Source organism: Stenotrophomonas sp. STEN087 (assembly GCF_056759115.1).
On the sequence record NZ_JBRRCR010000007.1, the window covers coordinates 1 to 56286 of the forward strand.

Here is a 56286-nt window from a genome sequence, read left to right on the forward strand (position 1 = left end):
TTTAACCTTTACCGCCCCCATTCCCCCACCGGGGGCGGGCGTTTCAGGGGGGGTGGGTACCCGGCCGGGGGCGGACCCTTTGCCGCCCTAAGGGTATCCGACCCCGTTCAGTCCAGGCTGGTACACTGGGCGCGCCGGTTCGCCGGTACACAAACGTCTTCAGGGCGGGGTGCGATTCCCCACCGGCGGTAGGTGCGCAAGCACGAGCCCGCGAGCGCCCCGGCCCATGGTCGGGGGTCAGCAGATCCGGTCCAATGCCGGAGCCGACGGTCATAGTCCGGATGAAAGAAGACGGTGCCACAGGGCCTTTGCGGCCCTGCGCCCGCCTGTTTGCCTTGCGGCGTTTTTCGCTCACTTTCCGCGGAGAACGTTTCTTGTTTACTGGAATCATCGAAGGCGTCGGCCGTCTGGCCGCACGCGAAGCCATCGGCGGCGATGTCCGCTTCACCTTCAACGTCGGCAACCTGCCGTTCGACCACGTGCAGATGGGCGAGAGCATCGCCATCAACGGTGTCTGCCTCACCGTCATCGCATTCGACGCCAGCAGCTTCCAGGCCGATGCCTCGACCGAAACCCTCGGCCTGACCACGCTCGGCCAGCTGGCTGAAGGGGCGGTCATCAACCTCGAACGCGCCATGCGCCCGACCGACCGCCTTGGCGGCCATCTGGTCAGCGGCCACGTCGATGGCCTCGGCCAGGTCCTGTCCATCCACGAAGATGCACGTGCCCAGCGCTGGCGCTTCGCCGCGCCGGCCGCGCTGCGCCGCTACATCGCCAAGAAGGGCTCGATCTGCGTGGACGGCGTCAGCCTGACCGTCAACGAAGTGGACGACGAAGGTTTCGAAGTCGCCCTCATCCCGCACACCGTGGCCAACACCGCCTTCTCCGCCACCGGCGTGGACAGCGCGGTGAACCTGGAAATCGACCTGGTGGCCCGTTACGTAGAACGTTTGATCGGTGTGCCGGCCAACGGCCAGCAGCCGCAGGGAGATGCCGCATGAATTTCGCCCCGATCCCCGAGATCCTCGAGGACATCCGCCAGGGCCGCATGGTCGTCATCGTCGATGACGAAGACCGCGAGAACGAAGGCGATCTCATCATGGCCGCCGAGCTGGTCAAGCCGTCGGACATCAATTTCATGGTCACCCACGGCCGTGGCCTGGTGTGCCTGCCGCTGACCCGCACCCGCGCCGCCGATCTCGGCCTGGCGCCGATGGTGCAGGCCAACACCGCGCAGTTCCAGACCAATTTCACCGTCAGCATCGAGGCGGCCGAAGGCGTGACCACGGGCATTTCCGCCCATGACCGCGCCCACACCATCCGCACCGCGGTGAAGCCCAACGCCAGGCCGGCCGACCTGCACCAGCCGGGCCACATCTTCCCGCTGATCGCCCAGCCGGGCGGCGTGCTGACCCGCGCCGGCCACACCGAGGCTGGCGTCGACCTGGCCATGCTGGCCGGGCTGGAACCGGCCGGCGTGCTGGTGGAGATCCTCAATCCGGATGGCAGCATGGCGCGCCGCCCGGAGCTGGAAGTGTTCGCCCGCGAGCACGGCCTGAAGATGGGCTCCATCGCCGACCTGATCGCCTACCGCCTGGCCACCGAAAAGACCGTCGAGCGCGTGGACGAGCGCGACATCGACACCGAATTCGGCCCGTTCAAGCTGGTCACCTACCGCGACCGCATCGCCCACGACCTGCATTTCGCCCTGGTCCGTGGCACCCCGGCGGCCGATACCCCGACCCTGGTGCGGGTGCAGGTGGAAAACCCGCTGGCCGACCTGCTGCACTGGCGCCGCGATGATTTCGGCGTGGCCGCCACCGATGCCCTGCGCGCGATTGCCGCCGAAGGGGCAGGCGTGATGGTGGTGCTGTCGGCCCCGCGCGACGGCGAGGCGCTGCTGGCCCGCCTGCGCCAGCAGCCGGCGCCGGTGGTGCCGGGCAAGGACAAGGACGTGGGCCAGTGGCGCCGTAATGGCGCCGGCTCGCAGATCCTGTCCGACCTGGGCCTGGGCAAGCTGCGCGTGCTGGGCACCCCCCGCCGCCAGGTGGGCCTGGCCGGCTACGGCCTTGAAGTGGTGGAAACGGTGACCCTGTAAGCCGCCTGGCGTGGGGGGGGCCCGGGGCCCCGCCAGCCACGGGCGCTGGGCCGCGCGCTGGGAGGGGAAGCGCAGCCCCACCCGGGAAGCGCGGGGGCGCGGGGGGCGGCCCCCCCGGCCCCCCCCCCCCCCGGGCCCCCCCGCCGCCCCCCCCCCCGCCGCCGCCCCCCCCCCCCCCCCCCCCCCCCCCCCCCCGCCCCCCCCCCCCCCCCCCGCCACTACCCACGGGCGCCCCGGGGCCCATCCACGGTAGAATCACCCCCTTATCGAACCCCCAAGCCGCATATGAGCCACTACGAAGGCGATCTTCGCACCCCCGAGTCGGCGCGCTTTGCCATCCTGGCCAGCCGCTGGAACGCCCGCATCACCGATACCCTGGTTGCTGGCGCCCGCCAGAGCCTGGCCGGCAACGGCATTGCCGAAGCCAACATCGACGTGATCCGCGTGCCGGGTGCCTGGGAACTGCCGCTGGTCGCCGCGCGCCTGGCCGCCGCCCATGAACACGCCGCCATCCTCACCCTGGGCTGCGTCATCCGTGGCGATACCCGCCACTACGAACACGTGGCCGACCGCTGCGCCGAAGGCCTGATGCGCGTGCAGCTGGATTTCGGCGTGCCGGTGCTGAACGGCGTGCTGGCCGTGGAACGTGCCGAGGATGCCGAGGCCCGCGCCGGTGGCAGCCACGGCAACAAGGGTGAAGAAGTCGCAATCGCTGCATTGGAAATGGTCAACCTGCTGGAGCAACTGCCATGAACAAGAACACCCAGGGCAAGCCCTCCGGTAAACCCGTCCGCCGTGATGGCATCGACCCGGTGCTGCGCTCGCGCGCCCGCCGTCGTGCCGTGCAGGCCCTGTACGCCTGGCAGATCTCCGGCGGCAACGCACAGTCGCTGATCGCCCAGTTCGCCCACGAGCAGGCCCGCGAAATCGCCGATCTGGCGTATTTCGAAGCCCTGGTGCATGGCGTGCTGGACAACCGCCGCGACATCGACGAAGCCCTCGGCCCGCACCTGGACCGTGGCATCGAAGAAGTGGACGCCATCGAACGCGCCGTGCTGCGCCTGGCCGGCTACGAGCTGCGCTACCGCCTGGACGTGCCGTACCGCGTGGTCATCAACGAAGCCATCGAATCGGCCAAGCGTTTCGGTTCCGAGCATGGCCACACCTACGTCAACGGCGTGCTGGATCGTGCCGCCGTCGAATGGCGCAAGGTCGAATCGGGTCACTGACCCGCCGCGTCCCGCATCGTTCGTTGAACGGCGCGGGAATCTGCTTCGGTAGAGTCGACTGTTAGTCGACTGCTCTTGATCCGGCGATACGACCGCTGATCGAAAGGCAGTCGACTAACAGTCGACTCTACCCCGCCGGTTCCATCCGATCGGCACGATCCGCCCGCATTCGCGCCCGCCGCCCATCCATGCAACCCGCCGGAGCGCCCCATGTCCCTGGCCGAATTCGCCCTCATCGACCGCATCCGCGCCCGCACCAGCGAGCGTGACGACATCCTGCTCGGCATCGGCGATGACGCCGCGCTGCTGCAGCCGCGTGCGAATGAGCAACTGGTGGTCACCGCCGATACGCTCAACAGCGGCGTGCATTTTCCGGCGGAAACCCCGGCGTACGACATCGGCTGGAAGACCCTGGCGGTCAACCTGTCCGACCTGGCCGCGATGGGCGCGCGCCCGGCGTGGTGCACGCTGGCGCTGTCGCTGCCGGACACCAGCGAAGAGTGGATCGACGCCTTTGCTGAAGGCTTCTTCGCCCTGGCCGACCAGCACGACATCGCCCTGATCGGCGGCGACACCACGCGTGGCCCGCTGTCGCTGACCGTGACCGCGATGGGCCAGGTCGGCCGCGGCCAAGCCCTGCGCCGCGACCGCGCGCAGGTCGGCGACGATGTCTGGGTGAGTGGCACGATCGGTGATGCCGCTGGCGCACTGAAGCTGTGGCAGCAGGGCGCGCTGGACGTGGCCACCGCCACCCTGCTGGGTGACTACGAAACCCTGCGCCTGCGCCTGCTGCGTCCCACCCCACGCGTCACCCTCGGCCTGCGCCTGCGTGCCTTCGCGCATGCCGCCGTGGATCTGTCCGATGGCCTGGTGGCTGACCTGGGCCACATCGCGGCACGCAGTGGCGTGGCCGCGCAGATCGATGCCGACGTACTGCCGATCTCGCCGGAGCTGCGTGGCCTGCTGGGTCGCGACGGTGCCCGCGAGTGTGCGCTGCACGGTGGTGATGATTACGAACTGTGTTTCACCGCCGCCGCCGACCAGCGCGACGCGCTGCTGTACCTGTCTGAATCGCTGGATGTGCCGCTGACCCGCGTCGGCCGCATCACCGAAGGGCAGGGCGTGCAGGTGGATGGCGAAGCCGCCAGCGGCGGTTACCAGCACTTCGCCTGATAGAGAGGCGCGCCGGGCAGGCCCGGCGCCACCACGTTGCCTGGGTAGATGCCAACCTTGGTTGGCACGCATGATCCATTCGGGGCGTGACCCGCCGCGATCAATCGCGCGGTGCGGACACACCGAAACGGTTGCCGCCCGGGGTGCTGGGCAGCACCAGGAACACCAGCAGCACCAGGCTCACGATGGGGACGACGCCCAGCAGCAGCCACCAGGCCGATCGGTCCGTGTCGTGCAGGCGGCGCACGGTGACGGCAAGCGTTGGCAGCACAAAGATCAGCCACATCACCACGTTCAGGCCGGTCGATGCCAGCGCCAGTGCCTGCGAATCGGTGTAGCCGGCAATGAAGCCCAGCACGTACGAGGGGATCGAGACGATCAGGATGAACAGCTGGAACCACCAGAATTCGCTGCGGCTCGCGCGCCCGTTGAACTGCGTGTAGCGCTTCAGCGGCATCATCATTTTCAGCATGGGAACACTCCATAGAAAGAAGGTGGCGACTATCCCCGCTCACGAGAGGGGGGCCACCAGGTACATTGAAATTGCCCGTAATACGCTGCCGAAGTGCAGGACGCCTGCTCAGTTTCGTGGGTCGACCGTGGTGTCGATCCTGGTTGAAAGCGACAGCGGTCCCGCCCAGTCACCTCACTGCACGACAGCAGCTTCCGCATCGCGCGCGGTGCCGTGGTCATCCAGCCACTGGAATTTCACTGAGGCCGGCAATGCGCTGCCTGTCGGCAGCAGCAACTCGGCCTGTGCACCGGGCGCGATCATGTCCACCTCCACCGCGTTCCCATCGGGCAGGGTCACGCTGCTCAAGGTCACGTGGTAGGCACTCGGGTTGTGTACCTGCAATGCACCACCGTGCGCACGCCATTGCAGCAGGCCGGCCGCATCGCGTGGTTGGCCAGACAGGCCCGCCGGGCGGTGGAACAGCTTCACCCGCGTGCGCACCGCGAACTGAAGCAGGTTGCGCGTGCCGGCATCGGTCGGCTTCGGCGGTATGTCCAGCAGGTTGAAGTAGAAGACCGACTCCCGGTCGCTGGGCAGTGCTCCGTCCGTGGGACGTGGCGCATACGTGATGCGGTAGGCCTGCCCTTGGTGCGGCTGCAGCAGGCGCGGTTCGGCCGGGGTCAGCCGGAACGGCGTGCGCACGTCTTCGGGACGCGCATGGCCATCGCCTGCATCGATCCAGACCTGCACCAGCGCGGGCTGCGTGCCCACATTGTTGGCGGACACCGTGACATCGCGGCCCTTGCCGGCATCGTTGATGATACGCGTGCCCTGCAGCGTAACCGCCGCCGACGCGGACGGTGCTGGTGCGGCGGCCAGCACTGCTGTCAGCACTGCAGCAGGCACGCCAAGTGAGCGGAAGGACATGGTTCACCTCATCCCAGAGCGGGCGTTCCATCCGTGGATCGCCCATGAAAAGTGCCGTTACCTGTAGAGCACGACGAAGTCGCCGGATGCATTGGCGATGCCCGCCTCTGCATCCTGGGCCGGGGAGGCGTACCAGGCGCTGTAATCCAGCTGACCGCTGCCACCCGCGGCGATGGTCACCCACTGCACCGGGTCCTCACCGATTTTCTGGTGGTTGCCGGCCGCGTCGTACAGGGCAACGCCCACGTTGCGGGCGGTGGAAGCGGCGGTCAGGCCAAGGTTGCCGGTGCTGCCATGCGGCAGCCCGCCGAAGCGGACGCTGACGTCCTGCGCGGCGCCCGAACCGGTGCAGTCCAGCTGGATCGAGAAGTTCTTCTGGCCGGCACGCGTATCGGCGTTGACCGAGGCCAGATCGACCTTGCCCATCGGCACGGTGATGGTGCCACCGGCTGAATTGACGGCACAGGTACTGGTGACCAGTTCACCGGTGACCTCCAGTTTCTCGGCAAAGGCGGACGGTGCTGCGCACAGCAGCAGGGGCAGTATCAACAAGCGGGCATTCATGGCGTACTTCCATCGGTAATCAGGGGGGCGCAGTATCGTGCGTCGCCATTCGCCCCGGAATGCAAAAAGTTGCAAAGCCCTGCGTGGCTCCGGCATCTGCAACTTGTTGCATGTTCGCCCCATTACCAGCCACCTAGAATCGCCGGCCTGATGATCCCAGGCAGGTGCAGCTATGCGCGCTCCCGCCCCCATTTTTTCTGGCCGGCTGCTGCTGCCGGCGCTGCTGCTCTGTGCCGGCAGCGCAGGGGCGGCCTGCCAGCGCAACGGCACCCGTGACGGGACGCTGGACCTGGTACTCACCATGCCCAACATCGACCGACCCGACACGCGTTTTTCCGGTAGTGCAAGTACGGCCGCCGAGGCATTCAACTGCACGCTGGGTACAGAGACTTTGTCGATCCAGATGCCGGCGGCTGGGCTTACCTATGTACGCGACATCGTTTATGAAGCAACAACCTACCCCGCCTACCAGACCAGTCCGCGCAGCCCGCTGCTGATCTTCAACCACACCATTGGCGACCTGGCCGGTGGCAACTACGAGCGTACGCCGCTGCGCGCCGGCGAAGTCACCCGGTCGCAGTTCGTCCCAACCACGGCCGGGCTGTTTGTTTCGACCGTCAATGTCTACGCCTTCTTCCGCGGTGGCGCGATGGAGAGCATGCCTGCCACGTCGCTGGGGACACTCGAGGTGTGGTCGCAAAGCGACGCCAGCAACCTCGTGCGGCATACCATCTCGGTGCAGCTGACGGTGCCCGTGCTGACGTGCACGCTGTCGGCGGCCAGTCATACGCTGGAAGACGTGTCGGCCAATGCACTGGCCAGCGCCGGGGACACTGCCAGGGAGTCGGCCTTCGGCGTTTCAATGAACTGCCCGAGCGCCAACGTCGATGTCGATCTTTCCGTGGCCGACGCCAACGCTGCCGGTGGCACCAACGGCATCCTCGCGCTGGCTGCGGGCAGTACAGCGGGGGGCGTGCAGATCCAGCTGCTGCAGGCGGGCGTGCCGGTGCAGTTCGGCAGTACCTGGAGCCATGGTTTCTCGCTGAAGGGCGTACAGGCTATTCCCTTCACGGCGCGCTACCTGCGCATGCCGTCGGCGTTGGTGCCTGGCACGGTGAAAGGCGAAGCTGTGCTGACGGCCACCTACCGATGAAGCCTTCGCTTGCTCTGCTCAGCGTGGCGGTTGCGCTGGCGCTCCCGGCGCGCGCGCTGGGAGCGCCTGCGCTGGAGTTCAGCGAGGGCTTCCTGATCGGTGGCGAGGCCATCGATCTGTCGCGCTACACACAGGGCCACCCGGTGCCCGCGGGCATCTACGCCGTCGACCTGCATCTGAACGACCGTTTCGTTGCCGCACGCGATATCACCTTCGTGACATCTGACGACTCTGCGGTGGCGCGCCCATGCCTGCCGGCGAGCCTGGTGGCGGGGCTGGGCCTGAAACCGGCGTACCTGGCAGCGCTGCCTGCCGACGATGCCTGTGTAGATCTGCCCGCACTGGTGGATGGTGCAACCGTGGCCTTCGACAGCAGCACCCTGCAGCTGTCGATCACCGTGCCGCAGGCCGCACAGGCCACGGCGGTGCGTGGCTACGTGGCACCGGAACTGCGCGACCGTGGCATCAACGCGGCCTTCGTCGATTACAGCGCCAACCATTTCCGCAGCGCTGGCCGCGACAGCAGCTACCTGGGCGTACGTGCGGGGGTGAACCTGGGCGACTGGCGCCTGCGCCACCGCGCCACCTTCAACCGCAGCACGCATGAAGGCAGCCGCCACGACGTCATCAGCAGCCACGCCCAGCGCGACCTTCCCGCATGGAACAGCCAGCTGTTGCTCGGCCAGTCCAACACCGGTGGCGAGTTGTTCGACAGCGTTGCCTTCACGGGTGTGCGTGTGGCGACCGACGAGCGCATGCTGCCCGACTCGCTGCGCGGGTATGCACCGGTGGTCAGGGGTATCGCCGAAGGCAATGCCGTGGTGACCATCCGCCAGAACGGTGGGGTGATCCACGAAAGCAACGTGGCACCGGGGCCGTTCCAGATCGACGACCTGTACCCGACCAGCTTCGGCGGCGATCTGGAAGTCACCGTGCAGGAAGCCGACGGCCGCAGCCAGCGCTTCAACGTGAACTTCTCCGCCGTGCCACAGGCCCTGCGTGCAGGCACGCATCGCTTCAGTGCCACGGTCGGTGCGCTGCGCGCGCAGGACGGCATGTTCGCGCCGCTGCGCTTTGCCGAAGGCACCTACGTGCGGGGCATCAACAACCGGCTGACCCTGCTCGGCGGCAGCCAGCTGGGCGAGCGCTACGCCGCCGTGTTGGGAGGCGCGGCCATCAACACCACGTTCGGTGCGTTCGGCGCGGACATCACCCATGCGCGTGCACGCCTGCCGGGTGCCGGTGTGGCCCGTGGCAACAGCTACCGGCTGAACTACCAGCGCTACTTTGCGGCCAGTGCAACCCACGTGGGTCTGGCAGCCTATCGCTACAGTACCGAGGGTCTCCACACGCTGGCTGATACTGCCCGCCTGCGTGACGATGCATGGGCGCCAGCAGGGCGTGCGCGGCAGCGCTACCAGTTCAACCTGTCGCAGCGGCTGGGCGCGCGCAGCAACCTGTACCTCAGCGGCGGCCATGTTGCGTACTGGGATCGCAGCGAGCGCCAGAATGATGTGCAGCTGGGCTTCCAGAGCGCCTGGGGCCCAGTGAACTATGGGGTTTCGGCATTGCGCTACCGGCTGGACGACGGCCGCCTGGACACGCGCTACGCGCTCACCCTCAGCGTGCCGCTGGGCCAGAGCGCTGCTGCGCCACGCTTGAACAGCCAGCTGAGCCGCTCAGGCACGGGCGACATGCAGCGCCAGGTGGGTGTGAGCGGAACCGCCGGCGAACACCAGTCGCTCAGCTACAGCCTGTCCTCCACCCGCGCAACTGCGAGCCGCAGCAGCACCGATGCGTTTGCCAGCTACCGCGGCCGGCATGGCACCGTTGATATGGGCTACAGCCAGACTGGCAACCGGCACAGCCAGTCGCTGGGGATGTCGGGCAGTGTGGTGGCCCATGCCGGTGGTGTGCAGCTGGGCCTGCCCGTGGGCGAGGGCTTCGCGCTGGTGCAGGCCAAGGGGGCGGCCAATGCCCGCGTCGGCAGTGGCGGCGACGTGCGCATTGCTGGCAACGGCTACGCGGTGCTTCCGCACATCAGCCCTTACCGCTGGAACCAGATTGAACTGGATCCCTCCGGGTTGCCGCTGGAGGTGGAGCTGCTGCAGACCTCGCAGCGTGTTGCGCCCACGGCCGGCAGCATCGTGCGTGTGGCCTTCGAGGTGCGCCGCGAACGCACGCTGTACATCGATGCCACCGATGCACTGGGCCAGCCGTTGCCATTCGCGGCGCGTGTGGAAGACGCGCGGGGCCAGCACAGGGGGGCCGTGGGCCAGGGCAGTGTCATCGCGCTGCGCGGTGCGCAGGCCGAAGGTGTGCTGGTGGTCGACCCCGACGGCCCGCAGCGCTGCCGGCTGATTTACCAGCTACCCGACGCACCCGATGCCTACGGGCTGTCGTGGACCCAGGCCATCTGCCTGCCCGATCCGCCGCTGCCTCCTGGCCTGCAGGTCCGCACTTCGCTGCCGCCTGCGTCCCCTTGATCCATCCGCTTTGAAAAGGAACCTGACATGCCCAAGTCCCTGCTTCCCCTGTTGCTGCTTGTGCTGCCCGCCAGTGCGTTGGCCGATACGGCCACGCTCACTGTCAGCGGTACGGTGCTGCCTGGCACCTGCACCATGACCGCCACGGACATCACCCTCGATCCGGTGAAGGCTGATGAAATGGCCGTCGCCACGCCGGTCAACCTCAAGGCCGGCGCGTTGAACTTCTCCGGTTGCGTGGGCGTGGTCCGGGCCCGTCTATCGTTCGACGGTACCGAGGCCGATGGCGATGCCCAGCGCTGGAAGAACACGGCCACGACCACGCCGGCCACCGGTGTTTCGATCGCGCTGCTGTCGGGCACCACCGGTACCAATTACCTGAAGAAGGGTGATGCCCAGACGGTTGCCGTTACCGGTGCCACGGCCAGCTATGCCCTGCGCGCGGGCTACTACATCGGGTCGAATGCTGGCATCAACGCCGGCAACATCTCCACTGAGATCGTGGTGACCGCCGCCTACGATTGAAGGCATGCACGCACCACACGCGCAGTAGAGCCACGCCGAGCGTGGCTGCGGCCCGCTCGGGGTCAGAGCCCTTTGCACCGCAAACGGATCTGACCCCGAAACCTCACGCCGCGCGCAGCTGCACATCCACGTACTCGGCCAACGCACGGCAGGCAAACAACAGCCCTTCGCGTGCGCCATCGCCCACCTGTTCCGTTTCATCGCCATCCACGCGCGTGCGTTCGATGGCGTGCAGCAGCTCCAGCAGGAAGGTCTGCCCGGCATTGGCGCGGTCGATGCGGGCCAGCGCCATGCTTTGGCCGGGCGTGTGGCCATCGTTCGGCCACGGCTGGCCGTTGGCGGCTTCCACCTGGCGGATGCGCCGCAGGCAGTTCAACACGGTGATGCTTTCGGGCGTGCGTTCGGGGGCATTGGCGGCATCGGTGGCGGCCAGCGTGCTTTCCAGCGTGCGCGCCAGATCATCGGGCAGGCGCGCGGCGGCGTCGCCAAGCGTGGCGAACAGGAAGGGGTACTTGGTCTTGGTCATCTCGGCGTCCTTGTGCATGAAGCAGGACGCCACCCGCGCGCGAAGGCGAGGGTGGCGGACGGTGCGTGGTTGCAATACCGGGGGCTGGTTCAGACTTGCCGGCGGGCACGAGGCCCCCACGCACCGCCCGCCATGGAGACGCGGACGGATTGCCAGCCGGCGCCGCGCACAGGGGATGCACGACGCCGGCAGGCAAGCGTAAACAACAAACCAGCCCACGGGATTGCAAGCCCGTGCCACCCGTTGTCGGTGGCATGTCGAGGATGGGCGGTTAGCGCCCGCAGCCCAATGAGAAAAGTTGGAAAGGTAGAAGAATTACGAATGCTTGCAGCGGGGCGGTGGCGGTTGCACGAACGCGCAGATCGCGACAAGCGCGCAATCGCTCTGGTAGGTGCCAACCTTGGTTGGCACGCTGTGGCAGGTGTCATGGGGCCTGGAGCGAGCGCGCTGTCGCGCGTGCCAACCAAGGTTGGCAGCTACCAACAACTACAGCGCTGGCAGCACCTTGCCCGGGTTGAGAATGCCGTCCGGATCGAGCGCGGCCTTGATCGCGCGCATCGTCGCCAGCGTCGCCGGGGTGAAGGCCTGCGCCATGAAGTCGCGCTTGGCCAGGCCGATGCCATGCTCACCCGACAACGTGCCGCCCAGCGCCAGCGTCAGTTCGAAGATCTTCGGCAGCGCGGCATGCGCACGCGCGTTTTCGTCGGCGTCTTCGGGGTGGTAGAGGATGTTGACGTGCAGGTTGCCGTTGCCGGCATGGCCGAAGGTGACGATGGTCAGCGTGTACTCGCGCGCCAGTGCCTGCACGCCGGCCACCAGATCGGGAATGCGCGACACCGGCACCACCACGTCTTCGTTGATCTTGCCCGGCGCAACGCTGCGCAGTACAGGCGACAGCGCCTTGCGCGCGGCCCACAGCTGGTCGCGGGCGCGGCCTTCCATCGCCACGTCCAGTTCGATCATGCCGTCGCCCTCGGCAGCGCTGGCCAGCGCCTGCAGCAGGTAGGGCAGGGTGTCGTGGTCGCCATCCGCTTCGACCAGCAGCATCGCACCGGCCTCGGGCACTTCGGCGCCGTTGAGGCGCAGCAGCTGCAGGCTGCGTGCATCCATGAATTCCAGGCGCGTGGGCACCACCGGCTGTGACATCAGCCGCGATACCGCAGCGGCCGCGGCATCGGCATCGCGGTACAGCACGCGCAGGCCGGCCTGGGTGACCGGCAGCGGGGTCAGCTTGAGCGTCGCTTCCACGATCAGTGCCAGCGTGCCTTCGCTGCCCACCAGCAGATGGGTCAGGTCATAGCCGGTGGCGTCCTTGGTGTAGGCGCCGCCGCAGCGGATCACTTCGCCGGTGCCGGTGACGGCGACCAGGCCCAGCACGTTGTCGCGGCTGGTGCCGTACTTCACCGCGCGCGGGCCGCCGGCATTGCAGGCCAGGTTGCCGCCGATGCTGCAGATCTCCGCGCTGGACGGGTCCGGTGCCCAGAACAGGCCGTGCGGGGCCAGCGCCTGCTGCAGCGTGCCGTTCATCACGCCCGGCTGCACCACAGCGCAGCGATCGCCGGCGCGGATCTCGACGATGCGGTCCATGCGGGTGAACGACAGCACGATGCTGCCCGGCTGCGGCACCGCCGCGCCGGTGGTGCCGGTGCCCGCACCGCGTGCGACCAGGGCCACGCCGTGCGTGCGGCAGGCGCGCACCAGCGCCTGCACCTGCTCGATGTCGGCGGGCAACGCCACGGCTTCCGGGCGTTGCCGGCGCCAGGAGTTGTCCTGCGCGTTGGCCTCCAGCGCACCGTCATCCATGCGCCAGCCCTCCGCGCCCAGCAGGGCGGACAGTTCGGCAACGAGGGCGGCGGGCAGGGCAGTGCTCATGAGGGATTCCGTGGGACGGCAGGGGCAGGTTGGATCAGTTTCCAGGCGACCACGGCGGTGGCCAGCGGCAGCCACACCCAGCGCAGCTCGGACAGCAGCGTGGCCAGGCCGCGCGCGCTGAAGAACTGCGGGGCAAACGGTGAAACGCGGATCGGCCGCCACGGTGCGAAGAAGCGATGCTCGCTCCACGGCCAGGCCAGGGCGACGCCCAGCCCGCCGGAGGTCATCGCATCCAGCAGCGGATGGCTGGCCGCGCAGACGAAGACGAAGACCGCGGCCTGCACGGTGGATGTCGTAGATGCCAACCTTGGTTGCCGCGGAACCGCCGACCAAGGTCGGCGACTACCAAAGAACGCCAGCACCGCCGCCAACGCGGCCAGCACGCCGGAAAACAACAACGAATGGCTGGCGCCACGATGGCCGAACGCATCGGCGTAGGGAATGTCCAGGGCAAACGCCAGCACGTCGGCGTCGGGCAGCATCGCGGCAATCACGCCGGCGGCCAGCAGGCGCGGCGGAATGCGGCCGCGATCAGCGGCGCACCACAGCGCCAGCGGCACGGCGGCATGGGTGATGATCGACGGCATCAGCAATCATCCAACCGGAACGCATCGCGCAGCCAGCGCAGCTGCGGCGGATCGCCACTGGCCTCCACCACATCGAAACGGCAGGGCGCATCGGCCAGGGCAGGGTGCTCCTGCAGGTACAGCAGCGCGGCATGGGCCAGGCGCCGGCATTTTCGCGCATCCACCGAGGCCGCGCCGCTGCCGAAATCCGCGCGTGCGCGGTAACGCACTTCCACGAACACCACGGTGCCCGCGTCGTCCATCACCAGGTCCAGTTCACCACCGCGGTAGCGCACGTTGCGTGCGCGCGGCTGCAACCCGGCCTGTTGCAGGTGCTGCTCGGCGGCGGCTTCCACCGCCGAGCCCCGTTGCAGGTGCTCAGCGACCACCGACGATCGGCATCGGGCGGCCACCACTGAAGGTGGACCACGCCGGCTGGCGCAGGATGTTGCCGTTGCTGTCCAGGTACAGCGTGCCGGTGGCGCCATCGAGGCCGCCTTCGTTCGACAGCTTTTCCAGGTAGGCGCTGATCTTCCACGCATCGGCGCCGAAGGCGAACAGGCGGCCGGCCGCACCGCGCGCGCTGGGCAGGGTCTGGCCCACCTGCGCGGCCGACGGCAGGCCGGACACGCTGCGCACGTTCCAGGCTTCGTTCGGGTAGATGATGCCGTCCAGCGCCACGTCTTCCTCGGCCTTGCCGCTGCCGGTGGTCAGCTGGCTGGTGCCGACGCGCGTTGCGCCACCGGCACCGGCCAGGGCCAGCTGCGGTGCCAGCAGGCGTGCCTGCGGGGCACGCACGGCCAGGAACACGGCATCGATCCGGCCGGCGTTGCGCACCTGCGCGCTGACATCACCCACCGCGTCGACCACAGCGACCGTGGCGGCCACCTGGCCCCCGCGCTGGGCGAAACGCTGGGCAAAGGCGGCAGCGGCACGGCGGCCGGTGTCGTCGTTGCTGCTGATGACCAGGGCGCGGTTGCGCTCGCGGCCACGCAGGTATTCGGCGGCGACGATGCCGTCGTCTTCCGGCGCCAGCGAGAAACCGGCGCTGCCGGCCGGCGGCGCATCCTTGCCGCGGTTCAGGGCCAGCACCGGCACCTGCAGCGGCTGGCGGCCGTAGACCGCATCCACTTCGTCGCGGCCCAGCGGGCCGACCACGAAGTCGGCACCGGAGGCCACGGCCTTGTCATACGCGGCCAGCGCACCGGCCGGGGTACCGGCGGTATCGAAGAAGTTGATGTCCGGGCGACGGCGGCTTTCACCGTAATAGGCGGCCAGCAGGCCATCGCGCACAGGCTGTGCGGCGGTAGCCAGGCGGCCGCTCAGCGGCAGCAGCACGGCCATCTTCGCCGGCGGACGGTAGCCATCGCTCATCGCCGGCGGGCGCTTGCTGGTATCGAACTGGGCCGCGCCGTCGCGGTCGAACGGGCGCGGCAGCGGCAGGCCGCGGGCGATCAGCGCACGGCCGGCGAAGTTGTACAGCGGGTCGTTGGCCGGCAGCGCGGCGGCACGGCTGCGCAGGGTGGCGTCGTCCAGCGTGCCGAGCAGGCCGGAGATGGCGGCCTGGTTCTCGCTGCGGGCGGTACCGGCCAGGCCGGCGTGGGCACGGGCGCGCTCGGTGGCGGCAGCGAAGCTGTCACCGCTGGCCTGCAGTGCCTCGGCGCGGGCCAGGTGCCAGCGCGTGCGCAGGCTGGGGTGCACGTTGTCACCCGCGTCCTTCAGCAGGACCAGCACCTGTGCCGGCTGCTTGTCGGCCAGGGCCAGCTCGGCGCTGGTCAGCTGGAAACGCTGCAGGCTGGCGCCGGACAGCTGGCGGGCGGTCAGCTGGCCCAGCAGGCTGCGCGCGCGGGCGCTGTCACCGGCCAGGTGCCAGGCCCAGGCCGCATCGGCCAAGGTGTTGCTGCGGGCACCGCCGCGCAGGGTGGCGGCCTGCGCTTCCAGCTGCAGGGCAGCGTCGCGCGGCTTGCCTTGTTCGATCAGCGCCAGCGCCTGGCTCTGGGCCGGCGATTCGGGGGCACTGGTAAGGCTGGTGGTGGCACAACCGGCCAGAAGCATCAGCGACAACGACAGGGCGGAGATGCGTGCGGCGGGCTTGTTCATGATCGGGTCCATGCGATGAGGGCAGCGGCCTTGGCCAGGTACACGCTAGGATTCTACCCTTGCCCCGTGAGTACCGCTGAAATGAGTGTGCCAACCCTGTATGTCGTCGCCACGCCGATCGGCAACCTGGCCGATCTGAGCCCGCGCGCGCAGGAGGTGCTGCGCTCGGTGGCGGCCATCTGTGCCGAAGACACCCGCCGCAGCGGCCAGCTGCTGTCCCATTTCGGCATCCAGCAGCCGCTGGTGGCCCTGCACGAGCACAACGAAGAGGCCCTGTCGCAGCGCCTGGTGGCGCGCCTGCAGGCCGGCGAGTCGCTGGCCCTGGTCAGCGACGCCGGCACGCCGCTGGTCAGTGATCCCGGCTTCCGCCTGGTCCGCGCCGCGCGCGCGGCCGGCATCAAGGTCAGCCCCATCCCCGGTGCCTGCGCGGCCATCGCTGCGCTCAGCGTGGCTGGCCTGCCCAGCGATCGCTTCAGCTTCGAGGGCTTCCTGCCGGCCAAGGCCAGCGGCCGCCGCGACCGCCTGCAGGCGCTGGCCGGCGAAGTGCGCACGATGGTGTTCTACGAATCCTCGCACCGCATCGTCGAATCGCTGGCGGACATGTCGGCCATCTTCGGTGCCGAGCGCCCGGCCGTGCTGGCGCGCGAGCTGACCAAGCTGTTCGAGACCGTGCTGGATGGTGATCTGGCCGGCCTGCTGGCCAGGGTCGAGGCCGACGAGAACCAGCGCAAGGGCGAGTTCGTGGTGATGGTGCAGGGCGCCGGCGATGACGCCGAAGCGCAGCTGGCGCACGGTCGCCACGTCTACGCCAAGCTGAGCGAGCACCTGCCGCCGTCGACTGCCGCCAAGCTGGCCGCCGAACTGACCGGCGCCCCGCGCAAGGCGTTGTACGGCAGCTGATGAGGGGCGCAGCCACGCATGGCGTGGCTCTACTGTAGATCCACGCCATGCGTGGATGGATGAACCGCGTGCCGCGATCAACACGGCAGAAAAGGGCTGCGTAGGCTAGAATGCGCGTTGGCGGAGCCGGCCAGACAGTCGCGTCATCCCTTCGGGGGTGCCGAGGAAAGTCCGGGCTCCATAGGGCAAGGTGCCAGGTAACGCCTGGGCGGCGCAAGCCGACGGAAAGTGCAACAGAAAGATACCGCCTACGTCTTCTTCGGAAGGCCGGTAAGGGTGAAATGGTGCGGTAAGAGCGCACCGCGAGTCTGGTAACAGACCGGCACGGCAAACCCCACCTGGAGCAAGACCAAATAGGGATCCATTGGCGCGGCCCGCGTTGGATCCGGGTAGGTTGCTTGAGCGTTGCGGCGACGTAACGCCTAGAGGAATGACTGTCCACGACAGAACCCGGCTTATCGGCCGGCTCCGCCTCCATTTCTCAGATCGGCGATGCCATCCACGCATGGCGTGGATCTACTGGGCGTGCAGTCATCCACGCATGGCGTGGATCTACTAGAACGCGACGTTGCTCTCGCCGAGGAATACACCCTGCGCGCCGAAGCGGCGTTCGTGCATCTGCCCATGGCCCTGCGCATCGATCAGCAGCACGGTGCTGGCGCGGGTGCCGTAGTCATCGCCGCGGATGAAGGCCGGGCTCAGCCAGCGCTCGCGTTCCAAGCCGATGCCGGTGTCGGGCAGGTCGCTGTCGGCGGGGCGGTGTTCGTCGGCGAGGGCATTCCATAAGGGGGTCAGGTCTGGGGTCAGAGCCCTTTCGCTCTGCGAAACGGATCCGACCCCGTCGTCGTCCAGCCAGGTCGAGAGTGCGGCCATCAGCCGGCGGGTCTTCGGCCAGGGCGCGTCCAGGGCGCCGTTGGACATGCCGTGTACGCCCGGTCCCAGCGTCTGGCGCTCGGCAGGATGGTTGCCCAGGTACTCGAGGCTGTCGCTATCGGCCAACAACAGGTTGAACGGAGCATATGCCGCGGCGATGCCGGCCAGGCGGTCCATGTGCACGGCGGCCGGTTCGCGGCCGCGCAGGAAATCGGCCACCAGCGCACCACGCGAAGGACCGGCCTGGGCGGCCAGCGGGTCACGCACGTTGGTGACCACGGCCATGCGCCCGGCACGGCCTGCACCGGCCCAGCCACCGCCCGAACGCAGGTCGCGTCCGCCGATGATGGACGGCTCGTCCTGCCAGGGGGCCAGGGCCGCGGTCGGGCGGGCGTGGAACTCATCGCGGTTGCCGGTCATCACCAATCGCCAGTGCGGGTGACGTAACCAGCCAAGAGCAAGCAGGCACATGGCGTCATTGTGCCCGGTTTGCGCAGTCCGACGCCGCTTTCAGCCCGTCCTGGATGAATGCGCAGGCCATGTTTCACGCCGTCTCCACACCCCTGAACTTCTGTTCAATCTCAAAAATTGAGACGGATCAGCAACTTGTGGATAAGCCTTGAACAATTCTCTAAACATTGCCGCAAGCCATTGATGTGGCTGGCGATTTCCCCGCTGAAAAGTTGTTGACAACCCTAGGGCCCCTGCTAAGGTGGGCATCAGAGGGAAAACCGGGTGTTTTGTGGGTTTTCGTGGTTCAATGTTTCACCGGGCGAAGGAAGGGTGCACGCGTCGTGTTCCAGGGCGAGACGGCCATCACAGTTGACGATAAAGGACGCATGGCGGTTCCCACCGCCTACCGCGACCTCGTCGCGCGTGCCAGCAACAACCGTCTTGTTTTGACCTACAACCCGTTCGAAGCCGGCTGCCTGTGGCTGTATGCCGAGTCGGAATGGGAACGGGTCCGCGACGACGTGATGTCCAAGCCCAACACCCAGCGCGTCGTGCGCCTGTTGCAGCAGAAGCTGGTCGGTTCGGCCGCCCATCTCGAGCTCGACGGCAACGGTCGTATCAGCATTCCCGCCAGCCACCGCGGTGCGGTGGGCATTGAAAAAAAGGCGGTATTGCTCGGTATGGGCGACAAATTCGAATTGTGGAGCGAGCAGGCGCATCGTGCCCTGATCCAGCAGACATTGTCTGACGAGGATCTGGGTGATGGGTTGCTCGACCTGAAGTTGTGAGCCGGGGTGCCCGGATGCGCCCAGAAGCGCAGACCGGTCACCTTCCGGTGTCGCAGTCGCCGGCGGTGCACCTGCCGGTCCTGTACACCCAGGTCATTGACGGCCTGAGGGTGATCGAAAACGGACGTTATCTGGATGGCACGTTCGGTCGTGGCGGTCATGCACGCGGCGTGCTCACCCAGTTGGGCCCGGAGGGGCGCCTGCTGGTCATGGACAAGGATCCGGAAGCCATCGCCGTGGCCGAGCGCGACTTCGCGCCGGACCCGCGCGTGTCCATCTTCCGTGGCAGCTTCGCCCAGCTGCTGCAGTGGGATGCGACGGCCGACGGCCTGGATGGCGTGCTGTTCGACCTCGGCGTGTCCTCGCCGCAGCTGGACGTGGCCGAGCGTGGTTTCAGCTTCGGCAAGGACGGCCCGCTGGACATGCGCATGGACCCGGACAGCGGCGAGAGCGCGGCGCAGTGGATCAACCGCGTCGAAGGCCGCGAGATTGCCGACGTGCTGTGGACCTACGGCGAAGAGCGGCAGAGCCGCCGCATCGCCCGTGCCATCGTCGCCCGCCGCGAGAAGCAGCCCTTCACCCGCACCGCCGAACTGGCCGAGCTGATCGCCTCGGTGATGCCGCGTGGCAAGGACAAGATCCACCCGGCCACGCGCAGCTTCCAGGCCATCCGCATCCACATCAACCGCGAGCTGGCCGATCTGGAAGCCGGGCTCGATGCGGCCGTGGAACGGCTCAAGCCCGGTGGCCGCCTGGCGGTGATCAGCTTCCATTCGCTGGAAGACCGCATCGTCAAGCAGTACATGAACCGCCTGGCCAAGGCGCCGCCTGCCAACCGCCGCCTGCCCGAGGCCGTGGCGTTCGTGCCGACCCTGGACCTGATCGGCGGTGCCATCAAAGCCACCGATGAAGAACTGGCCGCCAACCCGCGTGCCCGCAGCGCCGTGCTGCGCGTGGCACAGAAGCGGGGGGCCGATGCATGAGCCGGCTGCTGCTGATCATCCTGTTGGCCTGCACCGTGGCCTCGGCGATCGGCGTCGTGTTCGTGCGTCACCGTCATCGCCAGACGTTCATCGAGCTGTCGCGTGCCGAGCGCACGCGTGATGACATCAACCTGGAGTTCGGCCGCCTGCAGCTGGAACAGGCCACCCTGGCCGAAGCCAACCGCGTCGACCGCGTGGCCCGCGAGAAGCTGGGCATGAAGTTTCCCGAAGCCGCCGACGTGGTGGTGGTGCGCCCATGAGCAAGACCGGCCGCAACCGCCCGCGCAACGCCTTCAACCTGCGCCAGCGCCTGCGCTGGGTCGCGCTGGCGCTCGGCCTGTGCTCGGTGTCGCTGGTCGGTCGCGCGGCCTACGTGCAGATCATCAACAGCGACTTCTACCAGCGCCAGGGTGAGGCACGTTACCTGCGCGAGCTGCCGATCAAGACCTCGCGCGGCATGATCACCGACCGCAACGGCGAGCCGCTGGCGGTGTCGACCCCGGTCGCGTCGATCTGGGTGAACCCGCAGGACCTGCTGCGTGCGCCGGACCGCATCCCCGAGCTGGCCCAGGCGGTCGGCATGTCGGTGGACGAGCTGAGCAGCCGCCTGTCGCAGAAGTCGGACAAGGAATTCATGTACCTGCGCCGCCGGATCAATCCGGACGACGCGGAGAAAGTGGTCGCGCTGAAGATTCCGGGCGTGGCCGCGCAGCGCGAGTTCCGCCGCTTCTACCCGCAGGGTGAGGCGATGGCGCACGTGCTGGGCTTCACCAACATCGATGACCGCGGCCAGGAAGGGCTGGAGCTGGCCTTCGACGAATGGCTGCGCGGCAAGGCCGGCGCCAAGCGGGTGATCCGCAACCGAAAGGGCGAAACGGTGGAGAGCGACCTGCTGCGCGCCGCCGAGCCGGGCAAGGACCTGACCCTCAGCATCGACCGCCGTATCCAGTACCTGGCCTTCAAGGAGCTGCGCAACGCGCTGGTGGCCAACAAGGCGGCCGGCGGTTCGATGGTGATCATGGACGTGGCCACCGGCGAGATCCTGGCCATGGTCAACCTGCCGACCTACAACCCGAATTCGCTGAACGGTGCGGTGCCGGACACGCGGCGCAACCGCGCCGTGACCGACCTGGTCGAGCCGGGTTCGACGATGAAGCCGCTGACCATCGCCACCGCGCTGCAGTCCGGTGCGGTGACCAAGGACACCATCATCGATACCAACCCGGGCTACATGCAGGTCGCCCGGTTCACCATCCGTGACGTGCCGCGCAACAACGGCGTGCTCAACGTCACCGGGGTGATCACCCGCAGTTCGAACATCGGCGCCGCCAAGATCGCTGCGAAGATGACCGACCAGACCTTCTATGACGGCGTACGTCGTTTCGGCTACGGCTCGGTGCCGCACAGCGGTTTCCCCGGTGAATCCGGTGGCGTGGTGCGCCGCCCGGGCAACTGGGATGGCGCAACCAAGACCACCATGTCCTACGGTTACGGCCTGAACGTGACGCCGCTGCAGATCGCGACCGCGTACTCGGCGCTGGCCAACGGCGGCAAGCTGATCGCCCCGACCTTCGTCAAGGGCCAGCGCAACGAAGGCAAGCAGATCATCGACGAGAGCGTGGCCAAGGAAGTCGTGGCCATGATGGAAACGGTGGTGACCCAGGGCGGCGCCAAGCAGGCAGCCGTGCTCGGCTACCACGTGGCCGGCAAGACCGGTACCGCGCGCAAGGCCGGGCCCGGCGGTTACGAGCGTGGCCACTACAACTCGCTGTTCGCCGGCGTGGTGCCCGCCACCAACCCGCGCTTCGCCACCGTCATCGTCATCAACGACCCGCAGGGCGGCAAGTTCTACGGCGGCCTGGTGTCGGCGCCGGTGTACCACAACGTGATGGAAGGCACCCTGCGCCTGATGGACGTCCCGCTGGACGACCTGCAGTCGTGGCTGGCTGCCCAGCAGTCCGGAAAGATGGGGCATTCGGCCTCCATCCTGCCGGCGCCGCCGGCCGAGGCCGCGCTGCCGGCCGATGCCGCCGCCGAATTCGACGCCGCGCTGCCCAGCGCGCAGAACCATGTGCCGGCCCCGCCCGCGGGAGGCACGCAATGAGTCCTTCGATGTTGCTTTCGCAGTTGCTTCCGGATGTTGCCCTGGCGGGCAACGATCCCGTTCTGACCGGCCTGGTGCTGGACAGCCGTGCCGTGCGCCCCGGCAATGCCTTCGTCGCCATCGCCGGTTTCGGTGCGCATGGCCTGGGCTTTGTCGAACAGGCGCGCGCGGCCGGTGCCAGCGCCATCCTGTTTGAACCGCCGGCCCCGGCCGAGCTGCCGGCCCCGGCTGATGCCATCGCCGTGCCGGGCCTGCGCGCACGCCTCGGCGCCATGGCCGACCAGTTCCATGGTGCGCCCTCGCGTGCGATGACGATGGTGGGGGTGACCGGCACCAACGGCAAAACCTCCACCGTGCAGCTGCTGGCCCAGGCCTGGCACCTGCTCGGTACGCCCAGTGGCAGTATCGGCACGTTGGGCGCCGGACTTTATGGCGCGGTCGAGCCGACCGGCTTCACCACCCCGCTGGTGCTGCAGATGCATGCGCTGCTGGCGCAGCTGCGCAACGACGGCGCACGTGCGGTGGCGATGGAAGTCAGCTCGCACGCGCTGGACCAGGGGCGCGTGGATGCCGTGCACTACGACGTGGCGGTGTTCACCAACCTCACCCGCGATCACCTGGATTACCACAGTGACATGGCCAGCTACGGCGCGGCCAAGGCACGCCTGTTCCACCGCCCGGGCCTGAAGGCCGCGGTGGTGAACCTGGATGATGCGTTCGGTCGTGAACTGTTTGCAGGCCTGCCGGCCAGCGTGCAGGCCATCGGCCTGAGCTCGCGCGGTGCCGCCGGTGCCAGCGTGCGTGCCGAAGGCCTGCAGCTGGATGGTCGCGGCATCGGCTTTGAACTGGTCATCGACGGCGCGCGCGCTGCGGTGCAGTCGCCGCTGCTGGGCCGCTTCAACGTGGACAACCTGCTGGCCGTGGCCGGCAGCCTGCATGCACTGGGCGAGTCGATCGAGCGCATCGCCGGCGTGCTGTCGGCACTGCAGCCGATCCGTGGCCGCATGAACCGCCTGGGTGGCGAAGACGGCCTGCCCACCGTGGTGGTCGACTACGCACACACCCCGGATGCGCTGGAACAGGCCCTTGAAAGCCTGCACGGCCACCTGCAGGGCACGCTGTACTGCGTGTTCGGCTGCGGTGGCGAGCGCGATACCGGCAAGCGCCCGCAGATGGCCGCCATCGCCGAGCGCCTGGCCAACCAGGTCATCGTCACCGACGACAACCCGCGTGGCGAAGACGGCGACGTGATCGTGGCCGACATCCTCGCTGGATTCGCCGATGCCTCGGCCGTGACCGTGCAGCGCAGCCGCGCGCGTGCGATCGGCCTGGCAGTGAAGCGCGCCGGTGAGGGCGACATCATCCTGATCGCCGGCAAGGGCCACGAGCCCTACCAGGAGGTCAACGGCGTGCGCCACGACTTCGACGACACCGAAGTGTCGGCCGCCGCGCTGGCTGCGAAAGCCGGTGTGCTGGCAGCACAGGCAGGGGAGGGCATCGCATGAAGCGCACCCTGCTTTCGCTGATCGCGCACTGGGCCGGTGGTGAGATCCACGGCGACGACGTGGCCATCGATGCGGTCAGCAATGACACCCGCAGCCTGGGCGCCGGCACCCTGTACGTGGCCCTGCGCGGCGAGCGTTTCGACGGCCATGACTTCGCCGCCGATGCGCAGGCGCGTGGCGCGAGCGCGCTGCTGGTCGAGCGCCTGCTGCCGCTGGATGTGCCGCAGGTGCTGGTGGCTGACAGCGAACTGGCCCTGGCCAGGATTGCCGCCGGCATGCAGCGCGACCGCGACACCGAGGTGTTCGCGATCACCGGCAGCAACGGCAAGACCAGCGTCAAGAGCCTGCTGCTGGCGATCCTGCAGCAGGTGGCCGAGCACGCGCACAAGGTGGTCTACGCCAACCCGGGCAACCGCAACAACGAGATCGGCCTGCCGCTGGCGGTGATCGATGCCCCGGAAGATGCCGACTACGCCGTCTACGAGATGGGCGCCGGCAAGCCGGGCGACATCGCCTACCTGACCGACATCGCCCGCCCGCGCTATGCGCTGGTCAACAACATCGCCCCGGCGCACCTGGAACGCATGGGCAGCCTGCTCGGCGTGGCGGTGACCAAGGGCGCGATCTACGCCGCGCTGCCGGCCGATGGCGTGGCCGTCATCAATGTCGACGATGCCTACGGCCGCTGGTTCGAACAGCATTTCATCGGTACCCCGGCGCGCTGCCGGGTGCTGCGCTATGGCCTGGACCACAGCGCCGACGTCACCGCGCGCGACATCCGCGCCGGTGCGCAGGGCAGCCAGTTCACCCTGGTCGCGCCGCAGGGCGAGGTCCGCATCGCACTCGGCCTGCCGGGCCGGCACAACGTCAGCAATGCGCTGGCCGCGGTCAGCCTGGCGCTGGGCGCCGGCATCGACCTGGCCCTGGTGGCGTCGGGCCTGGCTGCGGCGCAGCCGGTGCCGGGCCGCCAGATCGCCCACCAGCTGCGCAGCGGCGCGGTGCTGGTGGACGACAGCTACAACGCCAACCCCGGTTCGCTGGCCGCCGCCATCGATGCCCTGGCTGCCGCCCCGGAAGAGGGCTGGCTGGTGCTGGGCGACATGCGCGAGCTGGGCCCGGACGCCGAAGCCCTGCACGCGCAGGCCGGCCTGCGCGCACGTGCCGCCGGCCTCAAGCGCCTGTATGCACTGGGCCCGCTCAGTGCCGCCGCCGCCACCGCCTTCGGCGAAGGCGGCCGTCATTTCGCCACCCATGACGCGCTGTCGCAGGCGCTGAAGGACGAGCTGCACGCTGGCGTGCGCTGCCTGGTCAAGGGTTCCCGTGGCAGCGCCATGGACACGATTGTCAAAGCGCTGCTGGCGCAAGGAGAGGAATCCCCGCATGTTGTATGAACTGGCTCGATGGTTGCAGCAGTTGGAGAGCCTGTTCGGGCTGTTCAACTACCAGACGTTCCGCGCCATCCTTGCCGCGCTGACGGCCCTGTTCCTGTCGCTCTGGCTCGGCCCGGCGGTGATCCGCCGTCTTGCCCAGTTCAAGGGCGGCCAGCCGATCCGTACCGACGGCCCGCAGACCCACTTCGTCAAGGCCGGCACGCCCACCATGGGCGGTTCGCTGATCCTGCTCACCGTCACCCTGTCGGTGCTGATGTGGGCCGACCTGCGCAACCGCTACGTGTGGCTGGTGCTGGCCGTCATGCTGTGCTTCGGCGCCATCGGCTGGTACGACGACTGGATCAAGATCGTGCGCCGCGACCCGAACGGCCTGGCCTCGCGCTGGAAGTACCTGCTGCAGTCGATCTTCGGCCTGGCCGCGGGCATCTTCCTGCTGCAGACCGCCGACGTGCCGGCCGCGCTGACCTTCTACATCCCGATGTTCAAGTCGATCGCGCTGCCGCTGGCCGGCATCAGCTTCGTGGCCATCGCCTACTTCTGGATCGTCGGCTTCTCCAACGCGGTCAACCTGACCGACGGCCTGGACGGCCTGGCGATCATGCCCACCGTGCTGGTGGCCTGCGGCCTCGGCGTGTTCGCCTACGCCTCGGGCAACGTGGTGTTCGCCAACTACCTGCAGATCCCGCAGATTCCTGGTGCCGGTGAACTGGTCATCATCTGCGCGGCCATCGCCGGCGCGGGCCTCGGCTTCCTGTGGTTCAACACCTACCCGGCCATGGTCTTCATGGGCGACATCGGCGCACTGGCGCTGGGCGCGGTGCTGGGCACGATCGCGGTCATCACCCGCCAGGAGCTGGTGCTGGTGATCATGGGCGGCGTGTTCGTCATCGAAACGCTGTCGGTGATGATCCAGGTGGCCTCGTTCAAGCTGACCGGCAAGCGCGTGTTCCGCATGGCGCCGATCCACCACCACTTCGAGCTGAAGGGCTGGCCGGAGCCGCGCGTGATCGTGCGCTTCTGGATCATCTCGGTCGTGCTCGTGCTGATCGGCCTTGCCACCCTGAAGGTGCGCTGAGAATGAACGACCTGTCCCGCCAGGCAACACGCCTCGAAGCCATCGAAGGCAGCTACGACAAGTGGCTGCTGGGCGCGATCATCGCGCTCACGGGCATTGGCGTGGTGATGGTGGCGTCCAGCTCGATCGCACTGATGAGCAGCCCGTTCTACTACCTCAACCGCCACCTGATCTTCCTGGCGGTGGGCATCGTGCTGGCGGTCGTGGCCGCCCGCACCGAGCTGAAGTCGATCGAGCAGTACAACCAGATCCTGCTGCTGGGCTGTTTCGTGCTGCTGCTGGCGGTGTTCACGCCGGGCCTGGGCAGCACGGTCAACGGCGCGCGCCGCTGGATCAACCTGGGCATCTCCAAGTTCCAGACGGTCGAAGCGGTGAAGGTGCTCTACATCGTCTGGCTGTCCAGCTACCTGGTGCGTTTCCGCGACGAGGTCAATGCGACCTGGCCGGCGATGCTGAAGCCGCTGGGCGTGGCCGGTGCGCTGGTCGTGCTGCTGCTGCTGCAGCCCGACTTCGGTTCGTCCACCCTGCTGCTGGCGATCACCGCCGGCATGCTGGTGCTGGGCGGGGTGAACATGCCGCGCATGTCGATGCCGGTGATCATCGGCCTGGTCGGCATGAGCGCGCTGGCGATCATCGAGCCGTACCGCATGCGCCGCATCACCTCCTTCCTCGACCCGTGGGCCGACCAGCAGGGTGACGGCTACCAGCTGTCCAACGCGCTGATGGCCGTGGGCCGTGGCGAGTGGACCGGCGTCGGCCTGGGCAACTCGGTGCAGAAGCTGTACTACCTGCCCGAAGCGCATACCGACTTCATCTTCTCGGTCACCGCCGAGGAATTCGGCTTCCTGGGCACCTGCACCATCGTCGCCCTGTACGCGCTGCTGGTCGGCCGCACCTTCTGGCTGGGCATGCGCTGCGTGGAAATGAAGCGCCACTTCTCCGGCTACATCGCCTTCGGCATCGGCCTGTGGATCAGCATGCAGACCTTCGTCTCGATCGGCGTGAACCTGGGCATCCTGCCGACCAAGGGCCTGACCCTGCCGCTGATCTCCTCGGGCGGTTCGTCGGTGCTGATGACCTGCGTGGCGATGGGCCTGCTGCTGCGCGTGTCCTATGAACTGAAGCGCGCCGAGCGCCGCCAGGCCGTGCGCATCGGCGGTGGCGAAGAGGCCGCGGGCGCGCCCGTGGCCGAACCGGCTGCACCGGCCGCTGCCACCAGCGCGCCGAAAGCTGCCGAACCGGTGGCTGCCGCTGCGCCAACCGCTGCACGTGGCACCAGCCGCCTGCAGTCGCGCATCGAACCGACCTTCGGGAGGCTGTCATGAGCACCGCCTCCACGACGACTGGTAACGCCCGCCCGGTGATGATCCTGGCTGGCGGCACCGGTGGCCACATCTTCCCCGGCCTGGCCGTGGCCCGCGTGCTGCGCCAGCGTGGCGTGCCGGTCACCTGGATGGGTGCCGACGGTGCGATGGAAACCCGTCTGGTGCCGCAGCACGACATCCCGGTCGACACCCTGGCCATCACCGGCCTGCGCGGCAAGGGCAAGCTGGCCCTGCTGGGCGCACCGTGGCGGCTGATGCGCGCCCTGCGTGCGGCCGGCATGATCATCCGCAAGCGCCAGCCGCGCGCCGTGGTCGCCTTCGGTGGCTTCGCCTCCGGCCCCGGCGGCATGGCCGCGCGCCTGCATCGCCTGCCGCTGCTGGTGCACGAGCAGAACCGTGCGCCGGGCATGACCAACCGCATCCTGTCGCGCTACGCGCGCCGCCTGCTGACCGGTTTCCCGGGCACCTTCGCCAAGCGCGAAGAGTTCGTCGGCAACCCGGTGCGCGCGGAAATCGCCGCCATCGCGCCGCCGGAACAGCGCTTCGCCGATCGCCAGGGGCCGCTGCGCCTGCTGGTGGTGGGCGGCAGCCAGGGCGCACGCGCGCTCAACACCGGCGTGCCGCAGGCGATTGCCGCGCTGGCCGGCACCGTGCCAGTGCAGGTGCGCCACCAGAGCGGCGAGAAGCTGCATGGCGAAGCCGTGCAGGCCTATGCCGAGGCCGGCGTGCAGGCTGAAATCACCCCGTTCATCGCCGACATGGCCGATGCCTTCGCCTGGGCCGACCTGGTGGTGTGCCGTGCCGGCGCGTCCACCCTGGCCGAGCTCTGCGCGGTGGGCGTGGGCAGCGTGCTGGTGCCGTTCCCTGCTGCCGTCGACGATCACCAGACCCGCAATGCGGAGTATCTGGTCGAGCGCGACGCGGCCGTGTTGCTGAAGCAGGATGGAACGCTGGCCGACGGCATTGCCGCACTGCTGCGCGAACTGTCCGAAAATCCCGCCCGCCGCATGCAGATGGCGCAAGCCGCGCGTGCCCTGGCCAAGGTCGATGCCGCCGAGCGCATCGCCGATATCATTCTCGAGGAAGCTGTATGAAGAAGGCCCGCTACTGCGCCTGCCACGCGCGAGGCCGCGCATGATCCGCCGCCTGCACGACACCAACGACCTGGTGCGCGCGTTCCCGCGCGTGCATTTCGTCGGCATCGGCGGTACCGGCATGAGCGGCATCGCCGAAGTGATGCTGACGCTGGGCTATGAAGTGTCCGGTTCGGACAACGCCGACAACGCGGCCACCCGCCGCCTGGCCGGCCTGGGTGCACGCATCATGCGTGGCCACTCGGCCGCCAACGTGCTGGGCACCGACTGCGTGGTGGTCTCCAGCGCCATCCGCGAAGACAACCCGGAACTGATGGAAGCGCGCAGCCAGCGCATTCCGATCATGCCGCGCGCGGCGATGCTGGCCGAGCTGATGCGCTTCCGCCGCGGCATCGCCGTGGCCGGCACGCACGGCAAGACCACCACCACCAGCCTGACTGCGGCGGTGCTGAGCGAAGGTGGCCTGGACCCGACGTTCGTGATCGGTGGCCAGCTGCTGGCCGCCGGTGCCAACGCCAAGCTGGGCGGTGGCCAGTGGCTGGTGGCCGAGGCCGATGAAAGCGATGGCAGCTTCCTGCGCCTGAACCCGCTGATGTCGATCATCACGAACATCGATGCCGACCACCTGGAAAACTACGGCAACGACTTTGCCCGCGTGCAGGCGGCCTTCGCCGAGTTCCTGCAGCGCCTGCCGTTCTACGGCCTGGCCGTGCTGTGCATCGACGACCCGGAAGTGGCCGCACTGGCTGCCAAGACCCCGCGCCACGTGATGAGCTACGGCATGAGCCCGCAGGCCGACGTGCGCGCCGAGAACGTGGTGCAGGAAGGGTCGCGCATGCGCTTCACCCTGCGCCTGCCGCAGGGCACCAGCCAGGAAGTGGTGCTGGCCCTGCCGGGCAAGCACAACGTGCTGAACGCGCTGGCCGCCGCGGCGGTGGGCTGGCAGCTGGGCGTGGCCCCGGACGCGATCGCGCGTGCACTGGAAAGCTTCGCCGGCGTCGGCCGTCGCTTCAACGACCTGGGCGAAGTGACCACCGCCAGTGGCGCCAAGGTGCGCATCATCGACGACTACGGCCATCACCCGAGCGAGCTGGAGGCGGTGTTCGCTGCCGCGCGCGGTGGCTGGGCCGACAAGCGTCTGGTGGTGGCGTTCCAGCCGCACCGCTACAGCCGTACCCGCGACCAGTTCGACAAGTTCGCTGCGGTGCTGTCCAGCGTCGATGCGCTGGTGCTGAGCGAGGTCTACCCGGCCGGTGAGGAGCCGATTGCCGGTGCCGATTCGCATGCACTGGCCCGCGCCATCCGTGCGCGCGGCCGCAGCGAGCCGGTGGTGGTGGGCAAGGCCGCCGAGCTGGCCAGCGTGCTGCCGGACGTGCTGCAGGACGGAGACCTGCTGCTGATGATGGGCGCGGGTGACATCGGCGCCGTCGCCAGCCAGATCGCCGTGGAAGGTTTCAAGGTGGAGGGCCAGGCGTGAGCACGCTGACCTTCCCGCCGCTGCGCGCCACCGACCCGGCCGTGTTCGGCCGCGTCGCGGTGCTGCTCGGTGGCAGTTCCAGCGAACGCGAGGTGTCGCTGGATTCGGGCCGCAACGTGCTCGAAGCCCTGCAGTCGCGCGGCGTCGATGCGTTCGCCGTGGATGGCATTCCGGCGCTGGCCAAGGCGCTGGCCGCCGGTGGCGTCGACCGCGTGTTCAACGTCCTGCACGGCCACAACGGTGGCGGTGAGGACGGCATCGTGCAGGGCCTGATGGACGCTTTCGGCGTGCCGTACACCGGTTCGGACGTGCTGGGCTCGGCGCTGAGCATGGACAAGATCCGCACCAAGCAGGTGTGGCTGTCGCTGGGCCTGCCGACCCCGCAGTACCGCAAGGTGACCGCGGAGAACGTGCACGCCAACGCGGCCGAGCTCGGCCTGCCGGTGGTGGTCAAGCCGGCCAACGAAGGTTCCAGCGTGGGCATCAGCCGGGTGACCGACGACGCCGGCCTGGACGAAGCGGTGGCCCTGGCCGCGCGCTACGACGGCCAGCTGCTGATGGAACAGATGGTGGTGGGCGACGAACTGACCGTGGCCATCCTCGGTGATGTCGCGCTGCCGTCGATCCGCATCGTGCCCAAGGGCCAGTGGTACGACTACAACGCCAAGTACATCGCCGAGGACACCCAGTACCTGTGCCCGGGCCTGGACGGCGCAGACGAAGAAGAAATCCGCCGCATCGCCCTGGCCGCGTTCCGCGCCGCCGGCTGCCGTGGCTGGGGCCGCGTGGACGTCATGCGTGACCGCACCAGCGGCCGCTTCTTCCTGCTGGAAGTGAACACCGCGCCGGGCATGACCAGCCACTCGCTGGTGCCCAAGGCTGCGGCACAGGCCGGCATCGGTTTCGAGGAACTGGTGTGGCGCGTGCTGGAACAGACCCTGGAGGCATCGCAGGCATGAACGCGGTGCTGCGCATCTTCGTCTGGCTGTTGGCCCTGTCGGTGGTTGCACTGCCGGTGGTGGCCGTGGTCAATGGCTGGGTCGGCGCCGAGCGCTGGCCGCTGGCGAAGCTGCGCGTGCACGGTGAGTTCAAGCGGGTGCCGCCGGAACAGCTGCAGCAGGTGCTGCTGCCGTACGCACATGCGGGCTTCTTCGCGGTCAAGCTGCAGGATGCGCAGGACGCCCTGGAAAAGCTGCCGTGGGTGGAAAGCGCGCAGGTGCGCAAGCAGTGGCCGGACGTGCTGGAAGTGACCCTGGTCGAGCACAAGCCGTTCGCGCGCTGGGGCGAAGGCCGCCTGCTCTCCGAGCAGGGCAAGCTGTTCCCCACGCCGAAGAAGCTGGCCGACCTGCAGCTGCCCGAGCTGGACGGCCCGGACAGCCAGACCGAAGAAGTGGTGAAGCTGTACAACGATGCGCGCGCGCTGTTCGCACCCGCCGGTGTGGACGTGCGCCGCCTGACCATGGATGCGCGCGGCAGCTGGTCGCTGCTGTTGAGCAATGGCACCGAAGTCGTGGTCGGCCGTGACGATGCCCGCTCGCGCCTGCAGCGCTTCGTGCGCGTGCTGCCGCAGCTGGCCAACCAGGCTGCGCCGATCGAGCGCGCCGACCTCCGATACACCAATGGTTTCACCCTGAGCTGGGGAACGCCGGCCACGCCGGCCGGCGCACCCGCGACCCCGGCCAGACGAACGCAGGAAAGGACATGAATCGCAAGGGTGACAAATCGCTGATCGTCGGCCTGGATATCGGCACCTCCAAGGTGGTGGCGCTGGTGGGCGAGTATTCGCCGGGCAACCCGATCGAAGTGATCGGCATCGGCTCGCACGAATCGCGCGGCCTCAAGCGCGGCGTGGTGGTGGACATCGAATCGACCGTGCAGTCGATCCAGCGTGCGGTGGAAGAAGCCGAGCTGATGGCCGGCTGCGAGATCCGCTCGGTGTACGCCTCCATTTCCGGCAACCACGTGCAGTGCAAGAACTCGCCCGGCATCGTGCCGATCCGCGACGGCGAAGTGACCTGGGGTGACCTGGATCGCGTGCTGGATGCGGCCAAGGCGGTGGCGATCCCGGCTGACCAGAAGATCCTGCATGCGATCCCGCGCGAGTACGTGCTGGACGATTCGCAGGAAGGCATCCGCAACCCGGTCGGCATGACCGGCGTGCGCCTGGAAGTGCATGCCCACCTGGTGGTCTGCGCGCAGTCCGCTGCGGCCAACATCAGCAAGTGCGTGCAGCGCTGCGGCCTGCAGGTGGACGACCTGGTGCTGTCCTCGCTGGCCTCCAGCGTGGCGGTGCTGACCGCCGACGAAAAGGAACTGGGCGTGGTGCTGGTCGACATGGGCGCCGGCACCACCGACATCGCCGTGTTCGTGCAGGGCGCGATCTGCCACACCGCCTCGCTGCCGATCGCCGGCGACCACGTGACCAACGACATCGCGCACATGCTGCGCACGCCGACCCCGGAAGCCGAGCAGATCAAGGTGCGCTACGCCTGCGCCCTGGCCCAGCTGGCCACCGCCGAGGAAAGCATCCAGGTGCCGTCGGTGGGCGACCGTCCGCCGCGCCGCATGCCGCGCCACTCGCTGGCGCAGGCAGTGCAGGGCCGCTACGAGGAAATCTTCGAGATGGTGCAGGCCGAACTGCGCCGCTCCGGTTTCGAGGAACTGGTGCGCGCCGGCCTGGTGCTGACCGGTGGTGCCTCGAAGATGGAAGGCGTGGTCGAACTGGCCGAGGAAATGCTGCAGATGCCGGTGCGCGTGGGCATTCCGCAGCACGTCACCGGCCTCGGCGAAGTGGTGGGCAACCCGGTGCATGCCACCGGCGTGGGCCTGCTGCTGATGGGCAGCCAGAACGAGCATCCGCGCCGGCCGTCGCTGCCGACCGGACGCGCGGGCAGCATGTTCAAGAAACTCAAGACCTGGTTCCGCGGCGAATTCTGACGCGGAACCTGCATCACCCGGGTCCGCCCGGTTGCAATACCGGCAACACGACGCAACAACGCAACACACAACCCACACAGCCGCATCGGCAACATGACGCGAAAAGGCAGGAGGCCTGAACGCCCATGCCACCGACAAGCGGATACAACGAGGACACGGACATGGCGCATTTTGAACTGATCGAAAAGATGGCACCCAATGCGGTGATCAAGGTGGTTGGCGTGGGCGGCGGCGGCGGCAATGCCGTGGCGCACATGGTCAACTCGGCAGTGGATGGTGTGGAATTCATCACCGCCAACACCGACTCGCAGGCCATCAAGAATTGCGGTGCCAAGCTGCAGCTGCAGCTGGGTACCAACGTGACCAAGGGCCTGGGCGCAGGCGCAAACCCGGAAGTCGGCCGCCAGGCTGCTCTGGAAGACCGTGAGCGCATCATGGACGCCCTGCAGGGCGCGGACATGGTGTTCATCACCGCCGGCATGGGCGGCGGCACCGGCACCGGCGCTGCACCGGTGGTGGCACAGCTGGCCAAGGAAATGGGCATCCTGACCGTGGCCGTGGTCACCAAGCCGTTCCCGTTCGAAGGCCGTCGCCGCATGCAGGTCGCGCTGAAGGGCATCGAAGAACTGAGCCAGCACTGCGACTCGCTGATCACCATCCCGAACGAGAAGCTGATCACCGTGCTGGGTCGCAACGCGACCATGATCCAGGCCTTCCGTGCCGCCAACGACGTGCTGCAGGGCGCCGTGCAGGGCATCGCCGACCTGATCGTGCGTCCGGGCCTGATCAACGTCGACTTCGCCGACGTGCGCACCGTCATGTCCGAAATGGGCCTGGCGATGATGGGTACCGGCACCGCCCGTGGCGATGACCGCGCCCAGGCCGCTGCCGAAGCCGCGATCCAGAACCCGCTGCTGGACGACGTGAACCTGGCCGGTGCCAACGGCATCCTGGTCAACATCACCGCCGGCGCCGACTTCACCATGGCCGAGTTCGACGAGATCGGCCGCACCATCGATGGCTTCGCTTCCGAAGACGCCACCGTGGTGGTGGGTACCGTGCTCGACCCGGACATGCAGGACGAAGTGCGCGTGACCGTGGTGGCCACCGGCCTGAACCGCGTGTCGGCCAGCAAGAGCCAGCGCCCGGGCGAACGCGCGCCGATCAAGCTGGTGCGCAACGCGACCACCGGCCAGCCGGAATTCGGCGACTTCGACAACGGTGGCGACGCCGTGTCCAAGGCCGTCGGCGGCATGGGCCTGGGCCTGCGTCGTGCCAGCAGCGACAGCGTGGCCGCGTCGACCCCGTCGGCACCGGCCTCTTCGGCCCCGGCATCGGCTGAACTGCCGAACGATTACCTGGACATCCCGGCCTTCCTGCGCCGCCAGGCGGACTAAGCGGAGCTGCCCGGGGCTTGTCCCCCCCGGGTTGCGCCACCATGTCCAGAAAATGCGGGCGCCGGGCCAGGATGGGCCCGGCCGCCTTGCTTCACGCGTGTCCCACCGGCAGCCTCCAGGGGTGTTTCAGCCGGGGTATGGGGACGTGCGTGTTAATCTAGCGCGTCACTTCCGGTCGACCCCCATGATCCAGCAACGCACCCTCAAGAACACGATCCGCGCCACCGGCGTTGGCCTGCACAGCGGTGACAAGGTCTACATGACCCTGCGCCCGGCACCGGTCAACCATGGCATCGTGTTCCGGCGCGTGGACCTGGACCCGGTGGTGGAAGTGCCGGCCAAGGCCGAACTGGTCACCGAAGTGACCCTGTGCACCGGCCTGACCTGCAACGACGCCAAGATCCAGACCGTCGAACACCTGATGTCGGCACTGGCCGGCCTGGGTGTGGACAACATCATCGTCGAACTGTCCTCGGCCGAGCTGCCGATCATGGACGGTTCGTCCGGCCCGTTCGTGTTCCTGCTGCAGTCGGCGGGCATCGTGGAACAGGACGCGCCCAAGCGCTTCATCCGCGTGCTGAAGACCGTGGAAGTGACCGAGGGCGACAAGGTCGCCCGCTTCACCCCATACGAGGGTTACAAGCTGGGCTTCACCATCCAGTTCGACCACCCGATGATCCCGGCCAAGCAGTCGCGCCAGGAAATCGAGTTCTCGACGATGGCCTACACCAAGGAAATCTCCCGCGCGCGCACCTTCGGCTTCATGCGCGACCTGGAGTACATGCGCGAGCGCAACCTGGGCCTGGGCGGTTCGATGGACAACGCCATCGTGCTGGACGAGTTCCGCGTGCTCAACGAAGACGGCCTGCGCTACGCCGACGAATTCGTGCGCCACAAGATCCTCGATGCGATCGGTGACCTCTATCTGGCCGGTGGCCAGGTGCTGGGCGCCTACGAGGGCTTCAAGTCCGGCCACGCACTCAACAACAAGCTGGTGCGGGCGCTGATGGCCGATGCCACCGCCTGGGAATGGGTGACCTACGAGTCGCCGACCGCCGAAGATCCGGTGGTGTACGCCGTGCCGGCCTACGCCTGATTAGTCCAGGTTGTTGAAATACAAGAAGAAAACGCCGCCTTCCAGGGCGGCGTTGTCGTTTCCGGGCAGGGCTGGCTGAATGGCGCAGCGCGTAAAGCGACGGTCGGCTGCGGATCACGGTTTTGTGAACCTGACCGCTTTGAAGCCTGAATATAACGATTATTTAACAACAATCTAACGACTCGACCACCCGGGACGGCTAGGATGCGACCCGGCCCCCGAACATTTCACGCAGCGGTGATGCGTCATTGACGGGGATCGGAGCTGGATGCTCCGTTGTCCTCAGGACCCTTGCTTCGGTTTGACCGGGGCATCCTGCAGGGCCGCCAAGGCGTCGCGTAGCCCTTTGTGCGTGGCGGCTGAAACTGCGTGGGGGCCATTCCGGTTGTCGTGCGCTGGGGAGCGCGTGGGAGTGGGAGGCGCAGTCTTGATGGTCACCTTGGTGGCCTTCAGCCCGATGGACCGGGCCGCGTCGAGCAACTGGGCTTCGGCAAGCCGCAACTTGGCATGCCAGACCGGTGATTCGACGAGAAAAACGAGGTGTTCCCCGTCCACATTGGCCAGCCGGCAACGGTTGCGCAACGCGGGCGGTAACTGGGGGCGCAACTGACGGTCCAGCGCATCGAGCCACAAGGCACGACGCAGAGGGTTCCCGCTTTTGTCCGCCATCACTGCATCCAGTGCCGGTTTCGGCCTGGGCGCGGGACGAACGCTGGATTTCGGCTCAGACATGAAAACTCACTGATGGCATTCAAAAAGATCGTAATCAAAACGCGTGAAGGGCAGGCCAAATCGCCGATCGCGCGTCTGCGGTTCTATTTCGAGGACCGCCCCCGCGCCCTGCTGGGCAGCGTGCTCGGGGTAGGCTGCATTATCGGCCTTGCCGGCGGCATTGGCGCCAGCGCGCTCAATGATTCGCGCCTGCAGGCCAAGGTCGACCGCCAGGAAGCTGAACTGGCCAAGGTCCAGCGCGATGCGCAGACCCAGGTCAACGCCCTGGCCGCCCGCCTGGGCGAGCTGCAGGCACAGGCCACCCGCCTGAACGCCCTCGGCGAGCGCCTGACCCAGATGGGCAAGCTGGAAGACGGCGAGTTCGACTTCAACGAGACCCCCGGCCTGGGTGACGGCGATGCCGGCGGCCCGACCTCGGACATTCCGGTCAAGGACGTCAACGCCGACTTACAGGTGCTGGAGCAGCGCTTCGCTGCTTCAGGCCGCCAGTTATCGGTGATGGAATCGCTGATGTTCGACCACCAGCTGCAGCAGAACGCCGTGCCCTCGCGCATGCCGATCCGCAACAGCTACGTGACCTCCGGCTTCGGCACCCGTGCCGACCCGTTCGGCCGCGGTGCCGCCACCCACAAGGGCATGGACTTCCACGCCAAGGTGGGCGACCCGGTGATGTCCGTCGCCGATGGCGTGGTCAGCTTCTCCGGCGTGAAGGGCGGCTACGGCAACGTGGTCGACGTCGACCATGGCAACGGCTACGTGACCCGCTATGCGCACAATTCGCGCCTGGTGGTGAAGGTCGGCGACCTGGTCCGTGCCGGCCAGGAAGTGGCCAAGGCCGGTTCCACCGGCCGCTCAACCGGTGCCCACGTGCACTTCGAGGTCTGGGAAAACGGCAACGTGGTCAACCCGCGCAAGTTCCTCGGCGACGGCGGCAACACCCCGGTCGGCCGCATCAGCCGCGGTTGAACCCTGGTTGGGGGTAGCGCGGGGCCATGCCCCGCGAGCGCGCAGCGCGGTGAACCGATAGAGACCGCCGGGCATGGCCCGGCGCTACCGGTTTGCCAGATCCGGGACGATTGTGACCGGATCAGTGCTTGAAACCCCTCGCGGTCGTCCCAAGCTACAATGGGTGTTGCCATCGACAGGGCGCCAGGCGCCCTGTTTCGTTTGCGGCGGACGGATCCCCAGGGGGAAGACCGGGCCGCTGTGTCCATCCAACCCGGTTCCTTCAATGATCAACAGCCTGCTTACCCGCGTATTTGGCAGTCGTAATGAACGACAGCTGCGCCAGCTCAACCGCATCGTCGCCAAGATCAATGCGCTGGAGCCGGAGATCGAGAAGCTTTCCGACGAGCAGCTGCAGGCCAAGACGCCGGAGTTCAAGCAGCGCATCGCTGGTGGTGAAGCCCTGGACAAGGTGTTGCCGGAAGCGTTCGCGGTCTGCCGCGAAGCCGGCCGCCGCGTGCTGGGCATGCGCCACTACGACGTGCAGCTGATCGGCGGCATGGTGCTTCACCTGGGCAAGATCGCAGAAATGCGCACCGGTGAAGGCAAGACCCTGGTCGCGACCCTGCCGGTGTACCTCAACGCGCTGGAAGGCAAGGGCGTGCACGTGGTCACGGTGAACGACTACCTGGCCCGCCGCGACGCCGCCCAGATGGGCAAGCTGTACAACTGGCTGGGCCTGAGCGTGGGCGTGGTCTACCCGGGCATGCCGCACAGCGACAAGCGCGAAGCGTATGCCTCGGACATCACCTACGGCACCAACAACGAGTTCGGTTTCGACTACCTGCGCGACAACATGGCGCTGTCCAAGGCTGACCGCTACCAGCGCGGCCTGCACTACGCCATCGTCGACGAAGTCGACTCCATCCTGATCGACGAAGCGCGTACCCCGCTGATCATCTCCGGTCCGGCCGACGATTCCCCGGAGCTGTACATCCGCGTCAACCGCGTCGTGCCGAACCTGGTCAAGCAGGAAGCGGAAGACGGCGAGGGCGACTTCTGGGTCGACGAGAAGGGCAAGCAGGTGCACCTGTCCGAAGCGGGCATGGAGCACGCCGAGCAGCTGCTGGTGGAAGCCGGCATCCTCGACGGCGAGACCGAAGGCCTGTACGCGCCGCAGAACCTGACCGTGGTCCACCACCTCAACGCCGCCCTGCGCGCGCACGCCATCTACCAGCGTGACGTGGATTACATCGTGCGCGACGGCGAAGTGGTCATCGTCGACGAATTCACCGGCCGTACCCTGTCCGGCCGCCGCTGGTCCGACGGCCTGCACCAGGCCGTGGAAGCGAAGGAAGGCGTGCCGGTCCAGCGCGAGAACCAGACGCTGGCAAGCATCACCTTCCAGAACCTGTTCCGCATGTACAAGAAGCTGTCCGGCATGACCGGTACGGCCGATACCGAAGCGTTTGAATTCCAGAGCATCTATGGCCTGGAAGTGGTGGTCATCCCGACCAACCGCCCGACCATCCGCAAGGACAGCCCGGACCAGGTGTTCCTCAACCGCAAGGGCAAGTTCAATGCGGTGCTGGCCGACATCGAAGAGTGCGCCAAGCGCGGCCAGCCGGTGCTGGTGGGTACCACCTCGATCGAAACCTCGGAAATGCTGTCCGAGCACCTGGCCAAGGCCGGCGTGAAGCACGAAGTGCTGAATGCCAAGCAGCACGACCGCGAAGCGACCATCGTCGCCAACGCCGGTCGTCCGGCCGCGGTGACCATCGCCACCAACATGGCCGGCCGTGGTACCGACATCGTGCTGGGCGGTTCGCTGGAAGCGGAAATCCACGAACTGGGCGAGGGCGCGACCGACGAGCAGAAGGCCGCGGTCAAGGCCGAATGGCAGAAGCGCCATGACGCGGTGAAGGCCGCCGGCGGCCTGCACATCGTCGGCACCGAGCGCCACGAATCGCGTCGTATCGACAACCAGCTGCGTGGCCGTTCGGGCCGCCAGGGTGACCCGGGTTCGTCCCGCTTCTACCTGTCGCTGGAAGACAACCTGATGCGCATCTTCGCCTCCGACTGGGTGCAGAAGGCCATGCGCATGATGGGCATGAAGGAAGACGACGTCATCGAGGACCGCCTGGTCAGCCGCCAGATCGAAAAGGCGCAGCGCAAGGTCGAGGCCCACAACTTCGACATCCGCAAGAACCTGCTGGACTTCGACGACGTCAACAACGACCAGCGCAAGGTGATCTACGCCCAGCGTGATGAACTGCTGGACGCCGAATCGGTGAAGGACAACGTCGATGGCATCCGCGACGACGTGATCTTCGATGTCGTCGCCCGCTTCGTGCCGCCGAACTCGGTGGACGAGCAGTGGGACCTGCGTGGCCTGGAAGCGACCCTGGAGTCGGACTTCGGCCTGCAGATGTCGCTGGTGGACATGGTCAAGTCGCACGAGGAACTGGACGCCGAAGGCATCGCTGCCAAGGTGCTGGAGCGCGTCAACCAGCACTTCGCCGAGAAGGAAGCCGGCGTGGGCGAGGAAACCATGCGTGCGCTGGAAAAGCACGTGATGCTGACCGTGCTCGACCAGAGCTGGAAGGAACACCTGGCCCGCATGGACTACCTGCGCCAGGGCATCTACCTGCGTGGTTACGCGCAGAAGCAGCCGAAGCAGGAGTACAAGAAGGAAGCCTTCGAGCTGTTCTCGGACATGCTGGAGAACGTCAAGCGCGAAGTGGTGACCCTGCTGGCCCGCGTGCGCATCCGCAGCGACGAGGAAGTGCAGGCGCTGGAAGCGGCCGAACGGCAGCAGGTGGAAGCCCGCCTGAGCCAGTCGCAGTTCCAGCACCAGGACGCCGGCAGCTACAGCGCCGACGAGGAAGCGGCACAGGTGGAAGCCGCGCAGCAGGGCATGAACCCGCTGCAGCGGGACGAGCCGAAGATCGGCCGCAACGATCCGTGCCCCTGCGGCAGTGGCAAGAAGTACAAGCACTGCCACGGCCAGCTGAGCTGACCCCAGGAAGCCCCGCGAAAGCGGGGCTTCTTCGTTATGGGCTTCACGGCCGCAATCACGCTGTTTATGTGAGCTGTTAGACAGAAGCGTGGATTTCCGAAGCTTCTGACAGACACATCAGAAATTTCCTACTCAGAACTCAGACGACGTTGACGGGATCGCTCCCTTCGCGTCCGTATGGTGTGCCTGCGTTTCTACTGCCGGGTTTTTCGCAGGGGCCATTCCCCGGTTGCCGGCAGGCGCACGTCGCGGATCACATGAGGTGGTCCTGCGAGCCACACGACATACACATGGAGCGTCATGAACAGGATCTATCGCCAGGTGTTCAACCACACCACCGGCCAGATGCAGGTCGCCTCGGAACTCACTTCCTCCCACACTCCCGGCTGCACCCGCGTCGGCCATGGCCAGCGTCCGACCGCACTGCGCACCGCGCTGCTGTTCGCACTGGGCCTGGCAGCACTGCCGATGCAGTCCGCGTTCGCGGCGCCCTTCGATTTCACCGACGATGAAACCATCACCGATTCGCGGACCTACACCGATGGCTTCCGCGTGGGTCCCGACGGCGCCGTCGTGGTCAACGTGGTGGGCGGTGGCAGCCTGACCTCCACCGAAGGCGCTTCGCTGGGCACGCTGGCGGGCAGCTTCGGCACGCTCAACGTGGCAGGCGCCGGCAGCAGCATCACGCTCACCAGCATCTTCGACGACCTGCGCGTCGGTGACGCCGGCAAGGGCCTGCTGACGGTCAAGGACGGCGCCAGCGTCGACATCGCCCGCAACGTGGTGCTGGGCTTTGCCGCAGGCAGTGAGGGCGCGGCAGAGATCAGCGGCGCCGGTTCAACGCTGGCCGCGCGCCAGATCGATGTCGGCAACGCCGGCAATGGCAGCCTGCTGATCACGGGCGGCGCCGCCGTGGTAGCCACTGCCGTCAACAGCCCCAGTCTGCCGCAGGGCATGCGCATCGGCGTGCTGGCGGGCAGCAAGGGCGTGGTCACGGTGGAAAATGGTGGTTCGCTGGTCATCGCCAACAACAACCTGCTGGTCGGCCAGCGCGGCCAGGGCGAGCTGAACATCGGCAGCGGCGGCTCGCTCAACGTCGGCGGCGCGCTGGTCGCCGGCATCGTCGAGAACAGCTCGGGCATCGTCAACGTGACCGATGGCGGCACCGTGGTGGCCGACAGCGTGTTCCTGGGCCAGGACGCCAACTCGGTCGGCACGATGGTGGTCTCCGGCGCGAGCAGCGTGACGACCGATACCTTCGAACTGGGCCGCCGTGGCGAAGCGCTGCTGCGCGTGGAGAACGGTGGCATCGTCAGGGCGACCACGTCGCTCATCGCCGAATCGCCGGACGGTCCGTCGGGCGACTACGGGCAGACCGGTCGCATCGAAGTGCGCGGCGTGGGTTCGGCCATCGAAGCCGCGCGCGTGGACGCGACCGCCAGCCTGCTGATCGAAGACGGTGGCGCGATCCGTTCGGACGTCGCCAACATCAAGAACTCGTTCGGCGCCGGTACCGGCGAGGGCCGCGCCAAGGCCACCCTGACCGGTTCCGGCAGCGAATGGGTCAACACCGGCGCGATGAAGGTCACCACCGACCTGCAGGTGCTGGACGGTGCCAGCATCACCACCGATACGCTGAGCGTGTCCGGTGGCTCGGACTTCCCGCTGGGCACGGCGGCGCTCTATCCCGAGCAGGTGCTGGTCAGCGGCGAAGGCTCGTCGATCACTGCCGCCAATGGCATCACCGTGGGCAAGACCGTCTTCGACCCGCTTGGCGTGCTGACGGTGAACAACGGCGCGAAGCTCAGCGCCGGCACCGGCTACACCCTGGACAACAGCGGCTACCTGGTCATCGGTGGCGGCATGGAGGACTGGACCGCTGCCGATGGCCCTACCTGGGGCGCGGCCACCGCTGCCGGTGAGCTGGACGGTGCACCGATCACGATGAACAACGGCATCGGCGGCCTGCTGTTCAACCACACCGATGACATCGTGCTGGACAACACCATCGCCAGCGGCCCCGATTCGATGACCTACGGCGGCCTGCACCAGCTGGCCGGTACCACCACGCTCAACGGCGACCTGACCGCGTTCGGCGGCGGCATCAACGTCAGCGGTGGCACCCTGGTGATCAACTCCGACACCTACACCGGCCAGGGCTACACCGGCACGAGCCAGGCAGTGGCGCAGGAGATCCGCATCGATGGCGGCACCCTGGTGCTCAACGGCAGCGCCGGCTTCCAGCAGACCATCAACTACGGCGCGGGCCTGGGCAGCGATGTGATCCGCAGCTCGAACGTGCACGTCATCAACGGCGGCATGCTGGCCGGCAACGCCACCGTGGGTGAAACGTTCGTGCGCAATGGTGCGGTGCTGTCGCCGGGCCAGGGCGGCGTGGGCACCCTGGTGATCGACGGCAACCTGTACTTCAACAACCAGGCCGTCACCCCCGAGCAGGTGGCCGACAAGGCCTTCTACGACGTGGATGTGCTGGGCAACGGCCAGTCCGACCTGCTGACGGTGACCGGCAAGGCCTACCTGGGCCGGGTCGCCGCGGGCGGCCAGTCCGGTGCGGCCGGCGTGCGCGTGACCGCGCTCGACCCGTCCACCAGCTACCAGAATGGCCAGGTCTACACCATCCTCAGCGCGGCCGAGGGCATCGACGGCCAGTTCGACGATGTCATCTCGCGCTCGGCCTTCATCGATCCGACCCTGGTGCAGACCGGCAACGACGTGCGCCTGGCCATCGCGATCAAGAGCGATCCGGGCACGCCGGGCGAGCCGGGTGAACCCGGCGAACCGGGTACCCCGGGCGAGCCGGGCAACCCCGGCAATCCAGGCACGCCGGGTACCCCGGGTGAGCCGGGCGGGGTGAATCCGCCGGTGGTGTTCGGCGCGGTGGCGGCCAACAGCAACCAGCGCGCGCTGGCGGCCGGCCTGGACACGCTGCAGCAGTCCGGTGAGGCGCTGGCGCTGTACAACCAGCTGCTGATGCTCGATGCCGACCAGGCCCGCGAAGCATTCGACCACCTGTCCGGTGAGATCCACGCCAGCAACCGTGCGCTGCTGCTGGACGACCGTTTCCTGCATGAGGGCATCGGCCAGCGCCTGCGTGGCAACCCGTCCATCAAGGCCCACGGCGGCGGCTTCTGGCTGTCCGGTGGCGGCGCCAGCAACCGCCAGGACGGCCGCAACGACGGCGTGGCCGACAGCCGCCAGCACCGCGAAGGGCTGATGGCCGGCCTCGACTGGACCTTCGGTGAAGCGTGGACGGTGGGCCTGGTGGCCGGCACCGAGAAGCTGCGCCAGAAGACCGATGCACGCAGCGCCCGCTCCGATGTCGATGCCGTGCACGGCGGCCTGTACGCAGGCTTCCGCGCCGGCGAGGCCTGGTTCAATGCCGGTGCCAGCTACGCCAGCTACGACGTCGATACCGACCGCACCGCGATCGTCGGCGATGCCCGCCAGCAGCTGCGCGCCAGCCATGACGCGCACGCCGTGTCCGGCTTTGCCGAAGGTGGCTGGGACATCCAGCTGCAGCGCATGACCCTGACCCCGCACGTGGGCGTGGGTTACACCCGCCTGACCATGGACGCGGCCGAGGAAGCCGGCGGCAGCACCGCGCTGGCCATCGAATCGAGCAAGGATTCGGTGTGGACCGCAACGGCCGGCCTGCGCGCCACCTGGGATATCAGTGCCAACCAGGACGACGGTGCCCAGCTGGTGGCGGGCCTGGCCTGGCAGCACGCTGGCGGCGACGTGCAGACCCGCAGCAACCAGCGCTTCGTGGTCGGCAGCAGCACCTTCAGCATCGACGGCGTGCCGCTGGCCCGCAACGTCGGCATCGCCGAGCTTGGCGTGGCAGTGAACACCTCCGACAACAGCCGCCTGTCGCTGGGCGCGCTGGGCCGTGCCGGCGGTGGCCAGCACGAGATCGGCGCGCAGATGACCTGGAACGTGCAGTTCTGATCCAGCGGTCATGACGAGGTTGGCAGGGGGCCCCGCAAGGGGCCCCTTGTTCATCCGCACCGAGGTTGCAGCCTGCATGCCGCGTGGGCATGCTCTGGCCATGCCTTCCCCGAAACGATCGATCCATGTCGTGGCCGGCGTCATCACCGACGCCCGTGGCCGCATCCTGCTCAACCGCCGTACCGAGAACCGCGACATGGCCGGCCTGTGGGAATTCCCGGGCGGCAAGCGCGAGGCCGGCGAGACGTCCGAACAGGCGCTGGTGCGTGAACTGCGCGAGGAGCTCGGTATCGAGGCCGAGATCGGCGAGTGGATCATGGACGTGCCGCAGCATTACCCGGACAAGCACCTGACCCTGGACGTGCGGCACATCCGCAGCTGGAAGGGGACCCCGCGCGGGCGCGAGGGCCAGGCCATCACCTGGGTAGCGCCGGACAAGCTGGGCCGCTATTCGATGCCGCCGGCCGATCTGCCGGTGGTGGCCGCACTGCGCCAACCAGACCGCTACCTGATCACCCCGGCGCCGGAGGACGGCGAGCACGGGCCGCAGCGCTGGCAGGACCAGCTGCAGCAGGCAGTGGCGGCGGGCCAGCAGCGCATCCAGCTGCGCCTGCCGGCGGCGCACCCGCAGCGGCAGGCGCTGATCGAACAGGCCCTGCGGACACACCGCCAGGGCGTGCAGTGGCTGCTCAACCGCGATATCGACCTGGCCCGCACGCTGGGCGTCGGCGTGCATCTGGGCAGCGAACAGCTGCTGGCCCTGCAGGAACGTCCATTGCCGGCCGGCCAGCTGGTAGCTGCCTCCTGCCACGACCTTGCACAGCTGCAGGCTGCGCAGCGGCTGGGCTGCGATTTCGCCGTGCTTGGCCCGGTGCAGGCCACCGCCAGCCACCCCGATGCCACGCCGTTGGGCTGGGAGGCGTTCGCCGCGCTGCGCGCGCAGGTGTCGCTGCCGATCTACGCGCTGGGCGGGCTGGATGCCGGCCACGTCAGCCAGGCCCGTCGCCACGGCGGCCAGGGCATCGCCGCGATCCGCGGCCTGTGGCCGGGCGGGTAGCGCGGTGCTTCTGGCCTTCCGCCGGGCATGGCCCGGCGCTACCACAGGGTCGGCCGCCCGCTGTCAGTAGATCCACGCCATGCGTGGATGCGGCCCTACAACGTGATCCAGAAACACCCGTACTGCCGCCGCAGCCCCAGCACCGTCGCCGCGCGCGCCGCACTGCCCGGCAGCGTCTGCTCCAGGCGCAGGCCCACGGGGTGGCGTGCCACCGGCGTCCCGGGGTCGGATCCCTGCGCAGCAGGGCTCTGACCCTCATCCGGCTGCACCTCATCATCCTGCTGCGGATACACCGGCACCACGTCCACCAGCGGCCGCCGCACCACCGATTCCAGCTGGCCGAGGATGCGCTGCGCACCGGCATCGGACACCGCGCTCCACAGGTACAGCGTGGACAGCCGGTTGACGTCCTGGGTGTTCACCGCGTCGTGCAGGGCCTGCACCAGTTCGCTCAGGCGGCGAGGGCAGCTGGCGCCCAGGCTGTCGCGCTGCAGGGTACTGCCGGCCGGTGGCGGCGGCGGGCGCCGCGACTGCGCGCCCACGCTGTCACAGGGACGGTCGGTATAGACGCTCTGGCCCTGCGCATCGGTGCAGCGGTTCAAGCGCGTGGATTGGGCGTGGGCGTCGATGCTGGCCGCGGACAACAGCACCAGCAGCAGGGACAGGACGGCTTTCATCGCCACAGGGTAGCGTTGAACGCGACAACACAGTGCGCTTTCAGCCGTTCAGCAGCTTCAGCACCGACACCGTCGGCTTGGCCAGGTTCAGCGTGTAGAAGTGCAGGCCGGGTGCGCCGCCTTCGACCAGCCGCTGGCACAACTTGGCCACGACTTCGGCACCGAACGCACGCACCGACTCACTGTCGTCGCCATAGGCCAGCATCTTGCGGCTGATCCAGCGCGGGATCTCGGCGCCGCACTGTTCGGAGAAACGCCGCAGCTGGCTGAAGTTGGCGATCGGCATGATGCCGGGGGTGATCGGCACCTGCACGCCCAGCCGCTGCACCTCATCGACGAAGTGGAAATACGCGTCGGCGTTGTAGAAGTACTGGGTGATGGCCGCATCGGCACCGGCATCGACCTTGGCCTTGAAGTGCTTCAGGTCGGTCAGTGCGTCCGGTGCCTGCGGATGGGTTTCCGGGTAAGCGCCCACTTCGATGCGGAAGGCATCGCCGTGTTCGGCGCGGATGAAGGCGATCAGTTCGGACGCATAGCGCATGTCGCCGGGGAAGCCCATGCCCGAGGGCAGGTCACCGCGCAGCGCGACCAGGCGCCGGCAGCCGATGGCGCGGTACAGCTTGAGCAGCTCGCGGATCTCCTGGCGGGTGCCGCCGACGCAGGACAGGTGCGGCGCAGCGTCCAGGCCGTGGTGCTGGTTGAGATGGCGCACCGTCTCGGAGGTGTAGCTGAGGGTCGAGCCACCGGCACCGAACGTACAGGACACGTACTCGGGGGCATACGCCTTCAGCCGGGCGGCGGCACGGTCCAGCTGGCCACGCTGCTCATCGGTCTTGGGCGGGTAGAACTCGAAGCTGATGGCGGTCATGGCACGGGCGGTGGCGGCGGGTGCGGTTGAGTATATCTCTCCATCAAGATGGATGTGAAGCTGCGCGACGTGAAGAACCGGTCCGCCCCGGGCGACCGTTCACCCGGGCGCACGGCCGTTGCTCCGCTACTGCAACACGCCGGCAGCCACGGCGGCCAGGCTGGCCGCATCCCCCCACGCACCCGTCCCTGCAAGGAGTACGCGATGAAGATGATGCTGGCGATGTACTACGCGATGAAGGCCCTGGCCCGGCTGGCGATGCTGGGCATGGCGATGGCCGTGCTCGGCTCGGGCGCTGCCCATGCCGCCGGGGCGGCCCCGGCTGGCACCGGCAAGGTGCAGGTGGAAGTGGTCGGGCATGGCCGCCCGCTGCTGATGATCCCCGGCCTGAACAGCAGCGCCGAGGTCTGGCACGAGACCTGTCGGGCGCTGAAGGACGTGCAGTGCCACCTGGTGCAGCTGCCGGGCTTTGCCGGCGCCCGCGCCGCCGACCCGCGACCGGCCGATTTCCTGTCGGCCATGCGCGACCAGCTGCTGGCCTATGTGCATGACCAGAAGCTGGACCATCCGGCGGTGATCGGCCACAGCCTGGGTGGCGTGCTGACCCTGCAGATGGCGGTGAAGGAACCGGACGCACTGGGGCCGCTGGTCATCGTCGATTCGCTGCCGTTCTATGCCGGCATGCAGAACCCGCAGGCAACCGCACAGAGCGTGCAGCCGATGGCAGAGCAGATGCGCACGGCGATGCTGGCGGCGGACCCGGCCAGCTACCAGGCGCAGGCCGAAGCGGCGCTGGCCCCGTTGACCAACAGCACCGCGCGCCTGCCCGAGCTGAAGCGCTGGGGCCATGACAGCGATCGCGCCACCACCGCCGATGCGATGTACTCGCTGCTGGTGACCGACCTGCGCAGCGAAGTGGCGGGCATCCGTTCGCCCACGCTGGTCCTTGGCGCCTGGGCGTCCTACCAGGCAATGGGCGCGACCGAAGCATCGGCGCGTGCGATCTTCCAGTCGCAGTACGCCGCGCTGCCCGGCGTGCGCATCGTACTGAGCGCGACCGGCCACCACTTCCTGATGTGGGATGATCCGCAGTGGCTGCGTGGGCAGGTGCAGGCATTCCTGGACAGCCACCGCTGATCCTTCCGTCCGCTCCGGCCATCGTCATGCCCGATTCGACTTCCACACTGCGCTTCTGGCTGATCAACACCCTTGGGTGGGCACTGTTCTGCGCGCTCAGCCTGGCGATGACCCGCACCTTCGGCGGCGGCGCCAGCAGTGGTGGCACGCTCATCAGCGTCGGCCTGGGCGTGCTGCTGTGGGGCATCAGTGCAGGCGTGCGTGCACTGGCCCTGCGGCGGGGCTGGTGGCAGCGCGAGGTCGGTGCGCTGGTGCTGCGGCTTGCGCTGGCGGTGCTGCTGGGCGCGCTGCTGGCGCAGCTGCTGCTGACCGCCGTGCTGCAGCCGGCGCTGGCACTGGGCTGGGTGGATTTCGGCGGCCGGGCGGGCGACTTCCGCCCGGTGGCGCGGCTGGCCTATCTGCTCAACACCGTGCTGCTGCTGGGCCTGTGGACCGCGCTGTGGGCCGGCCTGCACAGCCTGCGCCAGGCGCGCCACGCGGAACTCGAACGCCTGCGGGCCGAGGCCCAGCGCAGCGCGCTGGAACGCGATGCACTGCGCGCGCGCTTGAATCCGCATTTCATGTTCAATGCGCTGAACAACCTGCGCGCGCTGATCCTCGAAGACCCCAAGCGCGCGCGGCAGATGGTCACCGATCTGTCGCGAACGCTGCGCCACGCGCTGGAGCACGCGCGCAACGAGGAGGCACTGCTGGCCGACGAGCTGGCCGTGGTGCGCGATTACCTGGCCGTTGAAGCGGTGCACTACGAACAGCGCCTGCAGGTACGCATCGACGTCGACGCGGATGCCGCGCAGGCACGGTTGCCGGTGATGGCGCTGCAGCTGCTGGTGGAAAATGCGATCAAGCACGGCATCGCCGTGTGCCCTGGCGGTGGCGAGGTGCGTATCAGCGCGCAGTGCCGCGACGGCCTGCTGCGGCTGCAGGTCGACAACCCGCTGGGTGTGGCCACGGCCGGCACGGATGCCACGACCGCCGGGCATGGCGTCGGCCTGGCCTACCTACGCTCGCAGCTCGGCCGTGGCGGCCGCTTCCATCTGCAACCGCTGGACGGCCGCATGCAGGCCGTCCTGGAGATTCCGCAATGCGCACGACCCTGAATGTCCTGATCGTCGATGACGCGCGGCTGGCGCGGCAGGAACTGCGCACGCTGCTGGCGGCGCTGCCGTGGGTGCAGTGCGTGGGCGAGGCCGATGACGTACCGGCGGCGCGCGAGGCGATCGCACGGCTGAAGCCCGACCTGGTGCTGCTGGATGTGTAGATGCCGTCCGGCACCGGCTTCGACGTGCTCGATGGCCTGGACCCGGCACCCGCCGTGGTGTTCGTCACCGCCTACGATGCCTATGCGGTACGTGCCTTCCAGACCAATGCGCTGGATTACCTGGTCAAGCCGGTGGAAGCGCCGCGGCTGCATGAAGCGCTGGAACGCGCGCGCCAGCACGAGGTGCCTGCCGCGCCGGCGGTGGTTGCAGGTGGCGGCTTGAACGCGCAGGACCAGGTGTTCGTGCGCGATGGCGAGCGTTGCTGGTTCGTGGCGGTGGGCGAAATCCGCAGGCTGGTGGTGGATGGCAACTACACCCGCCTGTGGTTCCGCGACCAGAACGCGCTGTTGACGCGCAGCCTGAGTGCGCTGGAAGCACGCCTGCCCGCTGAACTGTTCTTCCGCGCCAACCGCAACACGCTGGTGAACCTGCGGCGCATCCGCAGCGTTACCCCCAGTATTGCCGATGGCTACGACCTGGCGCTGGATGATGGCAGCGAGGTGGAGGTGTCGCGGCGGCAGGCGCGTGAGCTGCGCGAGCGGATGGCGTTGTAGCCGCTGCTACAGCTCGGCGCTGACCGGACTGGTGAAGAAGCCCCACAACAGCCGCGCCATCACTGCTGGCGACCGTGCCTGCCTGCGCGCATAGTCCAGCAGCGTATCCAGCCGTGGGCGGTCGTACAGGTGCCCGGCCAGCAGCACCGCATGCACGCGCCGCGTGTTGGCGGTGTCCTGCAGCGGGTTGCCATCGAGCAGCACCAGGTCGGCGGCCTTGCCGACCTCGACGCTGCCATGCGATGCCTGCAGTTGCAGATGGCGCGCAGCCTGCAGCGTGGCTGCATGCAGCACGTCGGCGTGGCTCAGGCCGGCCTGCCGCAGCCACTGCAGTTCATCGTGGTAGCGGAAGCCACCGAGCCCAGTGTCGGTACCTACCAGTACCGGCACGCCGGCGCGATGCGCCGCGCCGGTCAACGCCAGGCCATGGCGGAAGTACGCCTGCAGTGCGGCCTCGCCACCAGGTCCGGGATAGCGCGCGGCAGTGGCCTGCAGATCATCGCGCCAGGCCCAGCGCGAGAGCGGATCCAGATAGGCCAGGCGTGGGTCGCTGGTGAATGCTGGATCGCGGGCGCGCGCGTCTTCCTCGCGGGTGACGTGGGTGGGTACGAATGCAGCACCACTGGCCTGCATCTGTGCAAAGGCTTCGGTACAGAGCGCTGGCTGATGGCCGGCAACCATGCGCTCGATCAGTGCCGTGGGGTCTTCGCCATCCATCGCGCCATTGCGCCGCATTCTCGAAGCAGTGGCGGGCAAACAGGTGGGCATGCTCGAAGCTGCGCTGGTCGGCCCGCAGCGCATCCTGCAGCGAAACCGCTTTGGGCAGGTGGCCGATCAGCGGGCGCTGCGGGCGTTGCGCTTCGGCGGCGAGCTGCTGGTACGTATCCGCGCGCAGCCGGTTGTAGACCTTCAGCGCATCGATGCCGCGTGCATCGTATTCGCGGGCGCGACGCAGCGCGTCATCGGCTCGCATCGACGGGTCTTCGAAGTAGAAACTGGCAACCTGCACGAAGCGCGGTGCGACCTGTTGCCCGGCAATGGCCTGCGCGTTCCAGCGGCGCTTGTCGGCCACGCAGGCGATCAACGGATCGGTGAGCTGCGGACAGTCCATCATGTCGCGCGTGCCGGTGATGCCGTTGGCCAGCATCAGCGGGAACTGCACCTGCGGTGACAGCTGCAGGGCATGGGTGTGCATGTCCCAGAAGCCGGGCGACAGCCATCGCCCGCCGGCATCGAGCAGGGGCAGCGAGGAGTCCGGGGCGTCATCGCCAATGGCGGTGATGCGGCCTTCGCGCACGGTCACCGTGGTGGGTTCGCTGGCCTGACCGTTGACCACGTCCAGTACCCGCACGTTGGTGATCACCCAGCTGTTGCCGGCGTCGGGCAGCGGCGGTGCCTGCAGCGGCCAGAACAATGCGGCGGCAAACAGCAAGGGCGGCGTCGCCAGGGTGGCGGCCAGTACCAGCGCCAAACGCTTCCAGCGGCGAGGAGAGGTCGACTGCGCACGTGCTGCTTCCATGAGCCGGCGATCCTTGCAGGAGATTACCGGCAGGGTGCTGTAATCACGGCGCTGGCGCCAGTGATCTTCGACTCGCCGCCCCTCAGCCGGGCCGCGACGGTTACCCTGTGCGGCAGATACTTCAACCACGGCACGCCATGTCCATCGTCCTCACTGAGTTCGCCCGTCCCCGCCTGTTCCCGCGCGTGCCGCGCGCCAACACCATCCAGGATGTCAGCGCAGAGCAGTTCCAGGCACACCTCAACGCGCAAGCACCGCTGAAGGTGCTCGACGGCTACGCGCCGTTCTGCAAGCTGTTCGTCTACGAGAACTGGACCAGCACGCGCTGCCTGACCGTGCCGGTCACCGAGGCCAACCGCCACCTGCTGCGCAGCGGCTACGAAGCGCGCAACCGCGAGGAGCTGCCGGTGTTGGTGCGCTGGTTCGAGGGCGTGGAATCGCCGCGCGCGAACTACCTTGTGGTGATCCTGTACAGCGCCGAGCAGCTGGCCAAGGAAGGCTCGCCGATCGACGCGGACTGGGGCATCGTCGGCTGCATCTACACCGCCGAGCCGGAAGAAGTGCCGATGGCGCCGATCACGATGATGCGCAATGCACTGGGCGTGGAGGAGGGCGGTTCCGGCGTGCCGCTGGACCGCGAGGCCTACCAGCGCGCCGTGCAGTTCTGGGAGAACAACGCCAACTGGCGGCCGTAGGCCTGTGCTGCGGATGTCATCGGGTGGGGTCAGAGCCCTTTCCGGTGGAAAGGGATCTGACCCCTTCGTCAATCGGCTTTCCACTCCCACCACGGGTAATGGTATTCGCGGTCGGTCGCCTGCCAGTGCTGACCACACTGCGTGCAGGCAACGTGGTGGCATTCGCCCCAGCCGCCATCGGCATCGCCCACCGAGAGTAACTGCATCTGCCCCTGTTCGATCAGCCTGCGCGGGTCGAAAAACAGATACGTCGGCGTGAGCGCGCACAGGCAGCCGGCCTGCGCCTGCCAGTAGCGCAGGCGTTTCAGCGCAGACTGCAGATGCACCTGGTTGGCCAGCAGCGCACCGCCCAGCGTGACCCCGGCGCAGGCCCGTTCGATGCGGTCGGCATGCGGCGCCAGTGCATCCAGCAGCCCGGGATCGAACGTCACCGCGACCCGGCAGGCCGAGGCATGGATACGCGTGGCATCACCACTCAGCAGATCCTGCAGCAGGGCATCGGCCGCGGACATCAGCGGGCCTTCCCGATGGGCGCGTAATGCCCTGCGGTCAGCCGCAGCAGGTCGGCCGGGGCCAGTTCCACTTCCAGGCCGCGGCGGCCGGCGCTGACGTGCAGCGTCGGCAGGGCCTGTGCGCTGGCATCGAGGAAACTGCGCAGGCGCTTCTTCTGCCCGAGCGGACTGATGCCGCCGACCAGGTAGCCGGTGGCGCGCTGGGCGGCATCGGCGGCGGCCATCTCGCACTTCTTGCAGCCTGCGGCTTCGGCCAGCGCCTTCAGGTCCAGCTGGCCGCCAACCGGCACGATCGCCACCAGCAGTTCGTGGGTTTCGGTGCTGGCCAGCAGGGTCTTGAACACCTGCGCCGGGTCCAGGCCCAGCTTCTCCACGGCTTCGCCACCGTAGGACTCGGCGTGTGCGTCGTGCACGTAGCTGCGCACCGTGTGGGCGATCTTCTCGCGCTTGAGCAGGTTGATGGCGGGAGTCATGGGGGCATCGTAGCGCGCGCTGGGCGGGTTGCCTTGACCGAGGCTACTGCCGGAGAGCATCCACGCATGGCGTGGATCTACTGATCCTCCGCCCCCGCTAGATCCACGCCATCCGCCCCCCAGTAGATCCACGCCATGCGTGGATGAGCCAACGGGCATGACCGAGCTGCCGCCGTCTGCACCGACGTGGCAGACTGGGGGCAACAGGACGCAGCACAGGGGAATGGAGTGGCATATCAGCGGATGATCGCGGCAGGCCTGCTTGCCGGAATGATGTTGGCCGCCGGACCGGCACTGGCCGATGACGGACGCTGCACGCGAGGCAAGGCCGTGGGCGAGCTGATCGATGCCGGCATGGTGTCGATGGCCTCGCACCGCAAGGGTGACCAGTGTCGTTTCACCGGCGTGGCGTCGAGTGTCCACGCGATGTTGCGGCAGGCCATGTTCCTGTCCGCGCTGGCGGGCAACTGTCGCGGCATTGCCCTGGAAGTGGACCCGAAGCAGGAGACCCGCCTGGGCATCCGTGTACCGCAGCGCTGCCTGGTCGACACCGACCCGCCGGATGCTCCGCCGGTCGAATGGTGGCCGCTGTCGTCGCCTCCGCCGAGATACCCGCAGGAGGCCTACAAGCAGGGCCTGAAGGGCACCACCGTGATCCTGGTGGTGATCAACCGCGAGGGCCGGGTGACGGGAAGGATCATCGCCGAGTCCAGTGGCCATCCGGCGCTGGACGAGGCAGCCATCAACGCGGCCTCGGCCTGGACGTTCAGCAGCAAGCGCAGTGATCCGCCCGACGTCAGCCTGGCCAGGATTCCGGTCAACTTCGAATTCTGAGCGCACTGCCGCACGGATCATTTGAGTGAGTCCGCCAACGCAGAACGGGCGCCCGAAGGCGCCCGTTCCGTTTGCATCCGTTGCCGGGGTCAGAGCCCTTTCCTGCGGAAAGGGATCCGACCCCGGGCACGACATCAGTAGCGGTAGTGGTCCGGCTTGAACGGGCCTTCCACCGGCACGCCGATGTAGTCGGCCTGTTCCCGGGTCAGGGTGGTCAGCTTCACGCCGATCTTTTCCAGGTGCAGGCGGGCCACTTCTTCGTCCAGGTGCTTGGGCAGCAGGTAGACCTTCTTCTCGTAGCTGTCCTTGTTAGCCCACAGGTCGATCTGGGCCAGGGTCTGGTTGGCGAACGAGTTGGACATGACGAAGCTCGGGTGGCCGGTGGCGCAGCCCAGGTTCACCAGGCGGCCTTCGGCCAGCAGGAAGATCGCATTGCCAGCACTTCCATCAGAAGCCGGGAAGATGTACTTGTCCACCTGCGGCTTGATGTTCACGTGCTGCACGCCCGGGAACGCCACCAGCGCATCGACCTGGATCTCGTTGTCGAAGTGGCCGATGTTGCAGACGATGGCCTGGTCCTTCATCGCGCTCAGGTGCTCGATGCGGATGATGTCCTTGTTGCCGGTGGTGGTGACGTACAGGTCGGCACGGCCCAGGGTCGATTCGATGGTGTTGACTTCATAGCCTTCCATCGCCGCCTGCAGTGCGCAGATCGGGTCGATCTCGGTGACGATGACGCGCGCGCCGTAGGCACGCAGCGACGCGGCGCAGCCCTTGCCCACGTCGCCGTAGCCGCAGACCACGGCGACCTTGCCGGCCAGCATCACGTCCATCGCGCGCTTCAGGCCATCGGCCAGCGACTCGCGGCAGCCGTACAGGTTGTCGAACTTGCTCTTGGTGACCGAGTCGTTGACGTTGATCGCCGGGATCAGCAGGGTGCCGGCCTGGGCCAGCTGGTACAGGCGGTGCACGCCGGTGGTGGTCTCTTCGGAGACGCCCTTCCAATCCTTGACCACGCGGCCCCAGTAACCCGGGCGCTCGACGGCCACGCGCTTGAGCAGGTTCTTGATGACCTGTTCTTCGTGCGAATCGGCCTTTTCATTGACCCAGTTGCTGCCGTTTTCCAGCTCCAGGCCCTTGTGGATCAGCAGGGTCACGTCACCGCCGTCGTCCACCACCAGCTCCGGGCCGGTCAGGGTGCCGTCGGGCAAGGTGAAGGTCAGCGCGTCCAGGGTGCAGTCCCAGTACTCTTCCAGGCTCTCGCCCTTCCAGGCGAACACCGGGGTGCCGGTGGCGGCGATGGCCGCAGCGGCGTGATCCTGGGTCGAGAAGATGTTGCACGAGGCCCAGCGCACGTCGGCGCCGATGTCCTTCAGGGTCTCGATCAGCACCGCGGTCTGGATGGTCATGTGCAGCGAGCCGGTCACGCGCACGCCCTTCAGCGGCAGGCTGGTGGCGTGCTTGCGGCGGATCGACATCAGGCCCGGCATCTCGTGCTCGGCGATGTCCAGTTCCTTGCGACCCCAGTCGGCCAGGGTGATGTCGCGGATCTTGTAGTCACCTTCGGTGGAGAAGGTCTTGGCAACAGCGTTCATGCAGTAGCTCCGGTTGTGGGCGAGCGGGTACTCGCATCTAGCCGGGCGCCGTTGTTACAAAGCCACCTTACCGAGCCTGGCCGGGCCTCAGGGGATCCGGTCGCAGCGCCCCTCGGCAGGGGGAGAACGCCCAGTATATCGCGGCCCCGGGCCGGAACCGGAGCGACCCAACCATCGGCAGATGGGGCGCGGGTCGGCGCCTGTTAAGGTCGAAGGTCTTCACGCATCCAAAACAGGAAGAACGATGAGCAAGCACGCGCGCCGCAGCCGGCGCTGGACCGGCCTGGTCCTGTCCATGGCCCTGCTGGCGGTGGTCCCGCAGGCGTGGTCGGCCGACAGCCCGCAGGTGGCCGCCGCCAGGGACGTGGACGGTTATGAGCTGCCCTCGGCCGCGCTGCAGGCGGTGGTCGATGCGCCGCGTGCGCCCAGCCTGTTCCTGTCGCCGCGCCGCGACGTGGCCGCGCTGATGAAGATGCCGTCGCTGCCGTCGATCCAGGTGGTGGCGCAGCCGGAACTGAAGCTGGCCGGCATCCGCATCAACCCGCGCACGTTCTCCGACAGCCGCTTCAGCTTCGGCGAGAAGCTGTGGCTGATGAACGTGGCCGACGGCAAGGAACGGCAGATCAGCGGCCTGCCGGCGCAGCTGTCGATCGCCGGCCTGGCCTGGTCGCCCGACCAGAAGTGGCTGGCCTTCAACCAGGTCGACGCCGCCAGCGGCGCCAACGAGCTGTGGCTGGTGGACGTGGCCAACGGCAGTGCGCGCCGCCTGCAGGCCAACCTCAACACGGTGTTCGGCGACGGTTACCAGTGGCTGCCCGACAGCCGCGGCCTGATCGTGATGACCCGCCTGGCCAATGCCGGTGATCCGCCGCCTGCCGATGGCATCCCGACCGGCCCGACCGTGCAGCAGACCGGCAAGAGCAGCGGCGTGGTGTCCATCCGCACCTACCAGGATCTGTTGAAGAACGAAGCCGACGCGCGCCTGTTCGATTACTACGCGCGTGCGCAGCCGATGCAGGTCGGCCTGGACGGCCAGGCCCGCGCCATCGGCATGGCCGGCATCTACCTGGGCCTGGCGGCCTCGCCGGACGGCAACTACCTGCTCAGCCAGACCGTGCAGCGCCCGTATTCCTACGTGGTGCCGGTGGGCAGCTTCCCGCGCCGCATCGACGTGCTCGACCGCAACGGCCAGCTGGCCCACAGCGTGGCCTCGCGCCCGCTGGTGGAAGGCCTGCCGACCGGCAACGATGCCGAGGTGACCGGCGTGCGTGACATCAGCTGGCGCGCCGATGCGCCGGCGACCCTGGTCTGGGCCGAAGCGCAGGACGGCGGTGACCCGAACCGTGACGCCAAGGTGCGCGATGCGGTGT

50 protein-coding genes, 1 other RNA gene, 1 pseudogene and 2 riboswitches (1 of these 54 only partly in view) are annotated in these 56286 nt (G+C 68.0%); of the genes and pseudogenes, 35 read left to right on the forward strand and 17 right to left on the reverse strand.

Annotated elements, in window-relative coordinates; genetic code table 11:
• The first annotated feature begins 151 nt into the window (after positions 1–151).
• Positions 152–297: riboswitch (FMN riboswitch) on the forward strand.
• Positions 298–374: 77 nt separating this feature from the next.
• The 5 genes from ACVOK1_RS03165 to thiL all read left to right on the forward strand — a co-directional run bounded on the left by ACVOK1_RS03165 (position 375) and on the right by thiL (position 4500).
• Positions 375–1001, forward strand: coding sequence for a riboflavin synthase (locus ACVOK1_RS03165; protein WP_481561086.1), 627 nt, complete (start codon positions 375–377; stop codon positions 999–1001).
• Entirely contained in the window at positions 998–2098 is a 1101-nt protein-coding gene (ribB, locus tag ACVOK1_RS03170; RefSeq protein ID WP_108767734.1) for a 3,4-dihydroxy-2-butanone-4-phosphate synthase, read from the forward strand. Before ACVOK1_RS03165 ends, ribB begins: the two co-directional genes overlap by 4 nt.
• Positions 2099–2383: 285 nt before the next feature.
• Positions 2384–2851, forward strand: a complete 468-nt coding sequence (gene ribH / locus ACVOK1_RS03175; protein ID WP_079220615.1) for a 6,7-dimethyl-8-ribityllumazine synthase — start codon at positions 2384–2386, stop codon at positions 2849–2851.
• Positions 2848–3327: a transcription antitermination factor NusB gene (nusB, locus tag ACVOK1_RS03180; RefSeq protein WP_108767735.1), complete on the forward strand. Its 480-nt coding sequence runs from the start codon at positions 2848–2850 to the stop codon at positions 3325–3327. Before ribH ends, nusB begins: the two co-directional genes overlap by 4 nt.
• Positions 3328–3537: 210 nt before the next feature.
• A complete protein-coding gene (gene thiL / locus ACVOK1_RS03185) occupies positions 3538–4500 on the forward strand; it encodes a thiamine-phosphate kinase (RefSeq protein WP_481561087.1) in 963 nt (320 codons plus the stop codon).
• Between the two features lie 100 nt (positions 4501–4600).
• Here the strand turns inward: thiL and ACVOK1_RS03190 are convergent, their stop codons facing one another.
• From ACVOK1_RS03190 to ACVOK1_RS03200, 3 genes are all read right to left on the reverse strand, one after another.
• A complete protein-coding gene (locus ACVOK1_RS03190; protein ID WP_481561088.1) occupies positions 4601–4972 on the reverse strand; it encodes a DUF805 domain-containing protein in 372 nt (123 codons plus the stop codon).
• Positions 4973–5146: 174 nt separating this feature from the next.
• Positions 5147–5881, reverse strand: coding sequence for a fimbrial biogenesis chaperone (locus tag ACVOK1_RS03195; RefSeq protein ID WP_481561089.1), 735 nt, complete (start codon positions 5879–5881; stop codon positions 5147–5149).
• A 57-nt stretch (positions 5882–5938) separates the two neighbouring features.
• Positions 5939–6445 carry a fimbrial protein gene (locus tag ACVOK1_RS03200; RefSeq protein WP_481561090.1) on the reverse strand — a complete coding sequence of 169 codons (507 nt, stop codon included), beginning with the start codon at positions 6443–6445 and terminating at the stop codon, positions 5939–5941.
• 172 nt (positions 6446–6617) lie between these two features.
• Between ACVOK1_RS03200 and ACVOK1_RS03205 the strand changes: the two genes are divergently transcribed.
• From ACVOK1_RS03205 to ACVOK1_RS03215, 3 genes are read left to right on the forward strand one after another with little or no spacing between them, the layout of a single operon-like run.
• On the forward strand, positions 6618–7598 hold the full coding sequence (locus ACVOK1_RS03205; protein WP_481561091.1) for a fimbrial protein: 981 nt from the start codon (positions 6618–6620) through the stop codon (positions 7596–7598).
• Positions 7595–10084, forward strand: a complete 2490-nt coding sequence (locus tag ACVOK1_RS03210) for a fimbria/pilus outer membrane usher protein (RefSeq protein WP_481561092.1) — start codon at positions 7595–7597, stop codon at positions 10082–10084. The genes ACVOK1_RS03205 and ACVOK1_RS03210 overlap by 4 nt, the downstream gene beginning before the upstream one ends.
• Before the next feature lie 27 nt (positions 10085–10111).
• Positions 10112–10609 (forward strand): fimbrial protein, encoded by a 498-nt coding sequence (locus ACVOK1_RS03215; protein ID WP_481561093.1) that lies wholly within the window; start codon positions 10112–10114, stop codon positions 10607–10609.
• Between the two features lie 103 nt (positions 10610–10712).
• Here the strand turns inward: ACVOK1_RS03215 and ACVOK1_RS03220 are convergent, their stop codons facing one another.
• From ACVOK1_RS03220 to ACVOK1_RS03240, 5 genes are all read right to left on the reverse strand, one after another.
• Positions 10713–11135, reverse strand: a complete 423-nt coding sequence (locus ACVOK1_RS03220) for a hypothetical protein (RefSeq protein WP_481561094.1) — start codon at positions 11133–11135, stop codon at positions 10713–10715.
• 486 nt (positions 11136–11621) lie between these two features.
• Complete coding sequence (locus ACVOK1_RS03225) at positions 11622–13007, reverse strand: FAD-binding oxidoreductase (protein WP_481561095.1); 1386 nt, start codon at positions 13005–13007, stop codon at positions 11622–11624.
• Complete coding sequence (locus tag ACVOK1_RS03230; protein WP_481561096.1) at positions 13004–13594, reverse strand: metal-dependent hydrolase; 591 nt, start codon at positions 13592–13594, stop codon at positions 13004–13006. The genes ACVOK1_RS03225 and ACVOK1_RS03230 overlap by 4 nt, the downstream gene beginning before the upstream one ends.
• Positions 13594–13962, reverse strand: coding sequence for a YraN family protein (locus tag ACVOK1_RS03235; protein WP_481561097.1), 369 nt, complete (start codon positions 13960–13962; stop codon positions 13594–13596). The genes ACVOK1_RS03230 and ACVOK1_RS03235 overlap by 1 nt, the downstream gene beginning before the upstream one ends.
• On the reverse strand, positions 13952–15673 hold the full coding sequence (locus tag ACVOK1_RS03240; RefSeq protein ID WP_481561098.1) for a penicillin-binding protein activator: 1722 nt from the start codon (positions 15671–15673) through the stop codon (positions 13952–13954). Before ACVOK1_RS03240 ends, ACVOK1_RS03235 begins: the two co-directional genes overlap by 11 nt.
• A gap of 81 nt (positions 15674–15754) precedes the next feature.
• Between ACVOK1_RS03240 and rsmI the strand changes: the two genes are divergently transcribed.
• Together rsmI and rnpB are read left to right on the forward strand one after the other, a co-directional pair.
• The gene (gene rsmI, locus ACVOK1_RS03245) at positions 15755–16573 is read left to right on the forward strand and encodes a 16S rRNA (cytidine(1402)-2'-O)-methyltransferase (RefSeq protein ID WP_481561099.1); all 819 of its coding nucleotides are present in this window, start codon (positions 15755–15757) and stop codon (positions 16571–16573) included.
• A 122-nt stretch (positions 16574–16695) separates the two neighbouring features.
• An RNA gene (gene rnpB / locus ACVOK1_RS03250) (RNase P RNA component class A) lies at positions 16696–17047 on the forward strand.
• An 81-nt stretch (positions 17048–17128) separates the two neighbouring features.
• Here rnpB and ACVOK1_RS03255 read toward each other — a convergent pair.
• Positions 17129–17917, reverse strand: a complete 789-nt coding sequence (locus tag ACVOK1_RS03255; protein ID WP_481561100.1) for an NRDE family protein — start codon at positions 17915–17917, stop codon at positions 17129–17131.
• 323 nt (positions 17918–18240) lie between these two features.
• Here ACVOK1_RS03255 and mraZ point away from each other — a divergent pair, with 323 nt between their 5' ends.
• The 15 genes from mraZ (at position 18241) to lpxC (ending at position 35071) form a co-directional block, all read left to right on the forward strand.
• On the forward strand, positions 18241–18687 hold the full coding sequence (gene mraZ / locus ACVOK1_RS03260) for a division/cell wall cluster transcriptional repressor MraZ (RefSeq protein WP_004143635.1): 447 nt from the start codon (positions 18241–18243) through the stop codon (positions 18685–18687).
• 14 nt (positions 18688–18701) lie between these two features.
• On the forward strand, positions 18702–19670 hold the full coding sequence (rsmH, locus tag ACVOK1_RS03265) for a 16S rRNA (cytosine(1402)-N(4))-methyltransferase RsmH (protein WP_481561101.1): 969 nt from the start codon (positions 18702–18704) through the stop codon (positions 19668–19670).
• The gene (gene ftsL, locus ACVOK1_RS03270) at positions 19667–19930 is read left to right on the forward strand and encodes a cell division protein FtsL (protein WP_079220624.1); all 264 of its coding nucleotides are present in this window, start codon (positions 19667–19669) and stop codon (positions 19928–19930) included. Before rsmH ends, ftsL begins: the two co-directional genes overlap by 4 nt.
• On the forward strand, positions 19927–21774 hold the full coding sequence (locus ACVOK1_RS03275; protein ID WP_200751455.1) for a peptidoglycan D,D-transpeptidase FtsI family protein: 1848 nt from the start codon (positions 19927–19929) through the stop codon (positions 21772–21774). The genes ftsL and ACVOK1_RS03275 overlap by 4 nt, the downstream gene beginning before the upstream one ends.
• Entirely contained in the window at positions 21771–23279 is a 1509-nt protein-coding gene (locus tag ACVOK1_RS03280; protein ID WP_481561102.1) for a UDP-N-acetylmuramoyl-L-alanyl-D-glutamate--2,6-diaminopimelate ligase, read from the forward strand. The genes ACVOK1_RS03275 and ACVOK1_RS03280 overlap by 4 nt, the downstream gene beginning before the upstream one ends.
• Complete coding sequence (locus tag ACVOK1_RS03285) at positions 23276–24670, forward strand: UDP-N-acetylmuramoyl-tripeptide--D-alanyl-D-alanine ligase (protein ID WP_481561103.1); 1395 nt, start codon at positions 23276–23278, stop codon at positions 24668–24670. The genes ACVOK1_RS03280 and ACVOK1_RS03285 overlap by 4 nt, the downstream gene beginning before the upstream one ends.
• The gene (gene mraY, locus ACVOK1_RS03290; protein ID WP_079220628.1) at positions 24660–25745 is read left to right on the forward strand and encodes a phospho-N-acetylmuramoyl-pentapeptide-transferase; all 1086 of its coding nucleotides are present in this window, start codon (positions 24660–24662) and stop codon (positions 25743–25745) included. Before ACVOK1_RS03285 ends, mraY begins: the two co-directional genes overlap by 11 nt.
• 2 nt (positions 25746–25747) lie before the next feature.
• A complete protein-coding gene (ftsW, locus tag ACVOK1_RS03295; RefSeq protein ID WP_108767750.1) occupies positions 25748–27070 on the forward strand; it encodes a putative lipid II flippase FtsW in 1323 nt (440 codons plus the stop codon).
• Positions 27067–28164, forward strand: a complete 1098-nt coding sequence (gene murG, locus ACVOK1_RS03300; RefSeq protein WP_481561104.1) for an undecaprenyldiphospho-muramoylpentapeptide beta-N-acetylglucosaminyltransferase — start codon at positions 27067–27069, stop codon at positions 28162–28164. The genes ftsW and murG overlap by 4 nt, the downstream gene beginning before the upstream one ends.
• Positions 28165–28204: 40 nt before the next feature.
• Positions 28205–29641, forward strand: a complete 1437-nt coding sequence (murC, locus tag ACVOK1_RS03305; RefSeq protein WP_481561105.1) for a UDP-N-acetylmuramate--L-alanine ligase — start codon at positions 28205–28207, stop codon at positions 29639–29641.
• Entirely contained in the window at positions 29638–30600 is a 963-nt protein-coding gene (locus ACVOK1_RS03310) for a D-alanine--D-alanine ligase (RefSeq protein WP_481561106.1), read from the forward strand. The genes murC and ACVOK1_RS03310 overlap by 4 nt, the downstream gene beginning before the upstream one ends.
• A complete protein-coding gene (locus tag ACVOK1_RS03315; protein WP_108767754.1) occupies positions 30597–31346 on the forward strand; it encodes a cell division protein FtsQ/DivIB in 750 nt (249 codons plus the stop codon). Before ACVOK1_RS03310 ends, ACVOK1_RS03315 begins: the two co-directional genes overlap by 4 nt.
• Positions 31343–32578, forward strand: a complete 1236-nt coding sequence (gene ftsA / locus ACVOK1_RS03320; RefSeq protein WP_079220634.1) for a cell division protein FtsA — start codon at positions 31343–31345, stop codon at positions 32576–32578. Before ACVOK1_RS03315 ends, ftsA begins: the two co-directional genes overlap by 4 nt.
• Before the next feature lie 161 nt (positions 32579–32739).
• Positions 32740–33975 carry a cell division protein FtsZ gene (ftsZ, locus tag ACVOK1_RS03325; protein ID WP_079220635.1) on the forward strand — a complete coding sequence of 412 codons (1236 nt, stop codon included), beginning with the start codon at positions 32740–32742 and terminating at the stop codon, positions 33973–33975.
• A 184-nt stretch (positions 33976–34159) separates the two neighbouring features.
• Complete coding sequence (gene lpxC / locus ACVOK1_RS03330; RefSeq protein ID WP_079220636.1) at positions 34160–35071, forward strand: UDP-3-O-acyl-N-acetylglucosamine deacetylase; 912 nt, start codon at positions 34160–34162, stop codon at positions 35069–35071.
• Positions 35072–35353: 282 nt separating this feature from the next.
• Here lpxC and ACVOK1_RS03335 read toward each other — a convergent pair whose 3' ends face one another.
• The gene (locus ACVOK1_RS03335; RefSeq protein WP_481561107.1) at positions 35354–35803 is read right to left on the reverse strand and encodes a DciA family protein; all 450 of its coding nucleotides are present in this window, start codon (positions 35801–35803) and stop codon (positions 35354–35356) included.
• Between the two features lie 12 nt (positions 35804–35815).
• Between ACVOK1_RS03335 and ACVOK1_RS03340 the strand changes: the two genes are divergently transcribed.
• The 4 genes from ACVOK1_RS03340 (at position 35816) to ACVOK1_RS03355 (ending at position 44793) form a co-directional block, all read left to right on the forward strand.
• Entirely contained in the window at positions 35816–36769 is a 954-nt protein-coding gene (locus ACVOK1_RS03340) for a M23 family metallopeptidase (protein WP_108767756.1), read from the forward strand.
• Positions 36770–37034: 265 nt separating this feature from the next.
• Complete coding sequence (secA, locus tag ACVOK1_RS03345; protein ID WP_481561108.1) at positions 37035–39767, forward strand: preprotein translocase subunit SecA; 2733 nt, start codon at positions 37035–37037, stop codon at positions 39765–39767.
• Between the two features lie 300 nt (positions 39768–40067).
• Complete coding sequence (locus ACVOK1_RS03350) at positions 40068–43736, forward strand: autotransporter outer membrane beta-barrel domain-containing protein (RefSeq protein WP_481561109.1); 3669 nt, start codon at positions 40068–40070, stop codon at positions 43734–43736.
• A 100-nt stretch (positions 43737–43836) separates the two neighbouring features.
• Positions 43837–44793, forward strand: a complete 957-nt coding sequence (locus ACVOK1_RS03355) for a Nudix family hydrolase (RefSeq protein ID WP_406232982.1) — start codon at positions 43837–43839, stop codon at positions 44791–44793.
• Between the two features lie 95 nt (positions 44794–44888).
• Here the strand turns inward: ACVOK1_RS03355 and ACVOK1_RS03360 are convergent, their stop codons facing one another.
• Positions 44889–45470 (reverse strand): DUF4124 domain-containing protein, encoded by a 582-nt coding sequence (locus tag ACVOK1_RS03360; RefSeq protein WP_108767758.1) that lies wholly within the window; start codon positions 45468–45470, stop codon positions 44889–44891.
• A 40-nt stretch (positions 45471–45510) separates the two neighbouring features.
• On the reverse strand, positions 45511–46338 hold the full coding sequence (metF, locus tag ACVOK1_RS03365; RefSeq protein WP_481561111.1) for a methylenetetrahydrofolate reductase [NAD(P)H]: 828 nt from the start codon (positions 46336–46338) through the stop codon (positions 45511–45513).
• 204 nt (positions 46339–46542) lie between these two features.
• On the opposite strand from metF, the gene ACVOK1_RS03370 reads away from it, so the two are divergent.
• The 3 genes and pseudogenes from ACVOK1_RS03370 (at position 46543) to ACVOK1_RS03380 (ending at position 49288) form a co-directional block, all read left to right on the forward strand.
• Positions 46543–47475, forward strand: a complete 933-nt coding sequence (locus ACVOK1_RS03370; protein ID WP_481561112.1) for an alpha/beta fold hydrolase — start codon at positions 46543–46545, stop codon at positions 47473–47475.
• Positions 47476–47501: 26 nt separating this feature from the next.
• Positions 47502–48572 (forward strand): sensor histidine kinase, encoded by a 1071-nt coding sequence (locus ACVOK1_RS03375; RefSeq protein ID WP_481561113.1) that lies wholly within the window; start codon positions 47502–47504, stop codon positions 48570–48572.
• Positions 48557–49288 (forward strand): annotated as a pseudogene (locus ACVOK1_RS03380) (LytR/AlgR family response regulator transcription factor). The gene ACVOK1_RS03375 and the pseudogene ACVOK1_RS03380 overlap by 16 nt, the downstream one beginning before the upstream one ends.
• Before the next feature lie 6 nt (positions 49289–49294).
• Here the strand turns inward: ACVOK1_RS03380 and ACVOK1_RS03385 are convergent.
• Together ACVOK1_RS03385 and ACVOK1_RS03390 are read right to left on the reverse strand one after the other, a co-directional pair.
• Entirely contained in the window at positions 49295–49828 is a 534-nt protein-coding gene (locus tag ACVOK1_RS03385) for an amidohydrolase family protein (RefSeq protein ID WP_481561132.1), read from the reverse strand.
• Positions 49785–50807, reverse strand: coding sequence for an amidohydrolase family protein (locus ACVOK1_RS03390; protein WP_481561114.1), 1023 nt, complete (start codon positions 50805–50807; stop codon positions 49785–49787). Before ACVOK1_RS03390 ends, ACVOK1_RS03385 begins: the two co-directional genes overlap by 44 nt.
• A 137-nt stretch (positions 50808–50944) precedes the next feature.
• On the opposite strand from ACVOK1_RS03390, the gene ACVOK1_RS03395 reads away from it, so the two are divergent.
• Positions 50945–51502, forward strand: a complete 558-nt coding sequence (locus ACVOK1_RS03395) for a DUF3228 family protein (RefSeq protein WP_108770611.1) — start codon at positions 50945–50947, stop codon at positions 51500–51502.
• A gap of 68 nt (positions 51503–51570) precedes the next feature.
• Here ACVOK1_RS03395 and ACVOK1_RS03400 read toward each other — a convergent pair whose 3' ends face one another.
• Together ACVOK1_RS03400 and ybaK are read right to left on the reverse strand one after the other, a co-directional pair.
• The gene (locus tag ACVOK1_RS03400) at positions 51571–52014 is read right to left on the reverse strand and encodes a hypothetical protein (RefSeq protein ID WP_481561115.1); all 444 of its coding nucleotides are present in this window, start codon (positions 52012–52014) and stop codon (positions 51571–51573) included.
• Positions 52014–52487: a Cys-tRNA(Pro) deacylase gene (ybaK, locus tag ACVOK1_RS03405; RefSeq protein ID WP_108767767.1), complete on the reverse strand. Its 474-nt coding sequence runs from the start codon at positions 52485–52487 to the stop codon at positions 52014–52016. The genes ACVOK1_RS03400 and ybaK overlap by 1 nt, the downstream gene beginning before the upstream one ends.
• A 276-nt stretch (positions 52488–52763) precedes the next feature.
• Between ybaK and ACVOK1_RS03410 the strand changes: the two genes are divergently transcribed.
• Positions 52764–53321, forward strand: coding sequence for an energy transducer TonB (locus ACVOK1_RS03410; RefSeq protein WP_481561116.1), 558 nt, complete (start codon positions 52764–52766; stop codon positions 53319–53321).
• 134 nt (positions 53322–53455) lie between these two features.
• Here ACVOK1_RS03410 and ahcY read toward each other — a convergent pair whose 3' ends face one another.
• Entirely contained in the window at positions 53456–54916 is a 1461-nt protein-coding gene (gene ahcY / locus ACVOK1_RS03415; protein ID WP_481561117.1) for an adenosylhomocysteinase, read from the reverse strand.
• A gap of 36 nt (positions 54917–54952) precedes the next feature.
• A riboswitch (S-adenosyl-L-homocysteine riboswitch) is annotated at positions 54953–55036 on the reverse strand.
• Between the two features lie 124 nt (positions 55037–55160).
• Between ahcY and ACVOK1_RS03420 the strand changes: the two genes are divergently transcribed.
• Positions 55161–56286, forward strand: partial view of a S9 family peptidase gene (locus tag ACVOK1_RS03420; protein WP_481561118.1) — the beginning only. 1385 nt of this gene lie beyond the right edge of the window; only the first 1126 of its 2511 coding nucleotides appear in the window; the start codon lies at positions 55161–55163; the stop codon falls past the right edge of the window.

Bases quoted from the DNA above. Each gene is read 5' to 3' on its own strand.
- ACVOK1_RS03205 (WP_481561091.1), top strand. From the start codon at position 6,618: ATGCGCGCTCCCGCCCCCATTTTTTCTGGCCGGCTGCTGCTGCCGGCG.
- ACVOK1_RS03280 (WP_481561102.1), top strand. From the start codon at position 21,771: ATGAGTCCTTCGATGTTGCTTTCGCAGTTGCTTCCGGATGTTGCCCTG.
- ACVOK1_RS03240 (WP_481561098.1), bottom strand. From the start codon at position 15,673: ATGAACAAGCCCGCCGCACGCATCTCCGCCCTGTCGTTGTCGCTGATG.
- ACVOK1_RS03220 (WP_481561094.1), bottom strand. From the start codon at position 11,135: ATGACCAAGACCAAGTACCCCTTCCTGTTCGCCACGCTTGGCGACGCC.
- ACVOK1_RS03195 (WP_481561089.1), bottom strand. From the start codon at position 5,881: ATGTCCTTCCGCTCACTTGGCGTGCCTGCTGCAGTGCTGACAGCAGTG.
- ribH (WP_079220615.1), top strand. From the start codon at position 2,384: ATGAGCCACTACGAAGGCGATCTTCGCACCCCCGAGTCGGCGCGCTTT.
- ACVOK1_RS03370 (WP_481561112.1), top strand. From the start codon at position 46,543: ATGAAGATGATGCTGGCGATGTACTACGCGATGAAGGCCCTGGCCCGG.
- ACVOK1_RS03200 (WP_481561090.1), bottom strand. From the start codon at position 6,445: ATGAATGCCCGCTTGTTGATACTGCCCCTGCTGCTGTGCGCAGCACCG.
- ftsA (WP_079220634.1), top strand. From the start codon at position 31,343: ATGAATCGCAAGGGTGACAAATCGCTGATCGTCGGCCTGGATATCGGC.
- lpxC (WP_079220636.1), top strand. From the start codon at position 34,160: ATGATCCAGCAACGCACCCTCAAGAACACGATCCGCGCCACCGGCGTT.
- ftsZ (WP_079220635.1), top strand. From the start codon at position 32,740: ATGGCGCATTTTGAACTGATCGAAAAGATGGCACCCAATGCGGTGATC.
- ACVOK1_RS03225 (WP_481561095.1), bottom strand. From the start codon at position 13,007: ATGAGCACTGCCCTGCCCGCCGCCCTCGTTGCCGAACTGTCCGCCCTG.
- ACVOK1_RS03215 (WP_481561093.1), top strand. From the start codon at position 10,112: ATGCCCAAGTCCCTGCTTCCCCTGTTGCTGCTTGTGCTGCCCGCCAGT.
- ACVOK1_RS03275 (WP_200751455.1), top strand. From the start codon at position 19,927: ATGAGCAAGACCGGCCGCAACCGCCCGCGCAACGCCTTCAACCTGCGC.
- secA (WP_481561108.1), top strand. From the start codon at position 37,035: ATGATCAACAGCCTGCTTACCCGCGTATTTGGCAGTCGTAATGAACGA.
- nusB (WP_108767735.1), top strand. From the start codon at position 2,848: ATGAACAAGAACACCCAGGGCAAGCCCTCCGGTAAACCCGTCCGCCGT.
- ribB (WP_108767734.1), top strand. From the start codon at position 998: ATGAATTTCGCCCCGATCCCCGAGATCCTCGAGGACATCCGCCAGGGC.
- ACVOK1_RS03390 (WP_481561114.1), bottom strand. From the start codon at position 50,807: ATGGAAGCAGCACGTGCGCAGTCGACCTCTCCTCGCCGCTGGAAGCGT.
- metF (WP_481561111.1), bottom strand. From the start codon at position 46,338: ATGACCGCCATCAGCTTCGAGTTCTACCCGCCCAAGACCGATGAGCAG.
- ACVOK1_RS03350 (WP_481561109.1), top strand. From the start codon at position 40,068: ATGAACAGGATCTATCGCCAGGTGTTCAACCACACCACCGGCCAGATG.
- murG (WP_481561104.1), top strand. From the start codon at position 27,067: ATGAGCACCGCCTCCACGACGACTGGTAACGCCCGCCCGGTGATGATC.
- ftsL (WP_079220624.1), top strand. From the start codon at position 19,667: ATGAGCCGGCTGCTGCTGATCATCCTGTTGGCCTGCACCGTGGCCTCG.
- thiL (WP_481561087.1), top strand. From the start codon at position 3,538: ATGTCCCTGGCCGAATTCGCCCTCATCGACCGCATCCGCGCCCGCACC.
- ACVOK1_RS03355 (WP_406232982.1), top strand. From the start codon at position 43,837: ATGCCTTCCCCGAAACGATCGATCCATGTCGTGGCCGGCGTCATCACC.
- ACVOK1_RS03255 (WP_481561100.1), bottom strand. From the start codon at position 17,917: ATGTGCCTGCTTGCTCTTGGCTGGTTACGTCACCCGCACTGGCGATTG.
- ACVOK1_RS03395 (WP_108770611.1), top strand. From the start codon at position 50,945: ATGTCCATCGTCCTCACTGAGTTCGCCCGTCCCCGCCTGTTCCCGCGC.
- rsmH (WP_481561101.1), top strand. From the start codon at position 18,702: ATGCGCCCAGAAGCGCAGACCGGTCACCTTCCGGTGTCGCAGTCGCCG.
- ACVOK1_RS03400 (WP_481561115.1), bottom strand. From the start codon at position 52,014: ATGTCCGCGGCCGATGCCCTGCTGCAGGATCTGCTGAGTGGTGATGCC.
- rsmI (WP_481561099.1), top strand. From the start codon at position 15,755: ATGAGTGTGCCAACCCTGTATGTCGTCGCCACGCCGATCGGCAACCTG.
- murC (WP_481561105.1), top strand. From the start codon at position 28,205: ATGATCCGCCGCCTGCACGACACCAACGACCTGGTGCGCGCGTTCCCG.
- ACVOK1_RS03315 (WP_108767754.1), top strand. From the start codon at position 30,597: ATGAACGCGGTGCTGCGCATCTTCGTCTGGCTGTTGGCCCTGTCGGTG.
- ACVOK1_RS03340 (WP_108767756.1), top strand. From the start codon at position 35,816: ATGGCATTCAAAAAGATCGTAATCAAAACGCGTGAAGGGCAGGCCAAA.
- mraY (WP_079220628.1), top strand. From the start codon at position 24,660: ATGTTGTATGAACTGGCTCGATGGTTGCAGCAGTTGGAGAGCCTGTTC.
- ACVOK1_RS03190 (WP_481561088.1), bottom strand. From the start codon at position 4,972: ATGCTGAAAATGATGATGCCGCTGAAGCGCTACACGCAGTTCAACGGG.
- ACVOK1_RS03285 (WP_481561103.1), top strand. From the start codon at position 23,276: ATGAAGCGCACCCTGCTTTCGCTGATCGCGCACTGGGCCGGTGGTGAG.
- ACVOK1_RS03230 (WP_481561096.1), bottom strand. From the start codon at position 13,594: ATGCCGTCGATCATCACCCATGCCGCCGTGCCGCTGGCGCTGTGGTGC.
- ybaK (WP_108767767.1), bottom strand. From the start codon at position 52,487: ATGACTCCCGCCATCAACCTGCTCAAGCGCGAGAAGATCGCCCACACG.
- ACVOK1_RS03210 (WP_481561092.1), top strand. From the start codon at position 7,595: ATGAAGCCTTCGCTTGCTCTGCTCAGCGTGGCGGTTGCGCTGGCGCTC.
- ACVOK1_RS03335 (WP_481561107.1), bottom strand. From the start codon at position 35,803: ATGTCTGAGCCGAAATCCAGCGTTCGTCCCGCGCCCAGGCCGAAACCG.
- ahcY (WP_481561117.1), bottom strand. From the start codon at position 54,916: ATGAACGCTGTTGCCAAGACCTTCTCCACCGAAGGTGACTACAAGATC.
- ftsW (WP_108767750.1), top strand. From the start codon at position 25,748: ATGAACGACCTGTCCCGCCAGGCAACACGCCTCGAAGCCATCGAAGGC.
- ACVOK1_RS03360 (WP_108767758.1), bottom strand. From the start codon at position 45,470: ATGAAAGCCGTCCTGTCCCTGCTGCTGGTGCTGTTGTCCGCGGCCAGC.
- ACVOK1_RS03375 (WP_481561113.1), top strand. From the start codon at position 47,502: ATGCCCGATTCGACTTCCACACTGCGCTTCTGGCTGATCAACACCCTT.